General features: G+C 69.1%; 57 protein-coding genes, 1 tRNA gene and 1 pseudogene (2 of these 59 cut by a window edge). 34 read left to right on the top strand and 25 right to left on the bottom strand.

Annotated features, from left to right (window positions below):
• The 3 genes from AW272_RS31115 to AW272_RS31105 all read right to left on the bottom strand — a co-directional run.
• On the bottom strand, positions 1-627 hold the 5' portion of the coding sequence (locus AW272_RS31115; protein ID WP_083958882.1) for a sulfite exporter TauE/SafE family protein. Its footprint begins 192 nt before the window's first position; only the first 627 of its 819 coding nucleotides appear in the window; its start codon is at positions 625-627; its stop codon lies beyond the left edge, outside the window.
• Positions 628-730: 103 nt separating this feature from the next.
• A complete protein-coding gene (locus tag AW272_RS31110) occupies positions 731-1,378 on the bottom strand; it encodes a response regulator transcription factor (RefSeq protein ID WP_066372867.1) in 648 nt (215 codons plus the stop codon).
• Positions 1,375-2,481, bottom strand: coding sequence for a sensor histidine kinase (locus AW272_RS31105; protein WP_066372866.1), 1,107 nt, complete (start codon positions 2,479-2,481; stop codon positions 1,375-1,377). The genes AW272_RS31110 and AW272_RS31105 overlap by 4 nt, the downstream gene beginning before the upstream one ends.
• A 130-nt stretch (positions 2,482-2,611) precedes the next feature.
• On the opposite strand from AW272_RS31105, the gene ggt reads away from it, so the two are divergent.
• Positions 2,612-4,348, top strand: a complete 1,737-nt coding sequence (gene ggt, locus AW272_RS31100) for a gamma-glutamyltransferase (protein ID WP_066373095.1) — start codon at positions 2,612-2,614, stop codon at positions 4,346-4,348.
• A gap of 119 nt (positions 4,349-4,467) precedes the next feature.
• Here the strand turns inward: ggt and AW272_RS31095 are convergent, their stop codons facing one another.
• Positions 4,468-4,653, bottom strand: coding sequence for a hypothetical protein (locus AW272_RS31095; RefSeq protein WP_066372864.1), 186 nt, complete (start codon positions 4,651-4,653; stop codon positions 4,468-4,470).
• A 117-nt stretch (positions 4,654-4,770) separates the two neighbouring features.
• Between AW272_RS31095 and AW272_RS31090 the strand changes: the two genes are divergently transcribed.
• Together AW272_RS31090 and AW272_RS31085 are read left to right on the top strand one after the other, a co-directional pair.
• The gene (locus tag AW272_RS31090; protein WP_066372862.1) at positions 4,771-5,535 is read left to right on the top strand and encodes an SURF1 family protein; all 765 of its coding nucleotides are present in this window, start codon (positions 4,771-4,773) and stop codon (positions 5,533-5,535) included.
• Complete coding sequence (locus tag AW272_RS31085; RefSeq protein WP_369408790.1) at positions 5,532-5,843, top strand: DUF3817 domain-containing protein; 312 nt, start codon at positions 5,532-5,534, stop codon at positions 5,841-5,843. Before AW272_RS31090 ends, AW272_RS31085 begins: the two co-directional genes overlap by 4 nt.
• A gap of 10 nt (positions 5,844-5,853) precedes the next feature.
• Here AW272_RS31085 and AW272_RS31080 read toward each other — a convergent pair whose 3' ends face one another.
• Genes AW272_RS31080 through AW272_RS31070 form a run of 3 tightly spaced genes read right to left on the bottom strand, consistent with a single transcriptional unit; the run spans position 5,854 to position 8,440 of the window.
• Positions 5,854-6,045, bottom strand: a complete 192-nt coding sequence (locus AW272_RS31080; RefSeq protein ID WP_066372860.1) for a tail-anchor membrane protein — start codon at positions 6,043-6,045, stop codon at positions 5,854-5,856.
• Between the two features lie 52 nt (positions 6,046-6,097).
• A complete protein-coding gene (locus AW272_RS31075; protein ID WP_066372859.1) occupies positions 6,098-7,015 on the bottom strand; it encodes an LLM class F420-dependent oxidoreductase in 918 nt (305 codons plus the stop codon).
• On the bottom strand, positions 7,016-8,440 hold the full coding sequence (locus AW272_RS31070) for a carotenoid oxygenase family protein (protein ID WP_066372857.1): 1,425 nt from the start codon (positions 8,438-8,440) through the stop codon (positions 7,016-7,018).
• 114 nt (positions 8,441-8,554) lie between these two features.
• Here AW272_RS31070 and AW272_RS31065 point away from each other — a divergent pair, with 114 nt between their 5' ends.
• Complete coding sequence (locus AW272_RS31065) at positions 8,555-9,481, top strand: winged helix-turn-helix transcriptional regulator (protein ID WP_066372856.1); 927 nt, start codon at positions 8,555-8,557, stop codon at positions 9,479-9,481.
• Here the strand turns inward: AW272_RS31065 and AW272_RS31060 are convergent.
• Positions 9,471-9,923 (bottom strand): hemerythrin domain-containing protein, encoded by a 453-nt coding sequence (locus AW272_RS31060; RefSeq protein WP_066372855.1) that lies wholly within the window; start codon positions 9,921-9,923, stop codon positions 9,471-9,473. The two genes, AW272_RS31065 and AW272_RS31060, sit on opposite strands and share 11 nt — an antisense overlap.
• A gap of 119 nt (positions 9,924-10,042) precedes the next feature.
• Between AW272_RS31060 and AW272_RS31055 the strand changes: the two genes are divergently transcribed.
• Positions 10,043-11,662, top strand: coding sequence for a class I adenylate-forming enzyme family protein (locus tag AW272_RS31055; protein ID WP_066372854.1), 1,620 nt, complete (start codon positions 10,043-10,045; stop codon positions 11,660-11,662).
• Here the strand turns inward: AW272_RS31055 and AW272_RS31050 are convergent.
• Together AW272_RS31050 and AW272_RS31045 are read right to left on the bottom strand one after the other, a co-directional pair.
• On the bottom strand, positions 11,634-12,197 hold the full coding sequence (locus AW272_RS31050) for an HD domain-containing protein (RefSeq protein ID WP_066373093.1): 564 nt from the start codon (positions 12,195-12,197) through the stop codon (positions 11,634-11,636). The genes AW272_RS31055 and AW272_RS31050 overlap by 29 nt on opposite strands.
• Positions 12,198-12,199: 2 nt before the next feature.
• Positions 12,200-12,706 carry a helix-turn-helix domain-containing protein gene (locus AW272_RS31045; protein ID WP_066372852.1) on the bottom strand — a complete coding sequence of 169 codons (507 nt, stop codon included), beginning with the start codon at positions 12,704-12,706 and terminating at the stop codon, positions 12,200-12,202.
• A 58-nt stretch (positions 12,707-12,764) separates the two neighbouring features.
• Here AW272_RS31045 and AW272_RS31040 point away from each other — a divergent pair, with 58 nt between their 5' ends.
• Positions 12,765-13,898, top strand: coding sequence for a benzoate/H(+) symporter BenE family transporter (locus AW272_RS31040; protein WP_245657809.1), 1,134 nt, complete (start codon positions 12,765-12,767; stop codon positions 13,896-13,898).
• On the opposite strand, the gene AW272_RS31035 is transcribed toward AW272_RS31040, so the two are convergent.
• Positions 13,847-15,742 carry a prolyl oligopeptidase family serine peptidase gene (locus AW272_RS31035; RefSeq protein WP_083958876.1) on the bottom strand — a complete coding sequence of 632 codons (1,896 nt, stop codon included), beginning with the start codon at positions 15,740-15,742 and terminating at the stop codon, positions 13,847-13,849. The two genes, AW272_RS31040 and AW272_RS31035, sit on opposite strands and share 52 nt — an antisense overlap.
• A 47-nt stretch (positions 15,743-15,789) precedes the next feature.
• Here AW272_RS31035 and AW272_RS31030 point away from each other — a divergent pair, with 47 nt between their 5' ends.
• From AW272_RS31030 to AW272_RS31000, 7 genes are read left to right on the top strand one after another with little or no spacing between them, the layout of a single operon-like run.
• On the top strand, positions 15,790-17,604 hold the full coding sequence (locus AW272_RS31030) for an ABC transporter substrate-binding protein (RefSeq protein WP_066372848.1): 1,815 nt from the start codon (positions 15,790-15,792) through the stop codon (positions 17,602-17,604).
• Between the two features lie 4 nt (positions 17,605-17,608).
• A complete protein-coding gene (locus tag AW272_RS31025) occupies positions 17,609-18,550 on the top strand; it encodes an ABC transporter permease (protein WP_157518908.1) in 942 nt (313 codons plus the stop codon).
• Between the two features lie 40 nt (positions 18,551-18,590).
• Positions 18,591-19,475: an ABC transporter permease gene (locus AW272_RS31020; RefSeq protein WP_066372846.1), complete on the top strand. Its 885-nt coding sequence runs from the start codon at positions 18,591-18,593 to the stop codon at positions 19,473-19,475.
• Entirely contained in the window at positions 19,472-20,431 is a 960-nt protein-coding gene (locus AW272_RS31015) for an ABC transporter ATP-binding protein (RefSeq protein ID WP_066372845.1), read from the top strand. Before AW272_RS31020 ends, AW272_RS31015 begins: the two co-directional genes overlap by 4 nt.
• Complete coding sequence (locus AW272_RS31010; protein ID WP_066372843.1) at positions 20,428-21,360, top strand: ABC transporter ATP-binding protein; 933 nt, start codon at positions 20,428-20,430, stop codon at positions 21,358-21,360. The genes AW272_RS31015 and AW272_RS31010 overlap by 4 nt, the downstream gene beginning before the upstream one ends.
• Positions 21,357-22,637 (top strand): M20/M25/M40 family metallo-hydrolase, encoded by a 1,281-nt coding sequence (locus tag AW272_RS31005; RefSeq protein ID WP_083958874.1) that lies wholly within the window; start codon positions 21,357-21,359, stop codon positions 22,635-22,637. The genes AW272_RS31010 and AW272_RS31005 overlap by 4 nt, the downstream gene beginning before the upstream one ends.
• The gene (locus AW272_RS31000) at positions 22,634-23,659 is read left to right on the top strand and encodes an arginase family protein (protein ID WP_066372839.1); all 1,026 of its coding nucleotides are present in this window, start codon (positions 22,634-22,636) and stop codon (positions 23,657-23,659) included. Before AW272_RS31005 ends, AW272_RS31000 begins: the two co-directional genes overlap by 4 nt.
• Here the strand turns inward: AW272_RS31000 and AW272_RS44565 are convergent.
• From AW272_RS44565 to AW272_RS30990, 3 genes are all read right to left on the bottom strand, one after another.
• Positions 23,644-23,832 carry a hypothetical protein gene (locus tag AW272_RS44565; RefSeq protein ID WP_218011140.1) on the bottom strand — a complete coding sequence of 63 codons (189 nt, stop codon included), beginning with the start codon at positions 23,830-23,832 and terminating at the stop codon, positions 23,644-23,646. The genes AW272_RS31000 and AW272_RS44565 overlap by 16 nt on opposite strands.
• Complete coding sequence (locus tag AW272_RS30995) at positions 23,829-24,665, bottom strand: AAA family ATPase (protein ID WP_218011139.1); 837 nt, start codon at positions 24,663-24,665, stop codon at positions 23,829-23,831. Before AW272_RS30995 ends, AW272_RS44565 begins: the two co-directional genes overlap by 4 nt.
• Before the next feature lie 61 nt (positions 24,666-24,726).
• Complete coding sequence (locus tag AW272_RS30990) at positions 24,727-25,572, bottom strand: arylamine N-acetyltransferase family protein (RefSeq protein WP_066372834.1); 846 nt, start codon at positions 25,570-25,572, stop codon at positions 24,727-24,729.
• Between the two features lie 97 nt (positions 25,573-25,669).
• Here AW272_RS30990 and AW272_RS30985 point away from each other — a divergent pair, with 97 nt between their 5' ends.
• From AW272_RS30985 to AW272_RS30960, 6 genes are read left to right on the top strand one after another with little or no spacing between them, the layout of a single operon-like run.
• Positions 25,670-26,359: a response regulator transcription factor gene (locus AW272_RS30985; RefSeq protein WP_066373092.1), complete on the top strand. Its 690-nt coding sequence runs from the start codon at positions 25,670-25,672 to the stop codon at positions 26,357-26,359.
• On the top strand, positions 26,356-29,820 hold the full coding sequence (locus tag AW272_RS30980; RefSeq protein WP_066372833.1) for a DUF4153 domain-containing protein: 3,465 nt from the start codon (positions 26,356-26,358) through the stop codon (positions 29,818-29,820). The genes AW272_RS30985 and AW272_RS30980 overlap by 4 nt, the downstream gene beginning before the upstream one ends.
• Positions 29,821-29,824: 4 nt before the next feature.
• Positions 29,825-31,309: an N-acyl-D-amino-acid deacylase family protein gene (locus AW272_RS30975; RefSeq protein WP_066372824.1), complete on the top strand. Its 1,485-nt coding sequence runs from the start codon at positions 29,825-29,827 to the stop codon at positions 31,307-31,309.
• A gap of 19 nt (positions 31,310-31,328) precedes the next feature.
• A complete protein-coding gene (locus AW272_RS30970) occupies positions 31,329-32,438 on the top strand; it encodes an alanine racemase (protein ID WP_369408789.1) in 1,110 nt (369 codons plus the stop codon).
• A 9-nt stretch (positions 32,439-32,447) separates the two neighbouring features.
• Positions 32,448-32,828, top strand: coding sequence for a RidA family protein (locus AW272_RS30965; protein ID WP_066372821.1), 381 nt, complete (start codon positions 32,448-32,450; stop codon positions 32,826-32,828).
• Positions 32,828-34,051 carry a hypothetical protein gene (locus AW272_RS30960; protein ID WP_066372812.1) on the top strand — a complete coding sequence of 408 codons (1,224 nt, stop codon included), beginning with the start codon at positions 32,828-32,830 and terminating at the stop codon, positions 34,049-34,051. The genes AW272_RS30965 and AW272_RS30960 overlap by 1 nt, the downstream gene beginning before the upstream one ends.
• 18 nt (positions 34,052-34,069) lie before the next feature.
• Here AW272_RS30960 and AW272_RS30955 read toward each other — a convergent pair whose 3' ends face one another.
• Complete coding sequence (locus AW272_RS30955; protein ID WP_066372810.1) at positions 34,070-34,495, bottom strand: ArsI/CadI family heavy metal resistance metalloenzyme; 426 nt, start codon at positions 34,493-34,495, stop codon at positions 34,070-34,072.
• Between the two features lie 70 nt (positions 34,496-34,565).
• Here AW272_RS30955 and AW272_RS30950 point away from each other — a divergent pair, with 70 nt between their 5' ends.
• From AW272_RS30950 to AW272_RS43605, 4 genes and pseudogenes are all read left to right on the top strand, one after another.
• Positions 34,566-34,901 carry an ArsR/SmtB family transcription factor gene (locus AW272_RS30950; RefSeq protein ID WP_066372808.1) on the top strand — a complete coding sequence of 112 codons (336 nt, stop codon included), beginning with the start codon at positions 34,566-34,568 and terminating at the stop codon, positions 34,899-34,901.
• Positions 34,898-35,578 (top strand): aquaporin, encoded by a 681-nt coding sequence (locus AW272_RS30945; protein WP_245657808.1) that lies wholly within the window; start codon positions 34,898-34,900, stop codon positions 35,576-35,578. Before AW272_RS30950 ends, AW272_RS30945 begins: the two co-directional genes overlap by 4 nt.
• Positions 35,575-35,964, top strand: a pseudogene (locus tag AW272_RS43885) (arsenate reductase ArsC); the annotation flags it as partial. The gene AW272_RS30945 and the pseudogene AW272_RS43885, both read left to right, overlap by 4 nt.
• Positions 35,941-36,462, top strand: a complete 522-nt coding sequence (locus AW272_RS43605; protein ID WP_066373088.1) for a GNAT family N-acetyltransferase — start codon at positions 35,941-35,943, stop codon at positions 36,460-36,462. The pseudogene AW272_RS43885 and the gene AW272_RS43605, both read left to right, overlap by 24 nt.
• A 2-nt stretch (positions 36,463-36,464) precedes the next feature.
• On the opposite strand, the gene AW272_RS30935 is transcribed toward AW272_RS43605, so the two are convergent.
• The 4 genes from AW272_RS30935 to AW272_RS30920 form a co-directional block, all read right to left on the bottom strand.
• A complete protein-coding gene (locus AW272_RS30935) occupies positions 36,465-37,466 on the bottom strand; it encodes a LacI family DNA-binding transcriptional regulator (protein WP_066372797.1) in 1,002 nt (333 codons plus the stop codon).
• A 52-nt stretch (positions 37,467-37,518) separates the two neighbouring features.
• On the bottom strand, positions 37,519-38,472 hold the full coding sequence (locus AW272_RS30930) for a carbohydrate ABC transporter permease (RefSeq protein ID WP_066372795.1): 954 nt from the start codon (positions 38,470-38,472) through the stop codon (positions 37,519-37,521).
• A gap of 1 nt (position 38,473) precedes the next feature.
• Positions 38,474-39,451, bottom strand: coding sequence for a carbohydrate ABC transporter permease (locus AW272_RS30925; RefSeq protein WP_066373087.1), 978 nt, complete (start codon positions 39,449-39,451; stop codon positions 38,474-38,476).
• A gap of 80 nt (positions 39,452-39,531) precedes the next feature.
• Entirely contained in the window at positions 39,532-40,905 is a 1,374-nt protein-coding gene (locus AW272_RS30920) for an ABC transporter substrate-binding protein (RefSeq protein WP_066372793.1), read from the bottom strand.
• A 726-nt stretch (positions 40,906-41,631) separates the two neighbouring features.
• Between AW272_RS30920 and AW272_RS30915 the strand changes: the two genes are divergently transcribed.
• Together AW272_RS30915 and AW272_RS30910 are read left to right on the top strand one after the other, a co-directional pair.
• A complete protein-coding gene (locus tag AW272_RS30915) occupies positions 41,632-43,005 on the top strand; it encodes a GH1 family beta-glucosidase (protein ID WP_066372784.1) in 1,374 nt (457 codons plus the stop codon).
• A complete protein-coding gene (locus AW272_RS30910; RefSeq protein ID WP_066372781.1) occupies positions 43,002-43,982 on the top strand; it encodes a LacI family DNA-binding transcriptional regulator in 981 nt (326 codons plus the stop codon). Before AW272_RS30915 ends, AW272_RS30910 begins: the two co-directional genes overlap by 4 nt.
• Here AW272_RS30910 and AW272_RS30905 read toward each other — a convergent pair.
• On the bottom strand, positions 43,966-44,370 hold the full coding sequence (locus AW272_RS30905) for an SRPBCC family protein (protein WP_066372780.1): 405 nt from the start codon (positions 44,368-44,370) through the stop codon (positions 43,966-43,968). The two genes, AW272_RS30910 and AW272_RS30905, sit on opposite strands and share 17 nt — an antisense overlap.
• Here AW272_RS30905 and AW272_RS42650 point away from each other — a divergent pair.
• Positions 44,354-44,608, top strand: a complete 255-nt coding sequence (locus AW272_RS42650) for a hypothetical protein (RefSeq protein ID WP_157518906.1) — start codon at positions 44,354-44,356, stop codon at positions 44,606-44,608. The genes AW272_RS30905 and AW272_RS42650 overlap by 17 nt on opposite strands.
• A gap of 7 nt (positions 44,609-44,615) precedes the next feature.
• Here AW272_RS42650 and AW272_RS41225 read toward each other — a convergent pair whose 3' ends face one another.
• Positions 44,616-44,786, bottom strand: a complete 171-nt coding sequence (locus AW272_RS41225; protein ID WP_083958868.1) for an MbtH family NRPS accessory protein — start codon at positions 44,784-44,786, stop codon at positions 44,616-44,618.
• Positions 44,787-44,892: 106 nt separating this feature from the next.
• Between AW272_RS41225 and AW272_RS30900 the strand changes: the two genes are divergently transcribed.
• Both AW272_RS30900 and AW272_RS30895 read left to right on the top strand, forming a co-directional pair.
• Positions 44,893-46,035 carry an ROK family transcriptional regulator gene (locus AW272_RS30900; protein ID WP_066372777.1) on the top strand — a complete coding sequence of 381 codons (1,143 nt, stop codon included), beginning with the start codon at positions 44,893-44,895 and terminating at the stop codon, positions 46,033-46,035.
• Between the two features lie 152 nt (positions 46,036-46,187).
• Positions 46,188-47,492: a glycoside hydrolase family 16 protein gene (locus AW272_RS30895; RefSeq protein ID WP_245657807.1), complete on the top strand. Its 1,305-nt coding sequence runs from the start codon at positions 46,188-46,190 to the stop codon at positions 47,490-47,492.
• Here the strand turns inward: AW272_RS30895 and AW272_RS30890 are convergent.
• From AW272_RS30890 to AW272_RS30880, 3 genes are read right to left on the bottom strand one after another with little or no spacing between them, the layout of a single operon-like run.
• Positions 47,444-48,037: a DinB family protein gene (locus tag AW272_RS30890; protein ID WP_066372772.1), complete on the bottom strand. Its 594-nt coding sequence runs from the start codon at positions 48,035-48,037 to the stop codon at positions 47,444-47,446. The two genes, AW272_RS30895 and AW272_RS30890, sit on opposite strands and share 49 nt — an antisense overlap.
• Before the next feature lie 10 nt (positions 48,038-48,047).
• Positions 48,048-48,614: a hypothetical protein gene (locus tag AW272_RS30885; RefSeq protein WP_066372770.1), complete on the bottom strand. Its 567-nt coding sequence runs from the start codon at positions 48,612-48,614 to the stop codon at positions 48,048-48,050.
• Between the two features lie 28 nt (positions 48,615-48,642).
• On the bottom strand, positions 48,643-49,050 hold the full coding sequence (locus tag AW272_RS30880; protein ID WP_245657806.1) for a response regulator transcription factor: 408 nt from the start codon (positions 49,048-49,050) through the stop codon (positions 48,643-48,645).
• Between the two features lie 122 nt (positions 49,051-49,172).
• Here AW272_RS30880 and AW272_RS30875 point away from each other — a divergent pair.
• Positions 49,173-49,247, top strand: a tRNA-Arg gene (locus tag AW272_RS30875).
• A 66-nt stretch (positions 49,248-49,313) separates the two neighbouring features.
• Here the strand turns inward: AW272_RS30875 and AW272_RS30870 are convergent.
• Positions 49,314-50,159, bottom strand: a complete 846-nt coding sequence (locus AW272_RS30870) for a helix-turn-helix domain-containing protein (protein WP_066372765.1) — start codon at positions 50,157-50,159, stop codon at positions 49,314-49,316.
• A gap of 101 nt (positions 50,160-50,260) precedes the next feature.
• Between AW272_RS30870 and AW272_RS30865 the strand changes: the two genes are divergently transcribed.
• The 5 genes from AW272_RS30865 to speD all read left to right on the top strand — a co-directional run.
• Complete coding sequence (locus AW272_RS30865; protein WP_066372764.1) at positions 50,261-50,806, top strand: MmyB family transcriptional regulator; 546 nt, start codon at positions 50,261-50,263, stop codon at positions 50,804-50,806.
• The gene (locus AW272_RS30860; protein WP_066372763.1) at positions 50,803-51,891 is read left to right on the top strand and encodes a sensor histidine kinase; all 1,089 of its coding nucleotides are present in this window, start codon (positions 50,803-50,805) and stop codon (positions 51,889-51,891) included. The genes AW272_RS30865 and AW272_RS30860 overlap by 4 nt, the downstream gene beginning before the upstream one ends.
• A gap of 31 nt (positions 51,892-51,922) precedes the next feature.
• Positions 51,923-52,771 (top strand): helix-turn-helix domain-containing protein, encoded by an 849-nt coding sequence (locus AW272_RS30855; RefSeq protein WP_245657805.1) that lies wholly within the window; start codon positions 51,923-51,925, stop codon positions 52,769-52,771.
• A 250-nt stretch (positions 52,772-53,021) separates the two neighbouring features.
• Positions 53,022-54,206 carry a type III PLP-dependent enzyme gene (locus AW272_RS30850; RefSeq protein ID WP_066372759.1) on the top strand — a complete coding sequence of 395 codons (1,185 nt, stop codon included), beginning with the start codon at positions 53,022-53,024 and terminating at the stop codon, positions 54,204-54,206.
• Positions 54,203-54,573, top strand: partial view of an adenosylmethionine decarboxylase gene (gene speD, locus AW272_RS30845; protein WP_066372757.1) — the 5' portion only. Its footprint extends 7 nt past the window's final position; 371 of the gene's 378 nt are visible here — the first part of the coding sequence; it begins with the start codon at positions 54,203-54,205; its stop codon lies beyond the right edge, outside the window. Before AW272_RS30850 ends, speD begins: the two co-directional genes overlap by 4 nt.

Here is a 54,573-nt window from a genome sequence, read left to right as displayed (position 1 = left end):
AGCCGGAGCGGTGATCATGCTCGGCCGGAACCCGGAGGGCGTCGCCCAGACCACGTTCCCGGCCGACGCGGCGACGGCGGGGCTGTCGGGGAGCCAGCCGCCGAGGCGTACACCCGAGAAGACGGTGAAGAGCCCGGCGGCGATCACCACCACCCCCGCCCATCGGGCCAGCCGCTTCAGGATGATCCCCACCACGGCGAACGCCGGGGAGGACCCCAGCACGAACCCGCCCATCAGCACCGCCCCCGCGAGCGCCGACCCGCTGGAGACCGCCCCGAGTTCGGTGGTCAGCGTCACCCCGCACGGCACCAGGATCGTCGCCGCCCCCCGCGCGAACGGCGACCCCTTCAACGGCCGGCACGCCATCGGCCTGCGCAGCAGCGCGACCCCCGCGACCACCACCCCGGCCCCCGCGACGACCAGGACCAGCGCCCGCACGACCGGGGCGATCACCAGCGCCGAGCCGGCCAGCCCGAGCAGCACCCCCAGCGCGACGTGGACGACGGCCCGCCCGGCCAGGAAGGCCCAGATGCGGTCGACCCCCGCGATCAGCCCGCCCTGGACTGCCGTGCACGACACGGAGCCCGCGAGCAACCCGGCGCCCACTCCGCCGAGGAACAAGGCCATCACCAGCGCAACCTAACGTGACCGGCCGGACGCGAGAAGTGGCGAAGATGCCACTACCTCCGCACCTGGCCCGGCGCGGAAAGCGCTTACCGGGCCAATTCCATCACGTCCACCCCGGCCTGACCAGGCCGGACTCATAAGCGATCACCACGAGCTGGGCCCGGTCGCGGGCCCGAAGTTTCATCATGGCCCGGCTGACGTGCGTCTTCGCGGTCGCGGGCGACATGAACAGCTTCCCGGCGATCTCGTCGTTGGTCAGCCCGTTGCCCACCAGGGCCAGCACCTCGCGTTCCCGCTCGGTGAGGGTGCCGAGTTCCTTCGGTACGACCGGCGCCTTCGCCCGCGACGCGTATTCGGCGATCAGCCGCCGGGTCACCCCGGGGGACAGCAGCGCCGCGCCGCCCGCGACCACCCTGACGGCCTGGATGAGCTCGGCCGGCTCCGTGTCCTTGACCAGGAACCCGCTGGCACCGCCGCGGAGCGCCTCGAAGACGTATTCGTCCAGCTCGAAGGTGGTCAGCATGACCACTCGCGGCCCCGGCGGCATCAGCCGGACGGCCGTCAGCCCGTCGGTGCCGGGCATCCGGATGTCCATCAGCACCACATCGGGCTGGTGCACCCCGGCCAGCCGCACGGCCTCCGCGCCGTCGCCCGCCTCTGCGACCACCTCCATGCCGTCCTGGGCGTCGAGCAGCGCCCGGAAACCCGCCCGGACGAGCGCCTGGTCGTCGGCGAGCAGGATCCTGATCACGGGTTCTCCTTCGGAGGGATGGGGAGGGTCGCCGACACCCGGAAACCCGGAGTGAACGGACCGGCCGTCAGCGAACCGCCCAAAGCGGAGGCGCGTTCGCGCATGCCGGGGATGCCGTTGCCGCCACCCAGGTCGGTCACCGCGTCGGTTTTCCCGGCGCCGTCGTCGGTGATCGTGATGCCGAGGTCGTTCTCGCCGTAGTCCAGCTCTACTTCGACCCTGGAACCCGGCGCGTGCCGGGTCACGTTGGTGAGGGACTCCTGAACGATCCGGTACGCCGCCCGATCGGGCCCGTGGGGAACAGATCTGACCTCGCCGGTGCGGGTCAGCGCGACGTCGAGACAGCTGCGGGCGACCAGGTCGTCGAGCCGGTCGAGCCCGGCCGTCGGATTGCGGGGCGCGCCCTCGCGCAGCACGTCGAGCACGCCGCGCATCTCGCTCAGCACGTCCTTGGACGCCGTCTTGATCGTCGACAGGGCGCTTCTGGCCTGCTCGGGATGGCTCTCGATCAGGTGCAGCGCGGTGGAGGCCTGCACGTGGATGAGCGAGATGTTGTGCGCGAGCACGTCGTGGAGCTCCTGGGCCATGCTCAGCCGCTCCTCGCTGGCCTGCCGCCGCTCCTCCTCGGCCGCCTTCTGCGCGTTCTCGGCCCGGCGTTCGCGGATGGCCCGGATCCACTCGGCGAAGACCATCACCAGCAGCAGGAACGCCGCGATGCCGGCCTGGTGGAGCACACCGCTCGGGGCGGGGATCAGCCACGTCGTGTAGGCGATCATGAAGGCCAGCGTGGCCAGCCCCCCGATCCACGCCGGCCGCCGGTGCCCGGAGACCAGGGTGTAGACGATCATGATGATCGGCGTCACGAAGGCCGGTCCGTAGGGGAAGCCGCACCAGATGTAGACCCAGGTCGCCACCAGGGTGACGACCATCGGCACGACCGGCAGCCGGCGCATCCACAGGATCATCAACGGCCCGACGAGCAGCAGCAGATATCCCCGCCAGTCGAGCGGGGTGCGGTCGGGCTGGCCCCACTGGGCGCCCTGGGTCGCGACGACCTGCACCACCGCCGCCACGGCCGCGTGCACGACGTCTCTGCGCTCCATCACCCGTCCACGCTAGGTGACCTCAGGGGGCATGACATCCCTCCGCGGGGGAAGCCCGGGGTACACCTCAAGGCGTAGCGGGTCTTGACATGTCCGGTCATCCTTGGATGATCACAAAGTGGAGGTGGCCATGAGACGCGTCACAGGCGCCGCGCTCGGGATCGTCGTGATGGGCGCGCTCGTCGCGCCCCCCGCCCAGGCACGGCCCCAAGTTGAGAAGAAACCGGTCGCGGAGGGCTACGGCGGCGCCGTGGCCACCGTCGACCTGGATGCCAGCAAGATCGCGCTCGGCGTGCTGAAAGACGGCGGGAACGCCATGGACGCCGTCGTCGCCGGAGCCGCCGCCCTCGGCGTCACCGAGCCCTACTCGGCCGGTCTGGCCGGAGGCGGTTTCATCGTCTACTACGACTCCCGCTCGCGGCGGGTGATCAACATCGACGGCCGCGAGACCGCCCCCGCGAAGATGGCGCCGACGACCTTCGAGGGCATCCCCTTCGACCAGGCCGTCACCAGCGGCCTGTCGGTCGGGGTCCCCGGCAGCGTGGCCCAGTGGGACCTGGCCCTCAGGCGCTACGGCACGCTGCCGCTTCGCAAAGCCCTGAAGCCCGCCGCCGACCTGGCCCGCAAGGGCTTCGTCGTCGACCAGACCTTCTACGACCAGACCGCCGCCAACGCGGCCCGCTTCGCCGACTTCACCTCCACGGCGGCCCTCTACCTGCCGAACGGCGCCCCGCCCCCGGTCGGCTCGACGTTCCGGAACCCCGACCTGGCCCGCACTTACCAGGAACTCGCCGACAAGGGCCCGTCGTGGCTGTACGGCGGCAGGCTCGGCCAGGAGATCGTCGCCACCGTCAAGACCCCGCCCGTCACCCCCGGCTCGACCCGGAACGTCAGGCCCGGCCTGATGGAGGTCTCCGACCTGCGGGCCTACAAGGCGCTCACCCCCGAGCCGACCAAGGTCCGCTGGAACGGCCTCGACGTCTACGGCATGGCCCCGCCCTCCTCCGGCGGCTCGACCGTCGGTGAGGCGCTCAACATCCTGGAGAACGTCGGCCCGGTCGGCCTGAGCGAATACCTCGACGCCAGCCGCCTGGCCTTCGCCGACCGCAACGCCTACGTCGGCGACCCCGCCTTCGTGCAGGTCCCGCTGCGGGAACTCCTCTCCGAGAGCTACGCCAAGGAGCGCGCCTGTCTCATCGGCGACACCGCGCTGCCCCACCCGGCCGCCCCCGGCCAGCCCGACGGCGCCTACGGCCCGTGCGCCGCACCGGCTCCCGCGCCCGACAGCAAGGAGCAGCAGCCTGAAGGGCCCGAGACCACCCATCTGGTCGCCACCGACCGCTGGGGCAACGTGGCCGCGTACAACATCACCATCGAGCAGACCGGCGGCGCCGGGATCGTGGTGCCCGGCCGGGGCGTCCTGCTCAACAACGAGATGACCGACTTCACCTTCGGCCCGGCTCCGGCCGACCCGAACCTGCCCGCCCCCGGCAAGCGCCCGCGTTCCTCGATGGCGCCGACGATCGTGCTGAAGGACGGCAAGCCGCTGCTCGCGGTCGGTTCGCCCGGCGGTGCGACGATCATCACGACCGTCCTGCAGATCCTGGTCAACCGCTTCACGTTCGGCATGTCACTGCCCGACGCCCTGGCCGCCCCGCGAGCCTCACAGCGCAACATCACGGCCACTCAGGCCGAGCAGGCGTTCATCGACAAGTACGGCGCGGAGCTGACCGCCAAGGGTCACACATTCGCGCTCACCCCGGAGATCGGCGCCGCGACCGCGCTGGAGTTCCTCCGGCACGGCAAGATCCAGGCCGTCGCCGAGCCCACCCGAAGGGGCGGGGGCAGCGCGCTGGTGGTTCGGTAAGCGAGACGCGGGCGGCCGAAGGCCGACCGTGGCTCGCGCTCGGAATCTGCCTGAAGAACAGGGCATGACAAAACCGCCGGCGGGCGCGGTCGCCGGCGGTTCTGCTCGGTGAGGTTGTCCTAGGCCAGGAAGGCGAAGTAGGCGCCGACCGCCACCACGATCACCAGGGCGACGCCTAGGGCGATGTAGATGGGCAGGCGCGACGACTCCTGCTGCTCAACCTGCTGCTCGGCTGCTTCCTGGTTACGCGCGAAGGCGCGGAAGGCCTGCGTGTTCCCGGCCGGGTCAACCTGTGGGTCAGACATGTCACGAACTCTAGCGACCCACCATGCCCACGAGACACCAATATGTCGTTATTGCTAGTTTTGCCGAATCCGGCCCCATGGCCGGGACCGGTGTGCATGACGGATACCTTGTCTGTCATGCTGCGCACCCTGTTCTCCCCTCGCCTGGTGGGCCTCCACCTGCTGGTGATCGGGGTTCTGGTGGCCTTCATCCTGCTCGGCCGCTGGCAGCTCGGCGTCTTCACCGACTCCGGGCATCCCCGGGCCGCCGCCGACCCGGCCCCCGTCGCGCTGACCGACCTCAGCGCCCCCGGCGAACGCGTCACCACCGACGAGATCGGCCGTCAGGTCACGGCCACGGGCACCTATGACTCCAGCGCGCAGTTGCTGGTCGCCGACCGCGAGCCCGATGTGGCCGCACCCGGCGGCCGGGCCTCCAGCGGCGCGGGGTTCTGGCTGCTCACCCCACTGAACCTGGCCGACGGCTCGACCATGCCGGTGGTCCGCGGCTGGGTGGCCTCGCCCGACGATCCCGCGGTCGACGTCCCTGTGGGTCAGGTGAACGTCACCGGCCGGCTGCGGCCGCCCGACCAGTCGGACGCGGTCCAGCGCGGCGGCGCCCTGCCGACCGGGCAGGTCGCGACCGTCTCGACGGCCGAGTTGATCAACCTGTGGAACGGCGCCCTGCGCGACGGCTTCGTCGTGGCCACGCAGCAGACGCCCGCCCTGTCGGCCACCCCGGTGGCCGTGCCCGCCCCCGCCGTGGGGGCCGCGCTGACCTGGCGCAACCTCGCGTATGCGGCCCAGTGGTGGATCTTCGCGGCGTTCGCCGTCTACATGTGGTTCCACTTCGTCCGCGACGCCGTACGCTCTAATGACCCCGAATCCCAGCCGGAGACGTGACCGTGGAATCCGCCCTCAAACCGTTTCGAGTCATGGCCTACATCGTGGGCTGCATGCTGCTCGTGCTCGTGACCGGGATGGTCCTGCGCTACGGGTTCGACATCCCCGGGCCTTCGCAGATCATCTCGCCGATCCACGGCTTCCTCTACATGATCTATCTGGTCGCGACCATCAACCTGGGCCTGAAGGCCCGCTGGTCGTGGGGCTACATCCTGGGCGTGATGCTCGCCGGCACGGTGCCCTTCCTGTCGTTCTACTTCGAGCGGAAGGTCACCGACCGGGTTCACGCCCAGGTCGCGACGGCCTGAGCCGTCAGCTTCAGCGGCCGATGCCCTTGCGCCGGAGCCGCAGGATCCGGCGCCGCTGCGATTCGTCGAGCATGAACCAGGCGACGACCGGCGCCCCGAGGAGCCCGGCCACCACCAAAAAGGCGATCAGGTTGGGCAGCAGCCAGATGGCGATGAGCGAGCCGATGCCCGCACCGATGTAGTACTTGGCTAGTGGCGACATTGGGGCCCCTTCGGATCGTTCGCGATACATCTCAATACTGGACGATGGATCCTCAACGCGCGCCCAGAGCCGACAGTTCCCTGAGCGTTGTGGCGCCACCGGGGTCGTCGGCCGTGCTCACGGGCACCACGGCTATCTCGTCGACTCCGGCGTCACGATATTCGGCCAGTCGCTTCTCGATCGAGTCGCCGAGCAGTCCCACCGATTCGAGCAGCTCGTCGGGGATCCTGGCAAGCAGCTCGCGCGGATGCGGTCGGGTGCGGGCGAACGCGACGACGTCGCCGAACCCGGCCTCGGCGAACATCTCACCGTAGCCGGGGGCGGCCAGATAGCCGACGACTCCCCGGCGGAGCTGCTCGATCGCGGCCTCGTCCTGGAGGACCGACGCGGTCACCCAGGCGGTCACCCTCTTGCCCCCCACGGCACGGAAATCACTGATCAGGCGGGCGGCCGAGGCCGGAGTGATCAGGTTGAGGACCATGCGGTCGGCTTTCGCCGCGATCTGCACGGCCTTGGGGCCGAAGGCGGCGACGGTGATCGTCGACCGAGGGGCGTCCAGCCGCAGGTGGTAGCCAGAGCTCTTCCCGCCGTCGAGCAGGGTGCGCAGGGCCTCGACATGATCGTCCAAGGCCTTGGCCGAACCCGCGTGGGAGCGGCCGTGCCACTTCTCGACGACGAGTGGGCTCGACGTGCCGATCGCCACGTTCACCGGCCGCCGCACGAGATCGGCCACCGATGCCACGCCCATCGTGATCATCATCGGGTCGCGGACCGCGACCGCGAAGGGGCCGAGGGTCAGCGCGATCCGTTCGGTGGCCAGGCCGATGGCGGTGCCGAGCGCGAAGGCGTCGTAGGTGGCCATCTCGCCGACCCACAGTTCGGGGTAGCCGAGTTCGTCGGCCGCCCTGGCGGTGAGCAGGGCGTCGGAGGCCGGCCGGTCCTGCCACAGGCCCAGTGAAACGGTGAGCATTTAGAGCTGATCTCCTCTGACCCACGTGGCGTGGAAGCCGAGCGGCACCCGCTGCGGCAGCAGCACCCGCGCCACCGGGCCCTTCGTGATGTCGGACGCGTCCAGGATCTGCACCTCTGACCGCTGTTCCCGCTCGTCGGTGACGAAGGAGACCAGGTAGCCGTCGTCCTCGCCCTGGGCGTTGTCGCGGGGGGCGAAGGGCGCCTCGCTGCCGTAGCGGTGCTCGCCGTAGTAATAGGTCTGCTTCGCGCCGGTGAGGTTGTCGTACTTCACCAGGCCGTCGAACAGGTTGGTGGGCGCCTGCTTGACCGAGACGTTGTAGGCGTAGCGGGACTTCTGGCCGGTCAGGCGCTGGTCGATGGACGGGAACTCGGTGTTGTGGTCGCCGTCGACGTACTCCTCGGAGGTCGCGCCCGTCGTCAGGTCGAAGCGGTAGCGGTACATCCGGGCGTCGAGCTTCAGGTAGCTGATCATGCGGGCGAGCGCGCTCCCGGTGCCGGCGGGCGCGGGGCGGCCGACGCGGCAGACGTCCATGACGATCTCGTCGCCCTCCTCCCACGCGTTGACCACGTGGTAGATGTAGCACGGCTTCGCCTCGAACCATCTGATCTGGTCGGCCCGGCCGCGCTTGGGGATCACGCCGAACCGCGAGGGCAGCGACCGGTCGAAGGTCAGCTTGTAGCGGCCCTGGCGGGCGGCGTCGAGGTCCTGGAACAGCGGCAGGTCCATCAGGACCGCGTACCTGTCGGTGATCGCCATGTCGTGGGGCAGCCGGGCGCCCGGCAGGTCGAGGTCGACCACGTGGTCGACGGTGCCCTGGGGGCCGATCACGCCGTACCGGAGGAAGGGCGGTTTGGGCCCGTAGTCGAACCAGAACAGCTCGCCGGTGCGTTCGTCGACCTTCGGATGGGCCATGACGTCGCCGGTCAGCGTGTAGAGGAAGGTCTGCATGCCGAGCGTCTCGAGCGAGAGGGGGTCCATCGTGTACGGCTGCCCGCACAGGTACCAGGTGGTGAGGAGCCGCCCCTGGTGGAACACGATGTCGGTGTTCGAGGAGTCCTTCAGATTAAGGCCGCGCGTGTTGCCGAACGGGTTGGCCTTGGGGTTCTCCATGACCCCCGTCCACAGCGCCCGCCCGGCCGTGCTCTCGGCCTCGAACGCCTTCGTGCGCACCCACCGGTTGCGGTAACGCGCGGTGCCGTTCTCGAAGTGCATCGCGTGGACCATGCCGTCGCCGTCGAACCAGTGGTAGCGGCCCCGCATCGGGAACCGCGCGTTGGGACCGTTGCGCAGGTAGACCCCGTTGAGGTCGCGCGGAATCTCGCCGATGACGGTCAGATCGTCAGCGGTGATCTCCTCATGGACGGGCGCGTAGACCCCGAGGAGGTATGGGTTGTCTTCGCCTGATTCGTCCATTACTTCCATACACGGACGCTACGGATAGAGAAGTCAGCTCGTCAATGTGCCCTTAGAGTGGGATATTCGGGTTCATCCAGTAAGCGCGGGGAAACATGTACAGCACCACCTGCCAGGATTCTCATGCCTGAGACCACCCTGGCGGTCGCACCACCTTCGGCTCCGGCCGAAGAGCGGCTCACCCCGATCGGTCAGGCGCTCACGATCCTCGGTGACCGGTGGGTCCTGATGATCCTCCAGCGGGCCTTCCTCCTCCACGTCCGCACGTTCGCCGGTTGGCGAGACGAGCTGGGCATCAGCGAATCGGTCCTGGCCTCGCGGCTCAAGGAACTCGTGGCCTGCGGCATCTTCGAGACCGCCGCCTACCGCAACGGCCGCCTCCGCTACGAATACCGCCTCACCCAGCGGGGCCTGGACCTGTGGTCGCTGCTGGTGGCCGTCTATTCGTGGGAACGCGACTGGACCGACCGTGAACTGCCGCCGCTCATCCACGACATCTGCGGTAACGAATCGCGCCCCGTACTGGGCTGCGGCCACTGCCTCAACGTGATGACCGCCCGCGGCACCCGGACCGTACGCGGCCCGAACGCCACCTTCGCCAGTGTTCACTCACCCCGGCAGCACCGCCGCACCACCGCCCCGCGCCCCGACTACCTCGGCTACTGCCCCGACGCCATGGACATCCTCGGCGACCGGTGGTCCACCCACGTGCTGGCCGCCGCCTTCCTCGGGGTGAAGCGCTTCGGCGACTTCCAGGCCGAGATGGGCATCGCGCCCTCGGTGCTGACCGACCGGCTGCGCCGCTTCGTCGACCTCGGCGTCTTCCGCGCCTGCGAGAGCGGCTACCGCCTCACCGACAAGGGCGTGGCCTTCTTCGAGGTCTTCGCCTTCCTCGTCGACTGGGCACAGCGGGAGCTCCCGACGCCACCGGGCTCCCGACTGGACATCACCCACAAGTCCTGCGGCGCCGGGCTCGCTCCTGTCCTGCTCTGCACCGCCTGCGGCGGCGTGCTGGCCCGCCGCGAGGTGCACTTCGACATCAGTGCCTGAAGGTCTCCCGGACCTCCTCGGCCATCACGTGCCGTTCGGCCGCGCTGGTCAGCGAATCAAGCGCGCAGTACTCGTACCTCTCCTCCGCGGTCACATGCGCGAACACCCAGGCTCGGAGAATCTCTAAATGACGCGTGAAGTCGTGTGAGTCGGGATCGAGGCCCGTGAGGAGTTCCCTGACCTTCCGCGCCTCCGTCCTCCGGTTCGCCACGATCTCCGCCCCGCCGTTCAGGCGGGCCAGCGCGACCGGATGCACCACGACTTCCTCGGCCTCCTCATGTACGGCCAGCAGCCGCCTCAGCCGCTCGAAGGTCTCCCTCCGGTCGGCCGGCTGACTGCGCTCCACTTCATCGAACAGATCCCTGATCAGGGCGTGCTGGCGGGTCAGCACGATGATCACGTCCAGGTCTCGGCCCCGCTCGACGGTGGTGTGGCGGTCCATGTGTCGCCCCCTTTCTGATCTCTTACGCCTAACCCACATGAATCAGCCGAAACTCGTTGACCGTGAGGACGGGGTTGCCTAATGTTCCGGGCACAATCAAAGAGCCCCGGGAGTCCGGCATGAGGCTGCACGCGAAGGACGTCGTCGAGCGCTACACCTCCGCCGGGTGGTGGACTGACGACACCATTGACGGCATGTTGCGGGCGCGTGTTGCGGAGCGTTCTGACGCTTTGGCCGTGGCTGATCCGCCGAACAAGGCCGCCCTCATGGGGGGCTCCGCGCCTAAACGGCTGACCTGGGCTGAACTTGACGCCGAAGTCGACCGGGTGGCGGCCGTCCTTCTTGACCGTGGCGTTTCTGCTTCCGACGTGGTGGCGGTGCAGTTGCCGAACTCGGTTGAGCTGGCCGTCACCGTTCTCGCCGTGGTGCGCATCGGCGCCATCGTGACGCCGTTTCCGGTTCAGTACCGGCGATATGAGCTTTCCCAGCTGACGCCTCTTGCCTCCGCTTCGGTATTCGTCACTTCGGCGGATCGGGCGGAGGTCGTCCACGAAATCGGCGTGGAAACGGTCCTCGAATGGGGCGGCGCGCTGGAGACCGCGACCGGCGACGCCGGCAAACTGGCCGCGCACCTCGCGTCGCTGACGGTCGACCCCAACGACTGCGTGACCATCTGCTGGACGTCGGGCACCGAGGCGACCCCCAAGGGAGTGCCGCGCTGTCACTACGACTGGAACGCCGTCGGCTGGACCTGCGCCGACGCCGTCGGGCTTGAGTCCTCCGACGTGGTGCTGAACCCGTTCCCGATGGTCAACATGGCCGGGATCGGCGGCGTCTTCATGCCGTGGCTGCGGACCGGGTTCGCGCTCATCCAGCACCACCCCTTCGCCCTGCCGGTGTATCTGTCGCAGGTCTCCGCCGAGCGGGTCACCTACACGCTCGCGCCGCCGGCTCTGCTGACGATGCTGCTGCACAAGCCCGAGGTGCTCGGGCAGTTCGACATCTCCTCCCTGACGCGGATCGGATCTGGGTCGGCGCCGCTGCCGCCGCCGATGGTGCGGGGCTGGCAGGAGAAGTACGGCATCGCGATCATCAACTTCTTCGGATCGAACGAGGGCATCGCCCTCCTGTCCGACCCCGAGACGATGCCCGACCCTGACGACCGGGCGCGCTATTTCCCCCGCCCCGACGCTCCCGGGACCTCATGGCCGGGGACCCTCGGCGGGACGTCGGTCAAGCTCTTCTCCCACGACGGGGTCGAGGTCACCGAAGAAGGCATTCCCGGCGAGCTGCGGCTGTCCGGGCCGACCGTATTCGCCGGATATCTCGCCGGGACCGCCGAGGCCGATCCCTTCGACGACGAGGGATACCTCATCACCGGAGACGTGTTCGAGCTCGCCCAGGGGCGCTATCTGCGGTATGTCGACCGGGCCAAGGACCTGATCATCCGGGGCGGGATGAACATCGCGCCGGCCGAGGTCGAGGCGCTGCTGGCCGGGCATCCTTCGGTGGCCGAGGTGGCGATCGTGGGATACGCCGACGCGGTGCTCGGCGAGAAGGCCTGCGCGCTGGTGGTCGTGAAGCCGGAGACGTCCATCACGCTGGATTCGGTGGTCGCGTTTCTTCAGGACGCGGGGATCGCCTCTTACAAGCTGCCGGAGCGGCTCGAAGTCGTGGAGGCGCTGCCTCGGAACGCGGTCGGGAAGATTCTCAAGCGGGAGTTGCGCGAGACGCTTTAGAGATATCGGGAACGCCGTATTTCTCGCGCATCGACCGGAAGGCCGCCGCTTTGTCGTCGCCGAAGCGTCTGATTCGAGCTTCGTAGGCGTCGGCGGAGACGTAGGCCGGGGGGTTGGATTTGCTGTGGAAGTTGTCGGCGTACATGACGAGTTCTTCCTCGGGCGTCTCGGCGAGATAGTCGGCGACCGGGATCGGGAGACCTTGTTTTCGCACGTCGTCGCGGGTGAGACCGACTCCGGTGTGGCAGGAGCAGAAGCGGCAGATGACTTCCGGGAAGCCTTCGGCCCGGAGGAGTTCGTGGCCGAGAATTCCGTGGCGTAGATAACTGTCGTCGGCGTGAAGACGATAGACGCCGATGTCGTGGAGCAGGCTGCCGACGCGCACCAACTCTGCGTCGTGGACCTCGGGAACGAGAAGTTGCCGCGCTATCTCGTGCACGATTCGGCAGTGGGTGTAGACGAGATCGAACGCTTCCTGTGTCGGAGCGTATTTCTCGTGCAGTGCGCGGATTTCCCGGTCGGTCGGCAGCAGCATGGTCATACCGGATACCGGATCAGCAGGCTCGCGTGGACGTCTTCCGGGCCGGCCGCGTAAAGGTGAGGGGTGCTGGCCTGGAATACCAAGTGATCTCCCGGAGTGCCTCGGAGGGGGGTCGCGATGGGGCCGACTTCCGCTGTGCCGGTGAAGATGGTCAGGTGCTCGGTCACGTCGGCGCCGTGGGCGGGTGACACCTGAGAGCTGCCCGCTTTGATCACCAGGCGGTAGAGCTCGTAGGTCGCCGCCGACTCGGTGAAGGATTCCAGGAGTCTGCCTTCGACCGCCACGTCCGGCAGAACCGCCGGTGAGGACAGCAACGCCGTCAGCGGGACCTCCAGTGCCGCCGCGACCTTCCACAACGTCTCCATGGTCGGATTGCGGGTGCCCGTCTCCAGGCCGGACATCGTCGCCTTTCCCACCCCCGCCGACCTGGCCAGGGCGGACAGCGACACGCCCTTCGCCTCTCGGAGGTCTCTGAGGCGGCGGCCTATCCCTTGGGCGTCCACGCGGGTTATCCTCCCTCACATCGCGAGCGTTCCGTTTATGGAACGAGGAGGTGTGGTCGTGGTTCAGCCGATCGTCGCGGGGATCGTCACCGCCGTCGTCGGGTTCGCGAGTTCGTTCGCGATCCTGCTCGGCGGGTTCCAGGCGGTGGGGGCGAGCCCGGCCCAGGCCGCCTCCGGGTTGCTGGCGGCGTGCCTCGCCGTCGGGGCGAGTTCCATCTGGTTGTCGCTGCGCTACCGGATGCCGATCGTGATCGCCTGGTCGACGCCGGGGGCGGCACTGCTCGCGTCCACCGGGGCCGTCGAGGGTGGGTTCGCCACTGCGGTGGGGGCGTTTATCGTCTCGTCGGCGCTGATCATCGTGGCTGGGCTGTTCAAGCCGCTTGGGCGCTGGATCGCGGCGATTCCGCAGCCCATCGCCGCCGCGATGCTCGCGGGGGTGCTGCTCGATCTGTGTCTTGCCCCCGTCGAAGCCGTCGTGCAGGTGCCTCAGCTGGCCATTCCGGTCGTGCTCGTCTGGCTGGTGCTGATGCGGTTCGCCAGGACCTGGGCCGTGCCGGCGGCGCTGGTGGTCGCCGTCGTGCTGATCGCGGCGCCCGTCGACGGGGGGTGGCCGCAGCTCGCTTTCACCGCGCCGCGGTTCACGGTGCAGGGGGTCGTCTCGATCGCGCTGCCGCTGTTCCTGGTGACCATGGCGTCCCAGAACGTGCCGGGGATGGCGGTCATGGCGGGGTTCGGGTATCAGGTGCCGCTGTCGGCGGCGCTGCGGGTGACCGGTGTCGCATCCGCGCTGGCCTCGCCGTTCGGGGGGCATGCGGTGAACCTCGCGGCCATCTCGGCGGCGCTGTCCGCCGGGCCCGATGCCGAGCCTGACCCCGGCAGAAGGTGGATCGCCGCCACGACGTCCGGGGTCGGGATGATCGGGCTGGGGCTGTCGGCGGCGATCGCCACCTCGTTCGTGGTGCAGTCGCCGCCGGTGCTGATTCAGGGGGTCGCGGGGCTGGCGCTACTCGGTGCGCTCGGGGCGGCCGTCAGGAACATCGCGGGGGAGGCGGCCATCATCACCTTTCTGGTGACCGCCTCCGGAGTGAGTTTTCTGGGGGTGGGGGCCGCGTTCTGGGGGCTGCTCGCGGGTGGGGTCGTTCACGTCTTCTTGAGTGCGTCCAGGACGAAGGAGAAGATCTCCGCCTCGTAGTGCAGGTGGGCGTAGCGGCCGGGTGGGCCGGAGTGGCCGCCGTCTTCCACCTCGACTCTGAACAGGGGGTCGGCTCCCTGAGCGCGCAGGGCGGCAACCCATTTGGCCGGCTCGTGGACCAGGACGCGCGGGTCGTTCACGGCGCCTGTCACCAGGAGAGGCGGCAGGTCGCCGGCGGGGATGTTGTCGTAGGGGGAGTAGGCGAGCATCCACGTGAAGTCTTCGACGCGGTGAGGGTCGCCCCATTCGTCCCACTCGTTGACGGTCAGAGGGATGGTGTCGTCGAGCATGGTGGTGACGACGTCCACGAAGGGGACTTCGGCCACGACCGCGGCCCAGAGGTCGGGGCGCATTCCGTACACGGCGGCTTGCAGGAGGCCGCCCGCCGACAGGCCGCGGGTGGCGATGCGGGAGACGCGGCCGGCCAGCAGGTGTTCGGCCGCGGCGATGTGGTCGGTGAACGTCGTCGGTTTGCGGGACAGCCTTCCGGCCTGCCACCAGGCGCGGCCCATCTCTCCGCCGCCTCTCACCCCCACGTGGGCGAAGATCGCGCCCTCGTCGAGGAAGGCCGACAGTGCGGCGTCCCAGGTCGGGTCGAAGACCGCTTCGTAGGCGCCGTATCCGTAGAGGAGGCAGGGGGCGGTGCCGTTCAAAGGGACGTCGGTGCGGCGGACGACCGTGATGGGGATCACCGCTCCGTCGGGGGCGGGGGCCCAGAGGCGTTCGCTGACGTAGCCGTCGTGGCGTGGGTTCTCTTTGAGCAGTTCGCGGTCGCCTGTCGCGAGGGTCAGGCTCCACCACTGTGTCGGTTCGCTGTACGAGCCGGTCTCGAAAATGACCGTCTCGGTCAGATATTCGGCGTTGTGCACCAGGGCGATCCGCCCGCACGGGACCGGCGGATGCACCTCGTAAGAGGTTCCGTCGTCGCCGAGGACCCGCAGTAGCGGGTCACCGCCACGGCGCAGCGTCAGCACCTTGTATCCGTCGAAGCAGTCCACCTCGTGGATCCGTTCCCCGGGAAGCGGCGGCACGCCGACCACGCGGAACTCCGAGTGGCCGTCGTCGGTCCAGGTCACCAGGCCGTCGAGGGTCGCGTCGCAGCGGTATTCGATGCCCGGACGCCGCCCGCCGACCGACTCGGGCAGGCCGTCGACCACCGACCACACCTCGGTCGTGTCGCGGTTCGCGGCGGTGATCAGAAGGTGGGTGCCGGACCGGGTGGCTTTGATCGTCAGCTCGAACTTCCGGTCCCCCTCACGCAGTACCAGTTCGTCAGTGTCGGTCTCCAGGTTGTATCGCCGCACCTCACACGGCCGGTACACCTCGTCGACCACCGTGTAGTAGAACCAGCCGTCCGCCCAGCCGCCCGTGTAGTAAGTCCCGTCAATCCTGATGGGGAGGTCCTGCATCGAGTCGAGGTCGCGAAAGCGCAGCTCGTAGACCTCGTCGCCGGTCACGTCCACCGAATAGGCCAGCCACCGTTCGTCCGGTGAGACCTCGCGCACGCCCAGCTCGACGTACTCCCCGAAGGCGTCCAAGTCGAGCAGCAACTCATCGGAACCATCACGCTTTCGTCTGAATTCACCGAACTCTCTTCCGGTGACAATTTGCGTGTAGTAGACAAAGGCCCCATGGCGCCAGCTGACTGAAGACTCAGTCTCAGGCGTCCGTCCAGCCATTATGGCTGCGAGATGCTGCCGAAAGGGGGCGGTGTGGGCGATCCGGGACTCGTAGCGCCGCCGCTCGGAGATGAGCACATCTCGCACCGCCTCGGGGTCTCTCATCCAGGCGTGGTCGTCGATCCGCTCGATGCCGTGCAGTTTGTGCACTACCGGGTGTGTCATGGCAGGACAGTACCGATTTGGAGTCACTCCCGCCCCCGGAGGACGATATGTACCATTTCGTCAAAAGAGCACTGACCTTCGCGCTCGCCGCGGGGCTCCTGTCCAGCCCGGCGGCGGCTGCGGCCGGCCCGTCGCCGGCCGGGAAGGTGACCTTCACGATCGGGATCCAGTCGGACGTCGACTCCACGAACCCGTTCACGGGCATCGTCGTGGAGGCCTACGAGACCTACGCTCTCATGTACGACTACCTCACCACCTCCAGCGCCAAGGACGTCTCGACGCAGCCGTCCCTCGCCGAGTCCTACAGCGAGGCTCCGGACAAGAAGTCGTGGACGTACAAGATCCGTTCCGGGGTGAAATGGTCGGACGGGCAGCCGCTGACGGCCCGCGACGCCGCGTACACCTTCAACCGGATCATCGACGGCGACTTCGAGCAGACCAACTACGGCAACTACGTCGCCAACATCGACAAGGCCGAGGCGACCGACGACACGACGCTGGTCCTCCACGTCAAGAAGCCGACGCCGATCATGGAACGGCTGGCGGTGCCGATCATCCCCGAGCACGTCTGGAAGGACGTCGACGGGGACGAGGTCAAGTCGTACGCGAACGAGCCCTTGAACGGTCAGCCGGTGGTCGGCTCCGGGCCCTTCCAGCTGGTCGAGCGGCGCAAGGGGCAGTACATCCGGTTCGCCGCGAACAAGAACTACTGGCAGGGCGCGCCGAAGTTCGACGAGCTGGTCTTCCGGGTGTTCACCAACGCCGACGCCGAGGCGCAGGCGCTGGTCCGGGGGGAGATCGACTTCGCCTACGACCTGCAGAGCAACGTCTTCAACTCGCTGAAGGACAAGCCGGGCGTGACCACCCGGAGCTCCGAATACTCCGGGTTCAACGAGATCGCCTTCAACACCGGCGCGGCCCTCGCCGACGGCACCGCGATCGGCGACGGGCACGAGGCGCTGAAGAACAAGCAGGTGCGGCTGGCCATCTCGCACGCCATCGACCGCAAGACCCTCGTCGACCGGGTGCTCAACGGGCACGGCTCGCCCGCCGACACCTTCATCCCGCCGGTCTATCCGCTGCTGCACCACACGCCGACCGCGCCGCAGAACTTCGACCTGGCCAAGGCGAACCAGCTGCTCGACGAGGCGGGGTTCCCGAAGAAGGCCGACGGCACCCGGTTCGGGCTGCGATTGTTCTCGCGGCAGGAGTCGCAGGACTCGCAGAGCACCGCGGAGTTCGTGAAGAGCTGGCTGAAGGAGATCGGGATCGACGTCACCGTCAAGGTGATGTCGGAAGACACCCTCACCGAGGTGATCGGGCAGGGGAACTACGACATGTTCGAGTGGGGCTGGGTGGTCGAACCCGACCCCGACTACCAGATGTCGGTCTTCACCTGCGGCAAGCGCAGCTACAAGGACGGCGACGCCGTCTACGCCGACCTGTCCGACTCGTTCTACTGCAACCCCGCCTACGACAAGCTCTACGAGCAGCAGTCGGGGGAGACCGACCAGGCCAAGCGCGCCGAGCTGGCCAAGCAGATGCAGCAGCTCGTGTATGACGACGCGGCGTACGCGATCACCTATTACTACAACGACCTGGTCGCCTACCGCAGCGACCGGTGGACCGGCTTCACCGCGCAGCCCGACCCCGACGGGTCGCTGCTGTTCCAGTACGGGATCCACTCCTATCTGACGATGGCCCCCGTCACGGCGACCGATCCGAAGGCCTCGGACGCGCCCGCCGACGGGACCAGCGTCGGGCTGATCGTCGCGATCGCCGCCGGTGTCCTCGTCATCGGCGGCGCCGGGTTCCTGGTGCTGCGGCGGCGGTCGTCGGTGTCCTCCGACGACCGGGAGTGAACCGGTGCGCGGCTATGTGCTGAAGAAGGTCGGCTGGTCGATCGGCACGCTGCTGTTCGTCGTCGTCTTCAACTTCTTCCTGTTCCGGCTGCTGCCGGGCGACCCGATCGGCCTGTACACGCGGGGCCGGAACATGTCGCCCGACCAGCTGGTCAGGCTGCGCCAGCAGCTCAACCGGCCCATCTCCGAACAGTTCGTGGAGTATCTGGGCAATCCCTTCGCCTCGACGATCAACTCGACCCGGTTCAACCGGCCCGTCTGGGACATCATCGGCGAACGGGTCTGGCCGACCGTGCTGCTCGTCGGGACCGCCGTGCTCGTGGCGGCGGTCGTCGGGGTGTGGCTGGGCATCCGCAGCGGGTGGCGGCGGGGGTCGCGGTTCGACCGGATCACGACGGGGACGACCAACACGCTCTACGCGATGCCGGAGTTCTGGGTCGGCATGATGCTCATCATGTGGCTGCCGTTCTTCCCGAGCGGCGGCATCAACTCGGTCGGCGTGTCCGGATTCTTCGCGACAGCGGTCGATACGGCCTGGCACCTGGTGCTTCCTGTGACCGCGTTGGCCGTCGTCTACCTGGCCGAATACACCTCGATCATGCGGGCGTCGCTGGTCGACGAGTTGCGGCAGGACTATCTGACGCTCGCCCGCGCCAAGGGCCTGCGTGAAGATCTGGTGCGGCGGCGGCACGCGGTGCCGAACGCGCTGCTGCCGACCATGACGCTCATCTTCCTCAACCTCGGCTTCGTGATCGGCGGGGCCATCACGGTCGAGTACGTCTTCTCCTGGCCAGGTCTGGGACTGCTCACCGCCGAGGCGCTGCGCGGGCCCGACATCCCCCTGCTGCAGGCGGTGTTCCTGCTCTTCTCCCTCGGGGTGATCGTGTTCACACTGCTGGCGGACCTGCTCTACGCCGTTCTGGACCCGAGGGTGAGCACCCGATGACCGCTTCGCACGGCTCATGCGACCCGGAGGTGAGCGCCTGATGACCGCGATCGCTTGGCAACGGCGGCGCGCCACCGCCTCCCGCTTCTGGGCTGATTTCCGCTCACACCGGTCGGCGCTGGTCGGGCTGGGCATTCTTCTCTTCTTTGGACTCGTGGCTGTTTTCGCTTCCGTGCTCGCCGACCCTGCCGGCCTGGACGTGACCAAGGCGACCGCACCGGCGCATGCCGGACCTTCCGGTGATTACTGGCTCGGGACCGATCAGAGCGGGCGGTCGGTGCTCACGCTGCTCATTCACGGCACGCGGGTGTCGCTGATCGTCGGGCTCGCGGCCACCGCCATCGCGATCGTCATCGGGACGATCCTCGGGATCATGGCCGGGTTCTACGGCGGCTGGGCCCGGTCGACGCTGATGGGCCTGACCGACTGGTTCCTGGTCATCCCGTTCCTGCCGCTGGCCATCGTGATGGCGACCGTGCTGGGAGCCTCGCTGCTGAACATCATCATCGTCATCGGGGTCACGTCGTGGCCCGGCACGGCCCGCCTGGTCTGCGCGCAGACATTGAGCGTGCGGGAGCGGCCCTACCTGGAACGGGCGCGGGCGCTCGGCGGCGGCGACTGGCACCAGATGACCCGGCACATCCTGCCCAACGTGATGCCGCTCGTGCTGGCCCATGTGGTGCTGACCGTGTCGGTGGCGATCCTGTCGGAGACGACCCTCTCGTTCCTCGGGCTGGGCGATCCGACGCGGCCGTCGTGGGGCTACATCCTCGACAACGCCTACGGGACCGGCGCCATGTCGAACGGCGAGTGGTGGTTCGTGCTGCCGCCGGGGCTCTGCGTGGTCCTCGTCGTATTGGCGTTCACGCTGGTCGGACGGGCCCTGGAGGCCGTGCTCAACCCACGGCTGCGGGAGGGGTCATGAGCCTGCTGGAGTTGCGGGACCTGTCGGTCACCTACGCCGGCGACGTCCCCGCCGTGCGCGGCGTCTCGCTGGGCGTCGCGCCCGGCGAGGTGCTGGGCGTCGCGGGGGAGTCGGGCTGCGGCAAGTCGACCATCAGCAACGCCGTGCTGCGGCTGCTGCCGAAATCGGCGCGGGTCGGCGGCTCGGTGCTGCTCGACGGCGAGGACGTGTACGAGATGTCGTTCGGCCGCCTGCGGGCGGTGCGCTGGGCCACCGCGTCCATCGTGTTCCAGGGGGCGCTCCACTCGCTGAACGCGGTGCAGACCATCGGCCGGCAGATCGCCGAGCCCATCCTCCTGCACGAGCCGAAGACCTCACGGAAGGCCGCCGACCTGCGGGTCGGCGAACTGCTTGAGCAGGTCGGGCTGCCGGCCAGACGGGCGAAGGACTATCCGCATCAGCTCTCCGGCGGCCAGCGGCAGCGGGTGATGATCGCGCTGGCGCTGGCGTGCAAGCCTCGGTTGCTGATCGCCGACGAACCCACGACCGCGCTCGACGTCATGGTGCAGGCGCAGGTGCTGCAACTGCTGACCGGGCTGGTCAAGGACCTCGGGCTGGCGCTGGTGCTGATCTCGCACGACCTGTCCGTCCTGGGCACGACCTGCGACCGGGTGGCGGTCATGTATGCCGGGAAGGTCGTCGAGGAAGGTCCGGCCTCGGTGGTGTTCGACGACTCGCGGCATCCGTACAGCGGCGCGCTGGCCGGGGCCTTCCCCCGCGTCGGGGATCCCCGGTTCCGCTACGCGCCCGCAGGGCTCGCGGGTGATCCTCCCTATCCAGGGGATCTGCCGCCGGGGTGCTCGTTCCATCCCCGGTGTCCGGTGGCCTTCGATCGGTGTGTTTCCGAAGAGGTCGAGTTGCTGGATCTGGGCGCCGGGCGGCGGGCCGCCTGTCTTCGCGCGGGGGAGGGCTCATGAGCGCGCTGGCCGCACGCGGCGTGCAGGTCAGGTTCGGGGCGGCGCGGGCCGTCGACGGGGTCGATCTGGAGATCGGTTCCGGCGAGATCGTCGCGCTGGTCGGTGAGTCCGGGTGCGGCAAGTCGTCGCTGGCCAGAGCACTGCTCGGTCTTGTACGCCCTTCTCAGGGCACCGTCGACTGCGACGATCGCCCGCTCGACTACCGGCGGCTGAAGGAGTTCCGGCGGCACGTCCAGCTCGTGCTCCAGGACCCGAGCGGGTCGCTGAACCCCCGGCACACCGTCTACGAGGCCGTGGCCGAAGGGCTGCGCATTCACAAGGTGCCCGGTGACGAGCGGGAACTCGTGGCGGCGGCGCTGTCCAAGGCCGGGCTGCGGCCTCCGGAGCGGTTCTTCCTGCGCTATCCGCACGAGTTGTCCGGCGGCCAGCTGCAGCGGGTGGTGATCGCGGGCGCGCTCGTGCTGGAACCCGACGTGCTGGTCGCGGACGAGCCCGTGTCGTCGCTGGACGCCTCGGTGCGCGGGGAGATCCTGGCCCTGCTGCTCAGGCTGCGTACGGAACTCGGGCTGTCGTTGCTGGTGGTGACGCATGACCTCGGGCTGGCGTGGAACATCGCCGACCGGGTGGCGGTCATGTATCTGGGCCGCATCGTCGAGACCGGGGACACCGCCGAGGTGCTGACGGCGCCGCGACATCCGTACACGAAAGCGCTTCTTTCGGTTGTTCCGGAGATCGCCCGGCAGGAACCGATCGTCCTGAAAGGTGAAACGCCGGACCCGTCCAGGATTCCGGCCGGATGCCGCTTCCGCCCCCGGTGCCCCGCCTATGCCGCCGGGCTCCCGGCCGACCTGGCGGACCGCTGTGAGAAGGAGACCCTGCCCGTGCTGCCTGCCGACCGTGGCCACCATGCCGCATGTGTCCTGCCATGAGCGGCGTCGGGACCATCTGCTCCGATCTCATCCGGATCGACACCACCAACGAGGGCGACAACCGGGGCCGGGGTGAGCGCGGCGCGGCCGAATACGTGGCGGCCCTGCTCTCCGATGCGGGTGTTTCGGCGACGATCCTGGAGACGTCGAAGGGGCGATCGAACGTGGTCGCGCGGGTGCGCGGTTCGTCCGACGACGACCCTTTTCTGATCCACGGGCACCTCGACGTCGTGCCCGCATTGGCAGATGACTGGGCGGTGCATCCCTTCTCCGGAGAGATCATCGACGGAGTCGTCTGGGGACGCGGCGCCGTCGACATGAAGGGCACCTGCGCGATGACGCTCGCCCTGGTCCAGGAGTGGGCGGCGCGCGGGGTGCGGCCGTCGCGCGACATCGTGCTCGCCTTCACCGCCGACGAGGAGGCCACCGGGGAGTACGGCTCCTACTACCTGGCCCGCGAACACCGGGGTCATTTCGAGGGGGTACGGGAGGCGATCAGCGAGGACGGCGGCTACTGCGTCATTCACGAAGGACGCCGCATCTATCCCGTGGCCGTCGGCGAACAGGGCATGGCCTGGATGCGCCTGACCGCCCGTGGCGTCGCCCAGCACGGCTCGCTCCGCGCGGTGGACAACCCGGTGGCCGAGATGTGCCACGCGATGTCCCGGCTGGCGTCATATGAGTGGCCGCTGCAGCTCACACCGGGTGTGGTGAGCATGCTCGACGGGATATCCCGGGCACTCGGCCGTTCACTGGACATGTCCGACCTGGATGAGGAGGCGCGGCGGCTCGGCCAGGTCGGGGAGCTGTTCGCCCACGTGCTCCGCAACTCGGCGAACGTGACGATGCTGGACGCAGGCTACAAGGTCAACGTCATCCCCGGCTCGGCATCCGCCCAGGTCGACGGGCGGTTCCTGCCGGGCTCCCGGGACGACTTCCTGAAGACCGTCGACGGGCTGCTCGGCCCCAAGATCAGCCGAGAGTTCATCTGCTTCGAGGACGCACCAGAAGCTGACCCAGGCGGCCCGACCTTCGACGCGCTCTGCGCTTCGTTGGTCGCCGAGGACCCGGCGGCGCTCCCTGTCCCGTACGTGATGAGCGGTGGCACCGACGCGAAGGCCTTCAACGAACTCGGCATCGTGACCTACGGCTTCGCCCCACTCGCGCTGCCGGAGGGCTTCGACTACAACGCCATGTTCCACGGGGTCGACGAACGGGTGCCGGTCAGCGCCCTGGAGTTCGGTGTACGCGTGCTCGACCGCTTCTTCCGCCCATGATCGCCGTCTGGTCCCCGACGACCCTGCTGCACGACCCGTCGGCGGAGATCTGGATCGGCCTCCGGACCCCCGGTACCGAGGTGGCCGAACGGGTCTCCAGGATTCGCGAAGCGGTGCCGGCCGAGTGGGCTCTCGCCGGGGAGGTGCCCTGGAGTGTGCTGACCTCGGTCCACTCCGAAGGGCTGCTGCGGCATTTGCGTGACGTGTACGCGGACTGGGTTTCCACCGGCTACCCGCAGGACCGCGTGGTCCCCTACGTCTTCCCGACCCCGGCGATGCTCGGCGGGATGCCGGGACGAATGCCTGTGGCGGTTCACGGCCGGGCCGGCCTGTACGCCTACGACACGATGACCCTGGTCGGCCCCGGGACGTGGGAAGCGGCACTGATGGCCGCGAGCGCCGCGTGGACCGCGGCCCGGCGGGTGTCCGAGGGCTTGGCGTACGCGCTCTGCCGCCCACCCGGGCACCACGCGACGCGGGACGGGTATGGCGGTTCGTGCTACCTGAACAACGCCGCCGTCGCCGCTGTGACGTTGCGGGCGGAAGGCTTCGCGAAGGTCGCCGTCATCGACGTGGACGCCCACCACGGCAACGGCACCCAGGCCATCTTCTGGGACCGGGACGACGTCTTCTACGGCAGCGTGCACGTGGACCCGGGCGCGGGCTGGTTCCCGCACTACATGGGCTTCGCGGACGAAACAGCCGGTGGGACCAACCTGAACGTCCCGCTGGCGCCGGAATCGGGGGACGAGGTCTGGCTCTCCGGCGTCGCCCGGCTGTGCGAGGCGGCTGCCAGGTGGGGCGCGGAAGCGCTGGTCGTCTCACTCGGGGTCGACGCGGCGGCCGACGACCCGGAGAGCCCGCTGCGGGTCACCCGGGACGGCTACTTCGAGACCGGCCGGTCGCTCGGCGGACTTGGCCTGCCGACGGTGGCCGTCCAGGAAGGCGGCTACCACCTGGAGACCATCGGCCCCTTGGTGGCCGCCACCCTGCGCGGGATGGGCGGTCAGTCGCTTTCGTAGAGCCGGTCGAGGCCGATCAACTGGATTCGGCCGGCACTTCGGCGCGCGGCCTCTTCCAGTTGCGGCATGAACCCGGTGCCGCTGAACAGCAGCAACCTCCTCGCCGGGCGGAGGGTCGCGATCTTCTCCAGACGGGCCAGATGGCCCATGCCGATCGTCTCGCCCCACTTCACCTCGCCCAGCGCGAGGAGTTCGCCATCGGGGCCGAAGGCCGCCAGGTCGACCTCGTGGCTCTGGCGGGTCGAGGAGTCGTAAACGACGTCTGAAAGGACCTTTCGGCGAGCAGCATGCGGACCTCGCGGAAGAGGGGGTTCGCCGGATTGAGGACATGCCCGATCACCCAGTCGTCGAATTCTTCCACGCGTTGTGGTGTCTCGCCGTCGAGCTGTTCGGCGCGATAGGCGGGCGTGCCGCCGAGGACGAAGTAGACGAGCGCGGCCAGTCGGCGGTCTCGCAATCCCCAGTATTCGGCCGCGACCCGGAAGTCGAACGTCGCAACGATGAGTTCGAGCCCGGCTCGGCCGCGAAGGGGCGCCTGTCCTGCGAGCAGCTCACTCATGAAGGAAATCGACGACCCGCACAGCAACAGCCGCGCCCGTGAGGCCAGACGCTGGGTCCGTCGCGGGGCCAAGGCGTTTTGGATGACCGACGGCAGTTCCTTCGACTCGCGAGCGAGGTAGGGGAACTCGTCGAGAACCACGGGAATCGGCCGATCGGTCGCGAGCGCGAGAAGGGTGTCGATCGCCTGGCCCCAGTCTTGGAAGCGGTAAGCGGCCGGGGAGCCGGTGAATTCGCGGAGGGCATCGCCGAGCTGGCGGAGTGCCTCAGGCTTGGGCACCACTTCGGAGGCGCCGAAGTAGAAGCCGCCGGTCGCCTCACACATGGCCTGCAGAAGGAACGTCTTGCCCTGACGGCGTCGGCCGGACACCACGCCCAGAGTCGCCCGCTCGAAGGTGCTGGTGACGAACCGGGAGAGCTGGGCCCACTCCCCATCACGGTCGAACATGTCGGAAGGCTTGTCGATCAAGGGCGCCTCTTATAGGGCTGCAGTTATTAGAACTGTGCTCCTAACTATTGTCCCTGGTGGCGAGCCACTTCTCGTGGCCGTCCACCAGCTTGGGCCACAGGATCGACTGTTCCTCGGTCGTCAGGTGCAGGTCGAAGACGTCGGCCAGGGCGGCGAAATAGTCGTCTTCCCGGTCGAGGGTGGTCGACGTCGAGGCGTTGCCGATCCTCGTCAGCACCAGCCCCCGCATCGCGTCGACGCCCGTCGAGTCGCGGCGCTGGATCGAGAACACGCGCACGAACCCCGACTCCGGCGAGGTCGACAGCCGTTCGTGCTCCGACTCGAACGCCGTCATCTCGGTCGGGGCCTTGCGGAAGTCCATCCCGACGAAGCTCCCGCGCGGGTCGTGATCGAGCCGCCACCCGCCCGGCTCGGCCTCGGACGGCCGCAGCCGGTAGGTGAAAGGCCCCTGGTCATAGACCCCTTCGACGAGGGGAAGCGGCGAGTGGATCGCGTCGCCGAGCCCGGCGTCGACCAGCCATTCGCCCGACGGGTTGTCGTCGGTCGGCAGGCCGTCGACGGTCAGCACCAGGTGGTTGCCCCGTGCCCCGGCGGCGTCCGCCGCCGATCCCTGGACACCGCCGTAGTGCCGGGTGACCGAATAGCCCAGTGACGCCAGCAGTGCGGAGAGCGCCCCGTTCAGGTGGAAGCAGTAGCCACCCCGCCCGGCGACGATCCGCCGGGCCGATTCGGCCGGGTCGACGGTCGTGGACCGGCCCAGCCAGATGGGGATCGTCTCGTAGGGCACCCGCTCGACATGGGCCCGCTGGAGCGCGAAGAGCCCCGCCACGCCAGGGGCTGAGGGGGTGAGGCGGAGTCGCCGGAGGTACGCGTCAACGTCGATCACGACCCCACGCTAGACCCCGCCACCGACAGAACCGCCTGCACGAAAGCTCCACAAAAAGCCACGATTGGTCTGCACGTCCGGCCTCTACGCTGCCTTCATGGCTTATCCCCAGCAGCGCCGGGTGCTTGTCGTCGAGGATGACGACACCATCGCGAGAGCGGTTGCGACCCGGTTGACGGCGGAAGGGTTCGACGTTCGCGTCGCCAGTGACGGCGAAGGGGCGTTGGTGGCGTACGCGCGATTCGAACCTGATCTGGTGGTGCTCGACCGGCTTCTGCCGGGGTTGGACGGGCTGGAGGTGTGCCGGCGGATCCAGGCGGCCCGGCCGGTGCCGGTTCTCATGCTGACCGCGCTCGGTGAGGAGACCGATGTGCTGGTCGGGCTCGGGGTGGGGGCCGACGATTACATCACCAAGCCTTTCAGCATGCGGGAACTGGTCGCGCGCATCCACGCGCTGCTGCGGCGGGTCGACCGGGCGGTGCAGCTCGCGTCCGAGGAGACGGTGCTGCGGGTCGGCGAGATCGAGATCAACCTGGCCGAGCGGCGGGTGTTCGTGCGGGGTGACGAGGCCCAGCTGACCCGCACCGAGTTCGACCTGCTCAGGCGGCTGGCCGAGCGGCCCGGACAGGTCTATGAGCGGGAGCGGCTGCTCGCCGACATCTGGGGGTTCTCCGAGGCGGCGGCGACCCGGACCGTCGACAGTCACGTGCGGGCGCTGCGGCGCAAGCTCGGGTCGGAAGTGGTGCGGACCGTGCACGGGGTCGGGTACGCCCTGGTGCGCCCATGAGGCCGCTCGACTTCCTCGGCCGGATCAAGGTCAAGCTCGGGATCGTCATCGTCGGGGCCGTGGTGACCGCGTTCATCGTGAACGAGGTGGGGATCGCCGGGGGCGTCCCCCGTGATCTGCGGATCGCGTTCGCCGTGTTCCTGGCGCTCATCATGGTGCAGGTGCTGGGCCGGGGGATGACCAAGCCCCTGCGGGAGATGGCCGCCGCGGCGCAGACCATCGCCAAGGGGTCGTACGGCCTCCGGGTCACCGCCACCAGCCGCGACGAGGTCGGCGAGCTGGCCAGGGCCTTCAACGCGATGGCCGCCGACCTCGGGGAGGTCGACCGCCAACGCCGGGATCTGATAGCCAACGTCAGCCACGAACTGCGGACTCCCATCACGGGAGTGCAGGCGGTCCTGGAGAACGTGGTCGACGGCGTTTCCCCGCCCGAACCCGAGATCCTCGGCACCGCCCTCGCCCAGACCCAGCGGCTCGGCCGTCTCGTGGCGCAACTCCTGGACCTCTCTCGGCTGGACTCGGGGGCCCGGCCGATCGAGATCGAGGAGTTCGACCTGGGTGACCTCGGGGGTCAGGCCGTCCGTGAGGCGTCGATGGCCCGCCACGACGTGACGGTCGCCAGCACGATCGAACCCGGCCGCCATCTGACCACGGCCGACCCCGTCCTGCTCGCGCAGGTGCTGGCCAACCTGCTGGACAACGCCGTCCGGCACAGCCCGCCCGGCGGGACCGTCACCCTGACCTCCCGCGCCTCGGCGGACGGCACCCTCGAAATAGAGGTCGCCGACGAGGGGCCCGGCATCCCGGCCGACGACCGCCAGCGCGTCTTCGAACGCTTCTCCCGCCTGGACGCGGGCCGCGCGGCCGACGCCGGGGGAGCGGGCCTCGGCCTGGCCATCGCCAAGGAGATCGCCGAACTCCACGGGGGGACCGTCGCGGTCGTCGGCGGTACGGGGTGCCACATGCTCCTCACCCTGCCCAAGGCGGTCCGGGAGCTCTCGCCCGCATCGGCGGCGCGAACCCACGCAGCGGGCCGGACCCCTGCGGGGGCGGTCCGCGCCCGTCTGCGGAAGGAGTCGGCGAGCCGGGAGACCCCGGCTGTCAGCCGATCGGGAACCGATACGGAGGCCGGTCCTATGAAGGGTTCTGAGACACAGCCGAGCGGCCCGGCCGGTGTTCCGGCCGAGGCGACGTCGCCTGCCGGCTCATACAGCCAGACGGCCCAGACGCCCGAAGCCGCCGAGGGGGTGGGTTCGCCCTCGGTGCCTGGTGCTGAAGCCGTGCCGGTGTCGCCGATGGCATCGGCCGGAGGGCCGGGTTCTTCTGTGGAGGATTCGACCGGGGCTACGCCGGTTTCCCCGACGGAGCCGTCGCGGACAGAGGGTTCGTCCTCGGCGCCAGGGCCCGGATCGCTCTCGCCGCGGAGTGGCCAGGCTGTGCCCTCGGATTCGCGTGTGGCGGCTTCGGTGGGGATGCCAGGACCGGACACGCGGCCGGTCGCCCAGCCGTCAGGCGCGGCCCCCGACTCGTCGGCGGTCGCTGGGAGTGCACCCGGAAACCCAGGCGAGCCGACCGCTCCCGCCATTCCGCTCCCGGCCGAGTTCGCGCCCGCCGGGTCGGTCCGCACCGCTGTCACCTCGCCGCATCCCGTCATGGCCTCCTCCGACCCGGCTGGGCGGCCGTCCGTCACGGGGGCGCCGACGGTTCCCGTCCACGTCGGTGGGAACGCGACCGCCTCCGGCGGGCCGCCACGCTCATCCCAGCGCACCTACCTGCTCGACGAGCCGCCCCCTCACCGGTCGCTCGGGGGCGCGATCCTCGGCGGGGTCGTCGGAGCGATCGTCGGAGTGCTCGGTGGCACGATCGCGGCCGGTTTCTTCGTGGGAGGATCCGCCACGGAGGTCCAGGCGGCGGGCGCGCTCCTGCTGTTCATGTGCATCGGCATCGCGGTCGGCGCCTCGCTGGGCGGCAGGGTGAAGGCGACGCCGGACCAGCCGGGCGGCCGGTTCGACACGTACACGCCACCCCCGCTCTTCCCCCGCCCGAACCTGCCGGACACGCCCCGCTGGGTCCTCCCCGCGGCGACGGCGACGGGGTTGGTCGCGGCGGTCTGCTTCCCCTACGCCCCGACCGGGATCGGCGTCGTGCTGACCGCCGTCGCGCTCTCCCTCGCCGTGGTTCCGGCGATCAGGCACCGGATCAACGCCTGGAGCATCGCCTACGGTCTCGCCGCCTACGGGCTCGTCTTCGTCGCGTTCTTCCGGGACGCCGACTGGCTGGTCGGGCTCAGCCTGCTGGCCGCCTTCGTCGTCGCCTCGCTGGCGCTGTCGGGCGGGCGCGGCTGGGCGGGGGTGGCCAGGGGTCTGCTCTCGGTCGGGCTGGCGGTGTTCCCGGTGCCGTGGTTCGTGATCGGGCCGGTCCGCACGGTGCTCAAGCGCCGTAACTACATCCCGGTGCTGATCTCGCTGGGGATCACCGCGATCCTGATCGCCCTGTTCGGGGTCCTGTTCATCTCGGCCGACGCCGTCTTCTCCTCGTTCGCCCGCGATCTTCTCTCGGCGCCGGCCTGGGCCGAGACGGTGCCGGTGAGGATCTTCCTGTTCGTCGTGTTCGCGGTGCTCGCCGTCGCCGCGGTCCTGGTCGCGCTGCGGCCGGTGGCCGAACCCCGCGTCGACTACGCCCCGCTGAACCTGGCGAAGACGCTCTGGGTCATCCCGTTGGTCGGGGTGAACCTGCTGTTCGCGGCGTTCGTCGGAGTCCAGGTCTCCGTGTTGTTCGGCGGCAGCAGGAGGGTGCTGGAGACGGCCGGGCTGACGTTCGCCGAATACGCCAGATCGGGGTTCTTCGAGCTGATCACCGTCAGTGTGTTCGTCCTGTTCATCGTCGCCTTCTGCAGCATGATGATCAAGGGCGACCGCTGGATCATGGCCACCCTGCTCGGCCTGCTCTGCGCGCTGACGCTGGTCATCCTGGCCTCGGCGCTGCACCGGCTCGGCCTCTACACCGCCGCCTACGGCTTCACCCGGCTCCGCGCCTCGGTCGGCGCGACGATCTGGTGGATCGCCGCCGTGTTCGTGCTGGTCCTGATAGGGGGGCTGGTGAAGAGGACGAGCTGGCTGCCGAAGGCGCTGGTCCTGCTCACGGCGGTGTCGCTGCTGGTCTTCGCCGTCTGGAACCCCGACGCCCAGGTGGCGGAGACCCAGGTCTCCGTACGGGGGGTCGACCGCCTCGACGAGCACTATCTGGCCCGGTTGAGCGCGGACGCCATCCCGGGCCTGGACAGGCTGCCGGAACCGATCAGGAGCTGTGTCCTCATGGACGTGATCGAGACCCAGGACCTGCACTTCCCCGAACCGTGGAACGGCTGGAACCTGTCCCGCCAGAAGGCGGCGCGCATCCTGGCCGCACACCCGGTGAACCGGGCCGTGACGTGCGAGGACAAGTACCGGTCCGCATACTGATCACGTGACTTTCGACGTGGTGATCGCGAACGGCCGGGTCGTCGACGGAACCGGCGCCCCGCCGTTCCGCGCCGACGTCGGGATCTCGGGAAACACGATCACGGCGATCGGCCGGCTGCCCCACGAGAACGCCGTCGACGCCACCGGCCGCTACATCCTCCCCGGGATGATCGACTGCCATTCCCACGGTGACGCCCTCGTCCACGACGGGGGGTTCCAGCTCGCCAACCTGCGCCAGGGCGTCACCACGGTCGTGCTCGGCCAAGACGGTCTCTCGTTCGCCCCGACCACCACGCGAGCCGCCTTCGACTACGCCACGAGGTACTTCGCCGCCATCAACGGCGCCTTTCCGGCGCCAGGGCCGCTCTCCGTGGCGGAAATCAGGGCGAGCCACGACAGAGCCGCTCTGAACAGCATCTTCCTGCTCCCACACGGAACCATCCGCTACGACGTGCTCGGACCCGCACCGAAGGCGTCAGACGCCGACGACGTGCACAGAATGCGCTCGATCGTGGAGAAGGGCCTCGAAGAGGGCGCGGCGGGCCTGTCCACCGGGCTCGAATACGTCCCCGGCCGCTACGCCGACGTCGCCGAACTCGCCGCCCTGTGCGCGCCTCTTCAGGGTCTCCCGTACGTCACCCACATGCGCGGCTACGGCCAGTCGGCCCCCACCGGGATGAAGGAGGCGCTGGCCATCACGCAGAAGGCGGGAGTCCCGCTGCACGTCTCCCACTTCCACGGCCCGGCCGACGTGCTGCTCCCGCTGCTCGAGGGCGACACGACCTTCGACACCTACCCCTACCTGCGCGGCAGCACGATCCTGGCGATGATCGTGCTGCCCCAGCACGTCCCGGCCGCCGACCCGGCGACGGCCCTGCCGATGATCGAGAACCTCGATCTCGACTACGCCTGGGAGCGTCTCACCATCGCCCACGCCCCCGGCCTCGAATGGTCCGAGGGCCTGACGATTCCGGACGCCGCCGCTCAGAACGGGGAAACCCCGGCCGCGTTCGCGCGCCGCCTCCTCATCGAGACCGGCCTCGAAGCCGGCTGCGTCAGCGCCCGCCCCGACGAGGGCCCGGCGGGTGAGGAGTCCGTCCGCCGGATCCTGCGCCACCCCGCCCACACCGGCGGTTCCGACGGCCTGCACGTCGGCGGCCACCCGCACCCGCGCGCCTACGGCGCGTTCGCCCGGTTCCTCGGCCATCACGTCCGTGAGAATCAGGATCTCTCCTGGTCAGAGGCCGCGTCGCATCTCGCCGCGCATCCGGCCCGGCGGTTCCGGCTGTTCGATCGAGGTCTGGTACGCCCCGGACAGGCCGCCGACCTCATCCTCGTCGACCCGGCGAAGGTCACCGACACGGCCACCTACGCCGACCCCCGCGCACTCGCGCAGGGCATCGACGACGTCTGGATCAACGGCAGCCAGGTCCTCGAAGACGGACAACTCACTACAGCTCGCCCCGGCCGGGCCCTGCGACCGGCGTAGTCTCCTATACGATCCACGAGTGCTCATTTCCGGCATGACCATCGACTGGCGTACACGGGGATTCGTCCAGCCGGAACCGGTCACGGCGGAGGAGTTCCTCGCGGCGCGCCACAGCCTGTTCGACGGGCCGTTCACGTGGCCGCTCATGGTCGCCCGCGAGAGCGCCGTCGACCACAACGTGGGGGTGCTGGCGCGGCACGTACGGGAAAACGGCCTTTCGCACGCCCCGCACGGCAAGACGACCATGTCACCGCAGCTCTTCGCCAAACAGCTCGAAGCGGGCGCCTGGGGACTGACCGCCGCGACCGCCGGCCAGGTCATGATCTATCGGCACCTGGGGGTGGAAAGGGTGCTGCTGGCCAACGAGATCTACGACGAGAAAGCGATCGAGTGGCTGGCGAAGCAGGACTTCGAGTTGCTTGTCTACGCCGACTCCCCGCGCGGCGTCGAACTGCTGGCCGGGAAGGGCTTCCGGATCCTGGTCGAACTGGGGCATCCCGGCGGGCGAACCGGCTGCCGGACCCTCGACGAGGCGAAAGCGCTCAAAGCCCTCATCGACGCCACCGACGGGGTCGAGTTCGCCGGTGTGTCCGGCTATGAGGGCACCCAGCCCGATCGCGCCGGCGTCACCCGGTATCTGAAGGACCTGCGCAGGCTCGCGGAAGACCTGGACGCCCCGATCGTCTCGGCCGGCGGCAGCTCCTACTTCGACCTGGTCACCGACGAGCTCGCGGGCATGAACGCCCAGGTCATCGTGCGCCCCGGCGCCTACATCGGGCACGACGAGGGCTTCTACGCCCGGATGAGCCCCTTCGCCGACCGGCTGAAGCCCGCCCTTGAGGTGTACGCCCAGGTCATCTCCACCCCCGAACCCGGCATGGCCATCGTCGGGCTGGGCAAGCGCGACATCTCTCATGACCTCGACCTTCCGATCGCGCCCGGCGGCCTGGAAGTGACGAAGATCCAGGACCAGCACACCTACCTCAGCGACCCCGCGAACACGGTCACGCCCGGGGACGTGCTGAGGTTCGGCATCTCCCACCCCTGCACCGCCTTCGACAAGTGGCGGGTCATCCCGGTCATCGACGACGACCACATCGTGGTCGATCTGCTCACCACGTACTTCTGAGGAGAGACAGTGAAGAAAGAGCTGCGGACCACCGACGGCGCCGCCCCGGTCGGCGCCTACTCGCAGGGGCTCGTGGTCGGCGACTTCGTCTACACCTCCGGGATGGGGCCGCTCGACCCGGTCACCGGTGAGGTCGTCGGCGACGACGTGGCTGCGCAGACCCACCGGACCATGCAGAACCTGGGCGCGGTGCTGGCCGCCCACGGCCTGACCTTCGACGACGTGATCAAGTCGACGGTGCACCTGGAGAACCTGAAGGAGGACTTCGCCGCCTACAACGAGGTGTACAAGTCCTACTTCACCCAGCCCTATCCGGTCAGGACCACCGTAGGATCGCAGCTCATGAACATCCTGGTGGAAATCGACTTCGTGGCCTACAAGGGGCGTTAGTGGATTCTTCGGTGTACGTCTTCGTCGAGGACCTGCGCGACGAGGGCGTCGACGTGGTACTCGACCGGATCACGGAGCTCGGCGTGGCCGGGGTGACCGTGGCCGCGGCCGTCCACCAGATCACGGACGTCACCCCGCACGGGGCCAGCCGTGTCACCGTCCGCCACGACGGGGTGCACTTCCCGCCGCCCCCCGAGCTGTTCGGACGCCTGTCGCCGCCGGTCCAGGCCGGCGCCGACGACAAGGTCCTCGACGACCTGCGGGCCGCCTGCCGGGCCAAGGGCCTGGCCTTCCACGGCTGGGCGGTGTTCCTGCGCAGCCCGACCCTCGGGGCGCTGCACCCCGAGGTGACGGTCCGCAACTGCTTCGGCGACCGCAGTGCCCCCGCCGACCTGTGCCCGGCCAACCCCGACGTGCGCGCCTACGCCGTCGGGCTGGCTCGCGCGGTGGCCAGGCAGGGCGTCGACAGCGTGGTGGCCGACTCGCTCCACTTCGCCGCGTTCGCCGCCGGGCGCTCCTACATCCCGCTCGGCCCCATGGACGCCTTCCTGCTCGGCCTGTGCTTCTGCCACCACTGCCTGCTGCGGGCCACCCAACTGGGCGTGAACGCGGAAGTGGCCCGCGAGGAGTGCGCCCGCATCGTCGGCGGCGTCCTCGACGGTGACCCGCCCGCCCAGGGCCAGGTCACCAGGGCCGCGCTGACCGCCTACGCCGGACCCGAGGTGGTCGCCTACGCCCGCGCCCGCTCCGAGACGGTGACCTCCCTGGTCGCCGAGGTCTCGGCGGCGGTCACGGAAGAGGGCTCCCAGCTCACCTTCATGGACGCCACCGGCGCGCTGAAGGGCGCCGCCGACGGCCTCCCCACCGCGGGCCTGGCGGCGCACGACGCCTGGCAGATCGGCATCGACCTGATGGCGCTCGGCGACCTGGTCCCGTCGTTCGCGGTGCTCGCCTACGCCCGCGACGCGGCCCGGATCGCCGACGACCTGGCCGCCTATTCGCGCTCGGTCGGCAAGGACCGCGAACTGCGCGCGATCCTGCGGCCGGGCATGCCCGACATCGAGGGCTGGGGCGAACGCCGCCGCGACGTCGACTCGACCGAACGCCTGGCCGCCAAGGTCAGGGCGGCCAAGGCGGCGGGCGCTGCGGGCGTCGACTTCTTCGCGTACGGCCTGGTCTCCCGCAAGGTCCTGAGCAGGATCGACGGGGCCCTGTCCGGCTGACGCTGTCCGGCTGACGAGTCAGCAGCACACGGGTTCGGCGGATCCGCAGCAGACCGAGTCTTCTCTGGTCAGAGTCGACGCGTCGGCCTTGACCGTGTAGACCTCCCACGGCTCGTCGCCGGGGCCGGTGACCCAGACCTTGTCCTGGACCGCGTAGCAGCAGGCGGTGTCCTGCTCGTCGGCGGTCGCCAGCCCCTCGGCCGCCAGCCGGGCCGAGGCCGCCGTCACCTCGCCGGTGGTCCCGACCTCGACGCCGAGGTGGTCCAGCACCGTCGGCAGACCGGGCTCGCCCTCCAGGAGCACGAGCTTGAGCGGGGGTTCGGCGATGGCGAAGTTGGCGTAGCCGGGCCGCCGCTTGGCCGGTTCGGCGCCGAAGAGCCTGCTGTAGAAGGCGACGGACGCCTCAAGGTCGGAAACCCGCAGCGCGAGCTGAACACGGGACATGTGATCTCCCTGTATCGATGGATGTCTAAGTAGCGTGCATCCTGGTATCGATGTATGTCAATATTGACGTATGTCGAACCAGTCGGACTGCTGCGCTCCTCTGGCCCGAGAGCCCATCGCCAAGGACGACGCCGTCGAGATGGCCCGCATCCTAAAAGCGGTCGCCGACCCGGTGCGGCTGCGCCTGCTGTCGCTCATCGCGGCCCGCGACGCCGACACCTGCGTCTGCGATCTCCTGCCCGACTTCGACCTCTCCCAGCCGACGATCTCCCACCACCTGAAGATCCTCAGAGAGGCCGGGCTGATCGGGTCCGAGCGGCGCGGCACCTGGGTCTACTCATGGGTGATCCCCGAGACACTCGACCGTCTGTCGGCGCTGTTCGCCACGTCCAAGGCGGAGGTGTGATCCCACTGGCCCGGCGCGCCGCAGCCGAGTTCGTCGGGACCTGCCTGCTCGTCACGGTCGTGATCGGGTCGGGCATCGCCGCCGCGCGGCTGTCCCCCGACGACGTCGGCCTCCAACTGGCCGAGAACGCCGCGGCGACCGCCGCCGGGCTCGCGGTCATCATCCTGATCGTGGGACCGGTGTCCGGCGCCCACCTCAACCCCGTGGTCTCCCTCGTCGACTGGGCGCTGGGCAGGCGCGACCACACCACGCTTGGGGTCTACGCGCTGGCGCAGACCTCGGGTGCCATCGGCGGCGCCGTGCTGGCCAACCTCATGTTCGGCCTGCCCGCCGTCACCGTCGCCACGACCGTCCGGACCGGACCGTCGCTGTGGCTGGCCGAGGTGGTCGCGACCGCCGGTCTGGTCGCCCTGGTGTTCAGCCTCGTCCGCACCGGCCGTGCCCACCTGGCCGCACCGGCGGTCGGGGCCTACATCGGGTCGGCCTACTGGTTCACCTCGTCGACCTCGTTCGCCAACCCCGCCGTGACCGTCGGCCGCGTCTTCAGCGACACCTTCGCCGGGATCGCGCCGGGGTCGGTCGCGCCCTTCGTCCTGGCCCAGGTCGTCGGCGCGGTCGTCGGAACCGCCCTGGTCCTGGTTCTCCACCCCGCTCAAGCTTCCGAGGAATTCGTATGACCGACGTGCTCTTCGTCTGTGTGCACAACGCAGGCCGTTCGCAGATGGCCGCCGCCCTGCTCGATCATCACGCCAAGGGCCGCGTCGTGGTCCGGTCGGCCGGGTCGGTGCCCGCCGCCACGCTCAACCCCGCCGTGGTCGCGGCCATGGCGGAGATCGGGCTCGACCTGTCGAAGGCGTATCCGAAACCCCTCACCGACGAGGCGGTCCAGGCGTCCGACGTCGTGATCACCATGGGGTGCGGCGACACCTGCGCCTTCTACCCGGGCAAGCGCTACCTCGACTGGGACCTGCCCGACCCGGCGGGTCAGGGGATGGACGCGGTGCGGCCGATCCGCGACGAGATCGAGCGCCGGGTCCTGATGCTGCTGGGGGAGATCGACGCGGGGGTGGTCGTCCGCTCGATGCGCGACGAGGACGCCGCTCAGGTCCTGGCCATCTACCAGGCGGGGCTCGACGGCGGCCAGGCCAGCTTCGAGACCGTCGCGCCGGCCTGGGAGGACTTCGTCGCGGCCAGGCTCCCCGGCCACCGGTATGTGGTCGTCGACACCGCGTCGGGGGAGGTGGCCGGGTGGATCGCCGCCTCCGCCGTCTCCAGCAGGTGCGTCTACGCCGGGGTCGTCGAGCACTCCCTGTACGTCTCCCCGGCCCACCAGGGACGCGGGATCGGGACCCTGCTCCTGAACGCCCTGATCGACTCGACCGAGGCCGACGGGATCTGGACCGTCCAGGCCGGGATCTTCCCCGAGAACGCCGCCAGCCTGCGGCTCCACGAGAAGGCCGGGTTCCGGCCGGTCGGCGTCCGGGAACGCGTCGGACGCCACCACGACAGGTGGAGAGACGTCGTGTTCCTCGAACGCCGGAGCCGGGTCGCCGGGCTGTAGCGTCAGGCCGATTCGCGGACGACCAACTCGGTGGAAAGTATCACCGGATCGGCCACCGTCTCGTCGCGCTCCAGCAGGCTGAGCAGCAGCTTCACCATCGCCGCCGCCTGTTCGATGATCGGGTGACGGACCGTCGTCAGCGGCGGGTCGGTGTAGCGGGCCGCCTCGATGTCGTCGAAACCGACGATCGCCACGTCGCCCGGCACGCTCCGCCCCGCGTGGCGCAGCGCCTGCATCGCGCCGATCGCCATCAGGTCGTTGGCGATGAACACCGCGTCGAGTTGCGGGTCGTCTTCGAGGAGCTGGCGCATCGCGATGGCGCCGGACTCGCGGGTGAAGTCGCCGACCGCGACGATCGAGCGCTTGTCGCTGTCGCGCAGGGCCGTGCGGTAGCCGGTCAGCCGGTCCTGCCCGCCGATCATGTCCTGCGGTCCGGCGATCGTGGCGATGCGCCGGCGACCCCGCTCCAGCAGGTGTTTCACGGCCTTCTCCGCGCCGCCCACGTTGTCGTTGTCGACGTAGGGGAGCGCCACCGGGACGGCGGGGCGGCCGTAGGACACCGCCGGGACGCCCATGCGGGTGATCGCGGCGGGCAGCGGGTCGGCGCCGTGCATCGAGATCAGCATGACGCCGTCGACGTGACCGCTGGCGATGTATCGCTCCACACGGGCGTGTGACTGGGCCGAGCCGCTGAGCATCAGCACGACCTGCTTGTCGGCCGCCTCAAGCTCGACGCTGGCCGAGCGGATGACGGTGGAGAACATGGGGTCGTCGGAGAACACCCGCGTCGTCGGCTCCGACACCACCAGGGCGATCGAGTCGGTCCGCTGGGTGACGAGGCTGCGCGCCGCCGAGTTGGGCACGTAGCCCAGCTCTCGGACGGCGCGCAGAACCACGTCGCGGATCTCGGGACCGACGGTGGCCTGGCCGTTGACGACCCTGGAGACGGTCGCCCGGGAAACCCCGGCTCGTGCGGCGACGGCCTCCAAGGTGGGGCGCTTCATCGACAGGTCCCTCCCACGGGGCTTGGGTTGCGGACGATAACGATATCGGCCCCTAGCCCTTCACACTTCCGGCCAGCAGGCCGCGTACGAAGTAACGCTGCATCGACAGGAAGACGATCAACGGGATGACCATGGAGACGAACGCGCCCGAGGTGAGGCGCTGCCACTCGTTTCCTCTGGTCCCGGCCATCTGCGCCAGCCGTACCGTCATCGGAGCCGTTTCGGCCGTGCCGCCCGAGAAGATGAGCGCGACCAGCAGGTCGTTCCACACCCACAGGAACTGGAAGATGCCGAACGCCGCCAGCGCGGGGGCCACCAGCGGCAATACGACCTTGCGCAGGATCGTGCCGTGGGTGGCGCCGTCGACGCGGGCCGCCTCCATCAGTTCGCCGGGGAGTTCCGACATGAAGTTGTGGATCAGGAACACGCCCAGCGGCAGCGCGAAACAGGTGTGCGCGAACCAGACCTGGATGAACTGGGCCGAGCCTTCGAGGTTCCAGGCCGGCATCAGGGTCAGCCCGAACACCTCGACACCCTGCGAGAAGAACGACAGCAGCGGCACGAGAGCCATCTGCAGCGGTACGACCTGGAGGGCGAAGATCGCGATGTAGACCCAGTCGCGGCCCTTGAACCTCGTCCACGACAGCGCGTAGGCCGCGAAGGTGGCCAGCGCCAGCGGGAACAGCACCGACGGGATCGTGATCACGATCGAGTTGATCAGGAAGCTGGCCAGGCGGCCCGACGACGAGGAACTGCCGAACAGCACCTCTTTGTAGTTGTCCAGCGTCAGCGCGGGGTTGGTGAACCACGTCCACCAGCCCGATCCCTTGATGTCGTCCTCCGGCCGGAACGACGACAGGAACAGGCCGAACGTCGGGGTCGTCCAGAGCACCGCGATGACGACGGCGACCAGGCTCGCGGTGCGGCTGGTCAGCCGTTTGCGGACCCGGCCCACCGGTGTTTTCGGCTGCTGGGGTTTGGCCACGCTCGGGGCGATGGTGGTCATCTCATGCCTCCCGGCGCTGCCGCAACGAGCGGATCTGGTAGACGACGATGGGCGTCACGAGCACGAAGAGGAACACGGCCAGAGCCGCGCCCTTGCCCGCCTCGCCGTAACGGAACGCCTGGTTGTACATCTCGTTGGCGATGACGCTGGTGTCGAACTGGCCGCCCGTCATCGTGCGGACGATGTCGAACAGTTTCAGGGTGCCGATCGACTGGGTCACCAGCACCACCACGAGCGCGGGGCGGATCGAGGGGAGCGTGACCCGGAAGAACATCTGCATCGGGCTCGCGCCGTCGAGGCGGGCGGCCTCGACGATCTCGGCCGGGATGCCCTTGATCGCGGCCGACAGGACCACGGTGGCGAAGCCGGCCTGGATCCAGACCACCACGACGATGAGGAACAGCGTGTTGGTCGGGGCGTTCTGCAGCCACTGCTGCGGTTCGCCGCCGAGCCACACCACGACCTGGTTGAGCAGGCCGATCTGGTCGCCCTCGGTGGGGCGGTAGGCGTACACGAACCGCCAGATGATGCCCGCGCCGACGAACGAGATCGCCATCGGCAGGAACACCAGCGACTTGGCCACCGACTCGAAGCGGGACTTGTCCACCACGACGGCGTACACGAGGCCGATGGCCGTCACCAGAGCCGGCACCAGCAGCACCCAGATCAGGGTGTTGCGCAGGACCGTGAGCGACTCGGGCTGGGTGAACATCCAGGCGTAGTTGTCGAGGCCGACGAACTGGCTGCTGTCGCCGTTCATGAACGAGAGCAGGGTGGTCCGGATCCCGGGGACCACCAGGCCGATCCCGAGCAGCAGCAGCGCGGGGCCGAGCAGCAGGAGTGAGTGCAGCCACGACCGTTCCTTCATGGGGGCACGGTCGAGCAGCAGGAGCATGAGGCCGACGAAGGCCAGGAACGCAACGACGCCGATCAGAAGCTGGACCAGTTTGGGCGCTTCAGCGGCGAAATCGAAGACCAAATCCATGGTGAGGGTCTCCCAGTTACAGGTACGCCCGGCCCCGGAGCGTAGGGCTCCGGGGCCGGGACGGTCGCCCTATGTCAGGACTTGGGCCAGGAGGCTTCGATGAAGTCGAGGGTCGACTTCGTGTCCTTGCCGTTGATCCAGTCGGTCATGCCCTTCCAGAAGGTGCCCGCGCCGACCGCGGCCGGCATCAGGTCGGAACCGTCGAAGCGGAAGACCGTGCTCGGGTCCTGCAGCATCTCCATCGAGAGCTTGTCGATCGGGTTCGCGGCCTTGCTGACGTCGACCTTCTTGTTGGCCGAGACATAGGTTCCGAGCGCCATACGGCGGTTCGGGAAGTCGCCACCGGCGAGGTAGGCCTGGACGGCCTGGACCTCGGGACGGTCGGAGAATCCGGCGACGAACTCACCGGCGCCGAGCACCGGCTTGCTGGTGGCGTCGTTGCCGGGCAGGTAGAACGCGAAGACGTCGCCGTCCTCGGCCACCTTGGTGCCCTCGGGCCAGAAGTTGGCGTAGAAGGAGGCCTGGCGGTGCAGGGCGCACTTGCCCTCGGTGATCGGGACGCCGCCCTCCTGGAAGGCGGTCGAGGCGATCGACTTCACGGGGCCGTAGCCGCCGTTGACGTACTTCTCGTTCTTGAGGATCGCGCCGACCTTGTCGACCGCGGTGATCATCTTGGGGTCGTTGAAGGGGAGGTCGTGGCCGACCCACTGGTCGTAGCCGTCGGGGCCGAGGTCGCGGAGGACGATGTCCTCGATCCAGTCGGTCGCGGGCCAGCCGGTGGCGTCGCCCGACTCGATGCCGGCGCACCAGGGCTTGATGCCGGAGGCGGCGATCGTCTCGGTCAGGGTCATCAGATCGGCCCACGTGGTGGGGACGGTCCAGCCCTTCTCGGCGAACATGGAGGGGGAGTACCACACGAACGACTTCACGCTGGCGCCCAGCGGCGCGCCGTAGAAGGTGTTGTCGACCGTGCCGTACTTGACCCAGTCGGGCGACCAGTTCTCGTTGGCCAGGCCCTTGACCTTCTCAGAGGCGGGCTTCAGCTTGCCGGCCTTGGCGAAGCGCTCAAGGAGGCCGGGCTGGGGGAAGAAGGCGATGTCGGGCGGGTTGCCGGCGTCGGCACGCACCTGGATCTGGGCCTCGAACTCGCCGGTGCCCTCATAGGTGATCTTGATGCCGGTGCAGTCGGCGAAGGGCTTCCAGGCCTGCTCGAACAGGTCGGCCTCCGCGTCGCGGATCGGGGAGTAGATGCTCACCGTCGTGCCGTCGAACTTGCCGTACTCGGTGAACGGCGCGCATTCCGCGGACGCGGCTTCGCCGCCGCCGGCAGCACTCGCGCTCGGCGCGGCGGTGTCGCCGCCGGAGTTGCCGCAGCCGGTGGCCACGAGTGCCAGGCCCAAACTGGCCGCGATGGCGGACAAACGGGCGGGTCGTGAGAGGAGCGACATGGACCCTTCCTCCAAAGTTCTTCCATGAACTCTCATCAGAGAGCGATTCCGGAAGCTTCACCCCGGTTACGACGGCGTGTCAATCCATGTGAGATTACGGTTACCTCATTGTGAATTGGACAGTTCCGATAATGAGGAGAGCGCTCTCTGGCGACGTAGCGGCCGGTGACCGGGAGGGTGGCCGATCGTCACATTCCCGGCATTCAACGCCCCATGCCTCAACTCAGGACACGTTATGAGGACAGCGGTGGGAGCGCGACCACGGTTGTGTTCCGATTCGGTCACCACGCCCGGAGAATGAATTAATCCGCATGCCCATACAAATTCGATCAAAGGGAGCCGCCCGATGAGGGCCGCCGGATCCGGTGCTGACGGTGTCGCGGCCGTAACTCTCCGGGAACACCGCTTCGTCCTCGCCGGAGGTGGGGCCTGACGAGCTGGATCGCCCCGTCCCGGCCGGTGGTAGGGCCCATCGGGATCGGCGCGGCCGGCGGCCGCGCCAGGGCGGCGGCGGTCGGCCGGGGCGTCCGGACCGCCCCTGAGGGCCGTCACGGAGAGCGCTCTCAGGCGTCGGGCGCTAACTCCGAGTTAAGTCTGAGTCAATGCGTCCTCACCTGTCACCGGAAAATCCTGTGAAACGGGCCCGCGTTGACATGGGGGCCGACTTGCCGGGATGCTTGCTGAGAGCGCTCTCACGTAGGGAGCCGGACGGGTGGGGGCGGCAGCATGACCGTGTCGGCGGATCTGGCCAGGGAGTCGGAGGTCGTGGAATTCCCACAGGGGTTCGTCTGGGGCACCGCGACCGCCGCCTACCAGATCGAGGGAGCCACCCGCGACGGGGGACGCGGGCCGAGCATCTGGGACACGTTCAGCGCCACCCCGGGCAAGGTCTTCCAGGGGCACACCGGTGAGGTCGCCTGCGACCACTATCACCGCCACCGCGACGACGTGGCGCTGATGGCCTCGCTCGGCATGTCGGCCTACCGCTTCTCGGTCGCCTGGCCCCGCATCCAGCCCAGCGGCAGCGGCCCGGCCAACCCGCGCGGCCTCGACTTCTACGACCGCCTCGTCGACGACCTGCACGAGGCCGGCATCAGCCCTTACGTCACCCTCTACCACTGGGACCTGCCGCAGGCCCTGGAAGACAGGGGCGGCTGGACCAACCGCGACACGGCTGAGCGGTTCGCCGAATATTCGGCCGCCGTGTTCCGCCGCCTGGGCGACCGGGTGGAGAACTGGACGACCCTGAACGAGCCGTGGTGCTCGGCCTTCCTCGGCTACGCCGCCGGCATCCACGCTCCCGGTCGTACCGACATCGGCGCCTCCTTCGCGGCGGCCCACCATCTGCTCCTCGGCCACGGACTCGCGGTGCGGGAGCTGCGCGCGCTCGGCGCCAGGCAGATCAGCATCACCCACGCCCTATCGCCGATGCGGGGGAGCGACCCCGACGCCGTGGCGGTGCCCGACGGCATCATGAACCGGATCTTCCTCGACCCGGTCCTGCGCGGCGTCTACCCGGCCGACGTGGTCGCCCGCGCCGAACGCTTCACCGACTGGTCGTTCGTGCACGAGGGGGACCTGGCGCTGATCGGGCAGCCGATCGACGTGCTGGGCGTCAACTACTACAACCCGACCTTCACCGAACCCCGCCCCGGGGAACCCGCCAACCCGGTCTTCCCGGGCAGCGAGGGCATCGGGTTCCCTGTCCCCGACGGTCCGAAGACCGCCATGGGCTGGCCGATCGAGGCCGCGGGCCTCACCGAACTCCTGGTGAGCCTGTCCCGCGACTACCCCGGCGTGCCGCTCATGATCACCGAGAACGGCGCCGCCTTCGACGACACGCTCATCGGGGGCCGAGTCGACGACAGGCGGCGCACGGAATTCCTCGACGGCCACTTCCGCGCCGCCCACGACGCCATCGCCCAGGGCGTCGACCTGCGGGGATACCTGGTGTGGAGTTTCCTGGACAACTACGAGTGGGCCTACGGGTACGACAAGCGCTTCGGACTGGTCTACGTCGACTACGCGACCCAGGAGCGCTTCCCGAAGGACAGCGCCAAGTGGTACGCCGAGGTGATCCGCCGGAACGGGCTGGCGTGAGCAGACCCACCCTGGAGAAGGTCGCCGCCCGGGCCGGTGTGTCCCGGGCGACGGTCTCCCGCGTCGTCAACGGCTCGACGACCGTGGCCGAGCACATCCGCGTCGCCGTCCAGCGGGCCGTCGAGGAACTCGGCTACGTCCCCAACCAGGCCGCCCGCAGCCTGGTGACCCAGCGGGCCGACTCGATCGCGCTGGTCTTCTCCGAGCCGCCGGTACGCGTCTTCTCCGACGACCCGACCTTCGCCGGCATCATCCGGGGGGTGTCGATCGAGGCCGACGCGGCCGACAAACAGGTCGTCCTGATGCTGGCCGGCTCCTCCCGGGGCCACGAGCGCGTCGAGCGCTACACGACCTCGGGCCACGTCGACGGGGTGATCGTCGCCTCCATGCACGGGGCCGACCCCCTGCCCGCCGCCCTCGCCCGCTGGGGCATCCCGGTCGTCTGCAGCGGCCGGCCCCTGACGGGTTCCTCTCTTCCGTACGTCGACATCGACAACGTCGGCGGCGCCGAGTCGGCGGTCAGGCATCTGCTGGAGTCGGGCCGCCGGCGCATCGCGACCATCGCCGGGCCGCCCGACATGGTGGCCGGCATCGACCGCCTGACCGGCTATCGCACGATGCTGCGCGATTCGGGCCGGCGGTCGATCATCGCGATCGGCGACTTCACCCGCGACAGCGGCTTCGAGGGCATGAACCAGCTGCTCGAAGACGACCCCGCGCTCGACGCGGTGTTCGCGGCCTCGGACATGATGGCGCTCGGCGCGCTGCAGGCCCTGCGCAAGGCCGGCCGCCGGGTGCCCGACGACGTGGCGGTGATCGGCTACGACGACATCCCGTCCGCGTCCTACGCCGACCCGCCGCTGACGACGATCAGGCAGCCGACGTTGCGGATGGGCCGCGAGCTCGCGCGGCTGCTGCTCAACCCCGGCGAGTCGGTGATCCTGCCGACCGAGCTGGTGGTCAGGGAGTCGGCGTAGCGCTCTCGATCGCGGCCTTCATCTCGGCGGCGCCGTACCGCATCCGGATCTCCACCTCTCCGGCGGCGGTGTCCGGGAGGATGTCGGCCCTCCAGACCAGCGTTCCGTCCGGCCGGACCTCGAACGAGGCGTGGTGGTGGATCAGCGGGGGACGCGCGCCCGCGACCACCGCGTAGGCGAGCCGCCGGGCCTCGTCGTCGATCGAGACGATCAGCTCTTCGACCACGTTGCCGTCGGGGAACGTGAGGAATCTGCGGCCGTCCTCGATCTTCGTGTCGACGACCCGGCCGGGCAGCAGCCGCTCATGAACCGCGCCGACGTCGCTGATGACATCCCAGATGAGATCGGGCGGGGCGGCGACGAGCGTCTCGATGCGGATGGAGGCCACCGGCGGACCATACCGTCACAAAGGGGTTCGCCGGAAGAAAGGTCGTGCCGCCGAGATCCTGGCGGCTGCGGCGAACGGCGAACTCGACTGCCTCGGTTTCGCGCTCGCCGTGGAGAAGCTGGAAGACGAGTCGGAGGTGGTCGTCGCCGAGGTCCGGGGGTTCGGCCTCGAAGTGACGAGGGAGGAGTTCGCGGCGGCCGGGGAGATCATGACGGGCCTGAAGCGGGAACTGGCCTGACGGCCGGTCAGACGATCGTGCCGTCGACGCCCCACAGCGTCGCCACGCGGTCGAGGTGTTCCTGGAACACGCCGTCGACACCGGTCGCGACCCATCCGTCAGGGATGTCGCGGTCGGCGGGACAGAGGGAGTAGTTCCCCTCTCCGTCCATGATGACCTTGAACGTTCGTGGGGCCATTCCTGCCCCTTTCCACCATCTGAGAGCGCTCTCTGTTCAGAATCCACCCGTTCCACTGGAACGTCAAGGGGTGTACGTTCAATCCCTGAACAAGGGAGATCGTTTGATGGCCAACTCGCTGACGGCTCTGCGAGAGACCAACCGCCGCCTGATCACCGAGACGGTTCGTCAGGCGGGCGCCCTCACCCAGGCCCAGCTCGCCCGCCAGACGGGCCTCTCCCCGGCCACCGTCTCGACCATCGTCAGGGAGTTGCGCGACGCCGGGCTGGTGGAGATCTCCCAGGCGGGCGGCCGTCGCCACCTCATCACCCCGGTCCGCGAGACCGGGCTCGTCGCGGGCGTCGACTTCGGGCACTCGCATCTGCGGGTGGCGCTGGCCGAGCGGTCCCATCGCGTGCTGGCCGAGGAGGCGATCCCGTTCGACATGGGGGTCAGAGCGCCTGAAGGGCTGTCGGCGGCCGAACGGTTGATCATCGATCTGCTGGGGCGGGCGGGCGTCGGGCGTACCGAGATCAAAGCAGTGGGGCTCGGTCTGCCGGGTCCCATCGACCCGCAGACGGGGATCATGGGGTCGAGCACCATACTGCCTGGCTGGGCCGGTGTTGATCCGGCCGCTGAGCTGGGACGACGTCTCGGCGTGCCCGTCGTGGTCGACAACGACGCCAACCTGGGAGCCCTCGCCGAGGCCACGTGGGGGGCGGCGAAGGGGCGGCGCGAGGTGGCGTACATGAAGATCGGCACGGGGGTCGGGGCGAGCATCCTGATCAACGGGCGGCTCTATCGGGGCGCGACCGGGACGGCCGGCGAGCTCGGCCACATCACGATCGACGAGAACGGAAGGCTGTGCCGCTGCGGGAACCGCGGCTGCCTGGAGACGCTGGCGGGCGGCCAGCAGCTCATCGACCTGGTCCGGCCCACCCACGGGCAGGTCACGGTGTCGCGGCTGGTCGAACTGGCCCACGCGGGCGACATCGGCTGCCGCCGCGTGATCGCCGACGCGGGGCGGCACCTCGGTGTGGCGGTGGCCAGCCTGTGCAACATCCTCAACCCGGGCCTGGTGGTGATCGGCGGCGCCCTGGCCGAGGCCGGTCCGCTGCTGATCGAGCCGATCATGACGGTCGTCGGGCGGCTGGCCATCCCGAGCGCGGCCCACGCGGTCACCGTGGTGAAGGGTGAACTGGGCGAACGCGCCGGAGTGCTCGGAGCGCTGGCGCGTGTTCAGAGTCCGAATATTGAGAGCGCTCTCTAGAATCTTCACTCTGGGCCTTGACCGATGTGAGAAGCCGGGTGACAGTAACGGCAATCAACACGCGGCGCTGCGACTTCCCACCTCCCGAAAGGTTCCCCATGGCGACCTTGCGAGCAGGAAAACGCTCTCTGGTTGGATGGATCACCGCGTTAATGGTCCCGGTGCTGTGCATCGGCGTCGCCAACGCCGCCGTCCCGGCGACCCCCTCGGGCTGGACCCTGGTCTGGTCCGACGACTTCAACGGCGCGGCGAACACGCTGCCCTCGTCCACCAACTGGATCATCGACACCGGTCACGGCTATCCGGGCGGCCCCGGCAACTGGGGCACCGGGGAGATCCAGAACTACACGTCCAGCACCAGCAACCTCAGCCTCGACGGCGGCGGCAACCTGCGCATCACCCCGATCGGCAGCGGGACGAACTGGACCTCCGCCCGCATCGAGTCGCGCCGCGCCGACTTCAAGCCCGCCTCGGGCCGGGTGCTGCGGATCGAGGGCCGCATCCAGATGCCCAACGTGACCGGCAACGCGGCGCTCGGCTACTGGCCGGCCTTCTGGGCCCTCGGCGCCCCCTACCGGGGCAACTACTGGAACTGGCCCGGCATCGGCGAGTTCGACATCATGGAGAACGTCAACGGGATCAACCAGGTGTGGGGCGTGCTCCACTGCGGCGTCACCCCCGGCGGCAACTGCAACGAGACCAATGGGCTCGGAGCTGCGCGGGTATGCCCGGGATCTTCGTGCCAGTCGGCGTTCCACACGTACCGCTTCGAATGGGACCGCTCGATCACGCCCAACCAGTTCCGCTGGTACGTCGACGGCGTCAACTACCACACCCTCAGCCAGAACCAGTTCGACGCGACGACCTGGAACAACATGACCAGCCACGCGGGCTACTTCCTGCTGCTCAACGTGGCGATGGGCGGCGGCTTCCCCAACGGTGTGGCCGGATTCGGCACCCCGACGTCCGCCACCGTCAGCGGCCGGCCCATGGTCGTCGACTACGTCGCCGTCTACCAGAGCGGCACCGGCACGACCCCGCCGCCGGAATCGCCGCCCCCGACCGGCGGCGTGATCCAGGCCGAGTCGCACAACGCCCAGCAGGGCACCCAGCTCGAGACCACGACCGACTCGGGCGGCGGCCAGAACGTCGCCTACATCTCCAACGGCGACTGGCTGCGCTACTCGGTCAGCTTCACCGGCGAGACCCAGTTCAACGCGCGGGTCGCGTCGGGCGCGGCCGGGGGAGTCAGCGGGCTCGTCCAGGTCAGGCTGGGCAGCCCCACCGGCACCGTGATCGGGCAACTCTCGGTGGGCAACACCGGCGGCTGGCAGTCGTGGCGCACCGTCCCCGCCAACATCTCGGCGGTCTCCGGCACGCAGACCGTCTACATCACCTTCAGCAGCGGTCAACCGGCCGACTTCGTGAACCTCAACTGGTTCACGTTCTCCCGATAGAGGTCCCGCAGCAGCGCGACCTCCGCGGCGTGGTGGACGAACTCACGGTTCAGCCACCACACGATGGCGACGAACGGCACCGTGGGGTCCAGCCCGGCCGGGAACTGGCTGAACCCCACGGTGTCCAGCTGTTCCTCGGTGAGACGGTCGACGTCCTCACTCCAGCGTTCGACGATCTCCCAGAGGCGCTTCTGGGCGTCGTCGGCCGTGTGGGGGATCTCGATATCGTCGAACAGCATCCGGCGGTCCCCGAACGTCCAGTCCCACCGCAGCGCGAAACACGCGACCAGATGGGTCAGCCGCCAGCCGATGCTGGTGACGGGCGGCGGAAAGGGCTCTTGGAGCGCGAAGTCGGCGATCCAGTCGCCTCTGCCGTAGACGTTCTCGTCGCCGTCGAGCCTTCTCCTGACGGTCCAGGAATTGCCCGGGGCCGGCTCCCAGAAGTATTCGTCGTCGGTCAGCCCCTCAAGGCGGGCCTTGGTGAACTCTATGGAGGTCTTCAGCTGGTCGAGAAGCAGCCCGACCCGATCAGTGCGCAGATCCATGCCCCCGGCACTACCCCCGGACCGTCCACTCATGAGTGTCGAGGAACGACCGATCGCCCACCAGATAGAGCAGGACGATCCGCCGGACCGCGGCCTGGTCGGGCGTGGTCGTGGTGCGGATGACGCCCGATTCCTTGAAGTCGACCTCATAGCCCGGCGAGACCTGGACGAAATGGTGCCCGTAGACGACCAGCGCCATGAACGGGTTCTGCGCGGAAAGGGTCTCCAGGACGTCGTTGACCAGGTTCAGATCAGGGTCGTGGACGACCATGCCGTTGCCGGTGTGCAACTGGACGTCCCGGTAGGCGCCCAGCGGCTCCCGGTTGTGGATCAGATGGCGCTGAGGGTCGTAACAGACGAGATCGTGCTCCCGGGCGAAGACGAAGGCGGCGTTGCCGACCTCGTCGGTCAGCTCGTCAGGAGCGATCACGAACGCGCCGTCGACAGTGGCCCCCGGGAGCGCGGCGGCCAGCTTCCGGCTGGTCTCCGGGGGGAGTTCGGCCTTCTGGTAGAAGTCCCGCGCCTCTTCTCTGGAGATCGGTTCGGGTTCGTACCAGAGGGCCAGCTCGAAGGTCATGCCATCGACGATAGAGCCCCGGTGGGGGCTAGATCTCCTGCGACCTGGGCCGGTTCCGCGCCGCGACGGCCAGGTCGCGGACGACCTGGATCAGCTCGGCCGGGTCGAACGGCTTGGTCAGGTAGGAGTCGACGCCGATGCCGAGCCCGCGCCGCTTGTCGTCCTCCTGGGCCCTGGCGGTGATCAGCACGACCTTGACGTGGGTCGTGGCAGGATCGGTCCGCAGCTTGGTGGCGGTCTCCCACCCGTCGAGCCGCGGCATCATGACGTCGAGGGTGATCACATCAGGATCGACCTCTTTGACCCGGTCCAAGCAATCTTGTCCGTCAAAAGCTGTATAGACATCGAAGCCCTCCAAGGTCAGATTGACCGCGATGAGCTGCCGGATGACCTCGTCGTCGTCGACGACCAGTACGCGCCCCAAAACCTCACCCACGGGCGCGAGGCTACCCCTGAGGGGCGGGCGGCGCGGGGTTTTCGGGGGATGTGTGCACGGGCGCGTCGCATAACGATGTGCGTAGAGGGGCTGGAGTACTGGTAATCTGAAGTCGTTCCTGAGCCCCCTTAGCTCAGGGGATAGAGCACCGGCCTCCGGAGCCGGGAGCGCAAGTTCGAATCTTGCAGGGGGCACCAGATCTGATCATTTCGAACCCTCACCACCGTCGCCGGTTGTGGGGGTTCTTCGTTTTCCCCTGAAACTCAGAGGGTTTCCCGGCAGAGCGCGTCGAGGGCCTCCGCCGAGTGGGTGTCGTGGTCGGCCTGCAGGGTGATCAGATGCTGGCCGGTGGCTCCGGCCAGGGAGAACACCTCGCAGTTGACCGTCAGCTCTCCGACCAGGTCATGGCGGAAGCGCCGGGCGCGGCCGTGTTCGACCTGGACGTCGTAGCGGGCCCACGCGTCGCGGAACTCGGGGCTCTCGTCGGACAGTTCCTCGATCAGCTGGGTCTGGCGGACGTCGTGCGGGTTGCGGCCGGCGATGGCGCGGAAGTGGGCGACCTTGGAGTGTGCGGTCGACTCCCAGTCGCCGTAGAACTCCCGTACGACGGGATCGAGGAACATCGCGCGGAGCGTGTTGTTGCCGACTTTCGTCGTCCGCTTGAGTCCGCGCGAGTAGAAGGCCGTGGCCGACGGGTTCAGGGCCACCACCTCCATCCACTGGTTGATCACGAAGGCCGGCGTCCGGTGCCAGCTGTCCATCAGCCGGGCCAGGTTCGGGCTGATCTGTTCCGTGGCGGCGTCCGGGCTGCTCGGTTCCGGGTCGGCCGGGAGGTCTCCGCGCACCAGCTCGTAGAAGTGGGTCAGGGCGTCCGCGCCCAGGCTGAACACCTCGGCCAGGGCGGCGGTCACCTGGTCGGAGGGGTTGCGTTCGCGGCCCTGTTCGAGGCGGATGTAGTAATCGGTGCTGACACCGATCAGCATCGCCACCTCCTCCCGCCGTAGGCCGGGGGTGCGGCGGGTTCCGGCGTCAGGCAGGTCGACTCGGGCCGGAGGGGTGGCCTCGCGCCGGGCGCGGAGGAACTCGCCGAGCTGTCTGTCGTTAGCCATACACCCACCATATGTCTGTTATGTCTGAATTGACTGGGTCTCTGGTGCGTGGGAGTACCACGGCCACCCAGCCTGCCCGCATCCGGCCTACGTTCGATGGCATGAACAGCTGCGACACTCTCGGCGTCGCCGGTGCGGATGCGTGCCTGCGGCGGCTCATGGACGACTGGCACGGCGTGCCCGTCCTGCTCTGCGACCCGTTGATGAACGTGAATTCGGCCAATGATCTGGGGGTCGCGCTGCTGGGCGGGCTGCGGTACAGCGACAACCTCTTCAAGCTGGTCTTCCTGGACCCGGCGGCGGCGGACTTCTTCACCGAGTGGCCCCACATCGCCGCCGCCGCGACGGATCTTCTGCACTCCATCGCCGCCCAGGAGCAGCATCCCGGCCTCGACGCCCTGCTCGGCGAACTCTCCGAGCGCAGCGAGGACTTCCGGCGGATCTGGGCCGGGCACGACGTGTCGTCGGACGCCCGCCGGGTCAAGCGCCTGCGCCATCCCCTGGTCGGTGAACTCACCCTCGTCTGCGACGTCCTCGACGTCGTACGCCTTCCCGGGCATCACGTCCTGGTCTTCCAGGCCGAACCGGGCAGCTCCTCCGAGCAGGCGCTCGATCTCCTGGGCCGCCTCACCGCCGCGGTCCGATGAAGACGAACCGGAAGCCGACCGTGATCATCGCCCATCCACACCGATCCATCCGTACACGCTGCACCGCGGCCACCCTGCTGCTGGTACTGACCGTTCTGGCCGTCCTGATCATGCTGGACGAGACGGTCCTGCCCCTGAGCGCCCCCCTGGACGCCGACGCGGACACCGGTCTGCTCGAGGGGCGCGGCCTGGAAGTCCTCCTGATCGGCTTCGGCCTGGTTCTGACCGCCGGCGCGGGCGGGGCCACCTGGTGGGCCGTCGGTCGCGCGCTGCGGCCCATCCGGGCCTTCCTCGCCCACATAGACAAGATCACCGCGACCGACCCAGGCCGCCGCCTGCCCATCCCTCCCGGGGGCGACGAGTTCGCCGAACTCGCCCGTGCCGCCAACCTCACCTTCGCCCGTCTGGAGGAGGCGGTCGTCCGGCAGCAGGACTTCGCGGCCACGGCGTCGCACGAGTTGCGCAATCCGATCGCCGGCCTGCGCGCCGAACTCGAGGACGCCATCGAGCACCCCGAGGACACTGATCCGGCCCACAGCCTGCGCGCGGCCCTGACCACCGTCGACCGCCTGGACGCCATCGTCGCCGACCTGCTCGTCCAGGCCCGCCTGGACGCCGGGGTCACCGCCCCCCACGAGCTCATCGACCTCCCGGAGCTCCTCGTCCAGGAGGCCGTCCGCATGAACAAGGTCATCGACGGCATCCCGGTCAGGCTCGACACCGCGAAGGACGTGTGGATCTTCGGGTCGCGCATCCAGCTCTCCCGCGCCCTGGCCAACCTCGTCGGCAACGCCAGGCGGCACGCCGCCTCCTCGGTCGGTCTCAGCCTCACCACGGCCGGTGACGACGCGGTCATCGCCGTCACCGACGACGGCCCCGGCGTTCCCCCCGCCGAGCGTCAGCGGATCTTCGAGCGGTTCACCCGACTGGAGGACGCCCGCCGCCTGGACTCGGGCGGCAGCGGCCTCGGCCTGGCCATCACCCGCGACATCGCCGACCGGCACGGCGGCAGCCTGAACCTGGAGGACTCTGCGGTGGGTGCCCGGTTCGTCCTGCGGGTTCCGCGGCTCCTGGTCCTGCAGTAGGTCAATCTCGATTCGGGCATATGGTGATAAAATGGACATTGGTCAGAGCAACCTCCTTGGCGATTTCCTCCGCGCCCGGCGTGAGGCCACCAGTCCAGCGCAGGCGGGCTTCCTCCACGCCCCCTCGCGCCGCACCCCGGGGCTCCGCCGTGAGGAGGTGGCCATGCTCGCCGGAGTGAGCAGCTCGTACTTCATCCGGCTGGAGCAGGGACGCGAGCGCAACCCCTCCGCGCAGGTGCTGAGCGCCCTGGCCCGGGTGCTGCGCCTGGACCCCGACGCCACCGCCTACCTCTACTCGCTCGCCCACCCGTGGGCGCGACCCCCGGTGGAGACCGGCGCGGTGGAGCAGGTCAGCCCGAGCCTGCTGCGCCTGGTCGACCTGTCCCGGCACGTGCCCGCGCTGGTGCTGGGCCGCCGCCTGGAGGTGCTGGCCCTCAACCCCTTGGCCGAGGCCCTGTACGAGGGCCTGCCCAACCTCGACAACTGCGCGCGCATGATCTACCTCAGTCCGGGCGCCGTCGATTTCTATCCCGACTGGGAGAAGGCCGCCCGCGCCAAGACGGCCCAGCTGCGCACCGCCGTGGCGGCCGATCCCGACGATCCGTACCTGCGCGACCTGGTGGCGGAACTCACCGCCCACAGCGCCGAATTCCGCCGCATCTGGGCCCTCCACGAGGTGCAGGTGCGCGGCAACGAGGAAAAGGAACTGCGTCATCCCCGGCTGGGTGATCTCACCCTGTCCTGGGAAGTGCTCTCGGTCAGCGGCACCGGCCAGAAATTCATCTCCCTCGGCGCCGAGCCGGGCAGTCACTCGGAAAAGGCCCTGATGGAACTGGCGGCCTCGCACGCCGCTCACACGGCCCCGTCGCCGGCTGTCTAGAGAAGTCGCCCTGGCTTTCCCCTGCCTTCGGCCGGATCAACGGCTGTGAGCAGGGCTTTCGTCGTCCCGATCGACCTGGCGCGAGTGTTTTTCCGTGGTCACGGAACGGTAACACTGATGCTTTGTTGAGATATTAACTATATGTGTCAAGAGGCTTGACTACTCTCGGCCCTGCCTGAATTGGTAGTTCGGAATCGGAGAAAGTCCCGATGGAACCCCTGCATTCGTACCTCAGCCCAGAGTCAGCCTCATGAGCGCGTCACCCAAGTCGGAGTCGGCCATCCTCCGCACACGCGCGTACGCCAGCACCCATCACCTGCCCAGCCCTTCTCTGCTCATCGATCTGCCTACGGTCGCCGCGGCCTACCGCGCGCTCGCCGAGGCGTTCCCGCGCGCCGGCATCCTCTACGCGGTCAAGGCCAACGCCGCGCCTGAAGTGATCTCCACGCTGGCCGAATTAGGGTCGGGGTTCGACGTCGCCAGTATCGGCGAGGTCGAACGCTGCCTGTCCCGCGGTGTTCCCGGCCGCTATCTCAGTTACAGCAACTGCGTGAAGAAGGCCGAGGACATCGCCGCCGCCTATCGGCTCGGGGTGCGTACCTTCGCCTTCGACAATCCTCGCGATCTCGCCCACATCGCGAGGTGGGCGCCCCGGTCGAACGTCTTCTGCCGGATCGCCGTCAGCCCGCCCGACGCGGTGATGCCGTTCGGCGGGAAGTTCGGGTGCGATCCCGACACGGCTCCCGGCCTGCTCGCCGACGCCTCGGCGCAAGGGCTGCGGCCGCTCGGCATCACCTGGCACGTCGGGTCCCAGCAGTGCAACCCCGACGCCTGGGACGTCGGCATCGCGGCGGCGGCGAAGATCGCGCTGCAGCTGGAGTCGGCCGGCATCCGGCTGCCGATGATCAACATCGGCGGGGGACTGCCGATCTCGTACGGCCCGAGCCCGGCCTTCGGGAACGCGACGCTGACCGAGGTGTTCGGTCAGGCCGTCGACGCCTCGATGAACCGGCACTTCGGCAGCCGCAACAGGCCGCGTCTCGTCCTGGAACCTGGACGGGCGATGGTCGGGGCGGCCGGGATCATCCGGTCGGAGGTGGTGACCGTCAGGGAAGGACGGGCCGCTGACCTGCGCCGCTGGGTGTTCCTGGACGTCGGCCGCTACAACGGCCTGGTCGAGACGGAACGCGAGGCCATTGCGTACCGTCTGCGCACCCCCGGCGTGACCGGGCCCACCGGCCCGGTCGTGCTGGCCGGCCCGACCAGCGACGGCGACGACGTGCTCTACCAGCGCACCGGCTACGAGCTCCCCCTGGCACTGGCGCCCGGTGACGTGGTGGAGATCCTCGACGCCGGGGCGTACACCTCGAGCTACTCCTGCGCCGCCGTCAACGGGCTGCCCGCGCTCCCGACGTTCTGCGTGGAGGAGCGATGACGGTCGCGGTCGGCGAGTTCGCCGGATGTCACGTGCTGGCGGAACTGCGGGAGGTCGACGCGGGCCTCCTCGACGACCTCGCGCACCTGGAGGTCGCGCTCAAGCGGGCGCTGGCCGCGTCGGGGGCGACCATCCTGGAGATGATCTCGCACCGGTTCATCCCTCAGGGGGTCACCATCCTGGCGCTCCTGGCCGAGTCGCACGCCTCGCTGCACACCTACCCCGAGCACGCCGCCGTCTTCGTCGACGTGTTCACCTGTGGCGCCGCCGACCCGCGCACGGCGGTCGAGCTGCTCACCCAAGAGCTCCAGCCCGGGAAGGTCACCGTCCAGGTGATCCACCGGGGCAACACGCCTTCGGAGGTATG

This window comes from Herbidospora mongoliensis (assembly GCF_001570545.1).
Classification (GTDB): Bacteria; Actinomycetota; Actinomycetes; order Streptosporangiales; family Streptosporangiaceae; genus Herbidospora; species Herbidospora mongoliensis.
Note: the sequence above shows the minus strand (reverse complement) of the source record. Positions and strands in the feature narration are given on the sequence as shown.

Excerpts from the sequence above, each read along its gene's own strand:
- AW272_RS30860 (WP_066372763.1), top strand. The coding sequence starts at position 50,803 with ATGAAGACGAACCGGAAGCCGACCGTGATCATCGCCCATCCACACCGA.
- AW272_RS30850 (WP_066372759.1), top strand. The coding sequence starts at position 53,022 with ATGAGCGCGTCACCCAAGTCGGAGTCGGCCATCCTCCGCACACGCGCG.
- AW272_RS42650 (WP_157518906.1), top strand. The coding sequence starts at position 44,354 with ATGCGGATGGAGGCCACCGGCGGACCATACCGTCACAAAGGGGTTCGC.
- AW272_RS30995 (WP_218011139.1), bottom strand. The coding sequence starts at position 24,665 with ATGTTCGACCGTGATGGGGAGTGGGCCCAGCTCTCCCGGTTCGTCACC.
- AW272_RS31030 (WP_066372848.1), top strand. The coding sequence starts at position 15,790 with ATGTACCATTTCGTCAAAAGAGCACTGACCTTCGCGCTCGCCGCGGGG.
- AW272_RS31070 (WP_066372857.1), bottom strand. The coding sequence starts at position 8,440 with ATGGAAGTAATGGACGAATCAGGCGAAGACAACCCATACCTCCTCGGG.
- ggt (WP_066373095.1), top strand. The coding sequence starts at position 2,612 with ATGAGACGCGTCACAGGCGCCGCGCTCGGGATCGTCGTGATGGGCGCG.
- AW272_RS31075 (WP_066372859.1), bottom strand. The coding sequence starts at position 7,015 with ATGCTCACCGTTTCACTGGGCCTGTGGCAGGACCGGCCGGCCTCCGAC.
- AW272_RS41225 (WP_083958868.1), bottom strand. The coding sequence starts at position 44,786 with ATGGCCCCACGAACGTTCAAGGTCATCATGGACGGAGAGGGGAACTAC.
- AW272_RS31035 (WP_083958876.1), bottom strand. The coding sequence starts at position 15,742 with ATGACACACCCGGTAGTGCACAAACTGCACGGCATCGAGCGGATCGAC.
- AW272_RS31065 (WP_066372856.1), top strand. The coding sequence starts at position 8,555 with ATGCCTGAGACCACCCTGGCGGTCGCACCACCTTCGGCTCCGGCCGAA.
- AW272_RS30895 (WP_245657807.1), top strand. The coding sequence starts at position 46,188 with ATGGTCCCGGTGCTGTGCATCGGCGTCGCCAACGCCGCCGTCCCGGCG.
- AW272_RS31060 (WP_066372855.1), bottom strand. The coding sequence starts at position 9,923 with ATGGACCGCCACACCACCGTCGAGCGGGGCCGAGACCTGGACGTGATC.
- AW272_RS30985 (WP_066373092.1), top strand. The coding sequence starts at position 25,670 with ATGGCTTATCCCCAGCAGCGCCGGGTGCTTGTCGTCGAGGATGACGAC.
- AW272_RS30865 (WP_066372764.1), top strand. The coding sequence starts at position 50,261 with ATGAACAGCTGCGACACTCTCGGCGTCGCCGGTGCGGATGCGTGCCTG.
- AW272_RS30915 (WP_066372784.1), top strand. The coding sequence starts at position 41,632 with ATGACCGTGTCGGCGGATCTGGCCAGGGAGTCGGAGGTCGTGGAATTC.
- AW272_RS30935 (WP_066372797.1), bottom strand. The coding sequence starts at position 37,466 with ATGAAGCGCCCCACCTTGGAGGCCGTCGCCGCACGAGCCGGGGTTTCC.
- AW272_RS31015 (WP_066372845.1), top strand. The coding sequence starts at position 19,472 with ATGAGCCTGCTGGAGTTGCGGGACCTGTCGGTCACCTACGCCGGCGAC.
- AW272_RS31020 (WP_066372846.1), top strand. The coding sequence starts at position 18,591 with ATGACCGCGATCGCTTGGCAACGGCGGCGCGCCACCGCCTCCCGCTTC.
- AW272_RS31080 (WP_066372860.1), bottom strand. The coding sequence starts at position 6,045 with ATGTCGCCACTAGCCAAGTACTACATCGGTGCGGGCATCGGCTCGCTC.
- AW272_RS30920 (WP_066372793.1), bottom strand. The coding sequence starts at position 40,905 with ATGTCGCTCCTCTCACGACCCGCCCGTTTGTCCGCCATCGCGGCCAGT.
- AW272_RS30890 (WP_066372772.1), bottom strand. The coding sequence starts at position 48,037 with ATGGATCTGCGCACTGATCGGGTCGGGCTGCTTCTCGACCAGCTGAAG.
- AW272_RS30900 (WP_066372777.1), top strand. The coding sequence starts at position 44,893 with ATGGCCAACTCGCTGACGGCTCTGCGAGAGACCAACCGCCGCCTGATC.
- AW272_RS30870 (WP_066372765.1), bottom strand. The coding sequence starts at position 50,159 with ATGGCTAACGACAGACAGCTCGGCGAGTTCCTCCGCGCCCGGCGCGAG.
- AW272_RS31010 (WP_066372843.1), top strand. The coding sequence starts at position 20,428 with ATGAGCGCGCTGGCCGCACGCGGCGTGCAGGTCAGGTTCGGGGCGGCG.
- AW272_RS30930 (WP_066372795.1), bottom strand. The coding sequence starts at position 38,472 with ATGACCACCATCGCCCCGAGCGTGGCCAAACCCCAGCAGCCGAAAACA.
- AW272_RS31005 (WP_083958874.1), top strand. The coding sequence starts at position 21,357 with ATGAGCGGCGTCGGGACCATCTGCTCCGATCTCATCCGGATCGACACC.
- AW272_RS31090 (WP_066372862.1), top strand. The coding sequence starts at position 4,771 with ATGCTGCGCACCCTGTTCTCCCCTCGCCTGGTGGGCCTCCACCTGCTG.
- AW272_RS43605 (WP_066373088.1), top strand. The coding sequence starts at position 35,941 with ATGCTGCTGGGGGAGATCGACGCGGGGGTGGTCGTCCGCTCGATGCGC.
- AW272_RS31000 (WP_066372839.1), top strand. The coding sequence starts at position 22,634 with ATGATCGCCGTCTGGTCCCCGACGACCCTGCTGCACGACCCGTCGGCG.
- AW272_RS30950 (WP_066372808.1), top strand. The coding sequence starts at position 34,566 with ATGTCGAACCAGTCGGACTGCTGCGCTCCTCTGGCCCGAGAGCCCATC.
- AW272_RS31095 (WP_066372864.1), bottom strand. The coding sequence starts at position 4,653 with ATGTCTGACCCACAGGTTGACCCGGCCGGGAACACGCAGGCCTTCCGC.
- AW272_RS30955 (WP_066372810.1), bottom strand. The coding sequence starts at position 34,495 with ATGTCCCGTGTTCAGCTCGCGCTGCGGGTTTCCGACCTTGAGGCGTCC.
- AW272_RS31055 (WP_066372854.1), top strand. The coding sequence starts at position 10,043 with ATGAGGCTGCACGCGAAGGACGTCGTCGAGCGCTACACCTCCGCCGGG.
- AW272_RS30980 (WP_066372833.1), top strand. The coding sequence starts at position 26,356 with ATGAGGCCGCTCGACTTCCTCGGCCGGATCAAGGTCAAGCTCGGGATC.
- AW272_RS31050 (WP_066373093.1), bottom strand. The coding sequence starts at position 12,197 with ATGCTGCTGCCGACCGACCGGGAAATCCGCGCACTGCACGAGAAATAC.
- AW272_RS31105 (WP_066372866.1), bottom strand. The coding sequence starts at position 2,481 with ATGGAGCGCAGAGACGTCGTGCACGCGGCCGTGGCGGCGGTGGTGCAG.
- AW272_RS30885 (WP_066372770.1), bottom strand. The coding sequence starts at position 48,614 with ATGACCTTCGAGCTGGCCCTCTGGTACGAACCCGAACCGATCTCCAGA.
- AW272_RS30855 (WP_245657805.1), top strand. The coding sequence starts at position 51,923 with ATGGACATTGGTCAGAGCAACCTCCTTGGCGATTTCCTCCGCGCCCGG.